Origin of the sequence: uncultured Paraglaciecola sp. (genome assembly GCF_913058035.1) — a bacterium.
Classification (GTDB): Bacteria; Pseudomonadota; Gammaproteobacteria; order Enterobacterales; family Alteromonadaceae; genus Paraglaciecola.
Window position 1 is genome coordinate 1 of record NZ_CAJXPA010000017.1, and the last position, 41,016, is coordinate 41,016.

Here is a 41,016-nt window from a genome sequence, read left to right on the forward strand (position 1 = left end):
GCTCCGCACACTGCTACTGGCATCACTAGGAAATTAACAATGGGGATCACCGAAAATAGACTAACTGTAATCCCAAAGCTAAAACTCTGAGAACGATTAGCTTGCAAGCTTTGTTTCATATCTGTAAAAGACACCTTATGATTATCAAAGGCATAATCACAATATTGAATGGCCATCATCCAAGCTGAGAATAAGAACCATAATATTTGGCCGAATACCGGTAAAATAAAAAACAATAATAAAAAGCCAATAGCTCGTGGAATGTAATAGGTGAATTTTGATAGTTCGCGCCCTAATGTACGTGGTATGTCTTTAAATATATCGCCCAAGCCAGTGTCATCCATGCGTTGACCTGTGAGGTGTTGTTCGACTTTCTCAGCTAATATCCCGTTAAAGGGTGCAGCAATCCAATTGGCCAAGGTGCCAAATATTAATGCAAAAGCTAATAAAATAGTGATTACAGCAATCGGCCAAATTATGTAACTTAATCCATCTTTTAACCAACTTAGCCACTCCCAGTCGGGAATAAGGTCAGTTAACCAAATAATACCGCTGCTAATTTCACCAAATAAATAATAAAAACCTGCAGCAAACAGGATAAGGTTTATGGCCAACGGGAAGAATACAAAACGTTTCAAACCTTTGGTTGTAATTAATTTAAAGCCTTGAAAAAAATATTCCATATTTCACCTATATTGCTGATGGTTTTCGACGGTCCGACTATATGATAAACAATTGTTTTTCAAAAAAAACGCGAGTGCAGTATACGTATCCATAGCTATGGGTCAAAACGTCAATTGTTACACTTGATGACTTTTGATACATTTACCATCTAAAGAACAACAATAATAACAATTTTCGGAATCACTTTACTTTTATATGCGCTTAAAAAAAATAAAGCTGGCTGGGTTTAAGTCTTTTGTTGACCCAACCACTATTCATTTTCCAGACGATATGACTGCAGTTGTTGGACCAAATGGTTGCGGCAAATCCAATGTGATTGATGCTGTGCGTTGGGTATTAGGTGAAAGCTCTGCCAAAAATTTGCGGGGTGATTCAATGGTAGACGTTATTTTTAATGGTTCAACAGCTCGTCAGCCAGTTTCGCAGTGCAGCGTAGAATTGGTGTTTGATAATTCATTAGGACGTATTCAAGGGGAGTATGCTGGTTATAATGAGTTGTCGGTCAAACGAATTGTCACCAGAGAAGCACAATCGAATTATTTACTAAATAACACTAAGTGCCGTCGACGTGACGTGACTGATTTGTTTTTAGGTACTGGTCTGGGTCCTCGCAGTTACGCGATTATCGAGCAAGGTATGATTTCTCGTTTAGTTGAGTCTAAGCCTCAGGAATTAAGAATATTTATTGAAGAGGCTGCAGGGGTATCAAAATACAAAGAACGACGTCGAGAAACCGAAACTCGTATTCGGCATACCAATGAAAACTTAGAACGCTTAAAAGATGTGCGAAGTGAGTTAGGCCAGCAATTAGAAAAATTGCAACGCCAAGCCACTGCTGCTAAACGTTATAAAGAGCTGAAACAAAGTGAGCGACGTTATAAAGCCGAATTAGCAGCTCTTCGCTGGTTGCAACATAGTCAAAAAATTAGTGCTTTAGAATCAGATATTGTCCAGAAAGGTACAGATATAGAAGCCTTCGTCGCTACTCAGCGTAATGAAGAAAAAGACATCGTTGAATTCAAACAACAACAACAAGATTTAAAGCAACAATTAAATGATATTCAGCAACAAGTATTTAGTATAAGTACAGATATTACCCGTATCGAACAGAACCAAATCCATACAAAACAAAGACGTCAGAAAATTGAGCAAGAATCCGATGCATTGCAAGTTGCTGTCACCGATAATCAAACCCATCATCAGCAAAATATGATTAAAATTGAGGTGTTATCTCAACAGTTAGCGTTAGCCGAGCCAGAGAAGTATCTGCTTGAAGATCAGCTAGAGCAAACACAAAGTATTCTGCTTGAAGCTGAAGAACAGTTTATTGAGCAACAGCATCAGTGGCGAAATCAAGAATTAAAATTTAATCAACGCAAACAACAAGCACAAAGTTGTCATGGTAAAATTCAGTCTTTAATGACAATGCAAATGCGAACTCAGCAGCGTATAAGCGAGCTTACAGATGAGCTGGGTGAAGTCTCAAATGGTGAGTTATGTTCTCAGATAGAAGCCTGCCAAAAAGAAATACAGATTTTTGAAGAACAGTCAGTGCAAAGCACCGAAAATGCAGAACACACATTATTTGCACAAGAAAGTGTGCAACGTAACCTGAAACACAATGAACAAATCTATATGAAATTAAGAGGCGAGTTACAAAGCCTCGAAGCACAATTAGCTGCCTTAAATTCATTACAAGATATTAATAATCTTGACGACAACTTAAACGAATTCGTTCAAAACCATCAGTTTAGTAGCCAGTCTTGGTGGCAAACTTTAGATATTCAAAATGATTGGGAAGAGGCGTTCGAAACGATTACTCAACAATGGCAGAGCGCTATTTTATTACATAAAAATACTAGCCAAGAAAAATTAGTCGAAATGTCAGGTTCTGCTTGGATTTTTCAAGAAAACTACACTGCAATCATCCCTGATAATAGCATTGCTACTAAACTAAACAATAACGTTGTACCAAGCTGGTTAACCCATATTATGTGTGCTGTTGACCTTGAACAAGGGCTTGCAATGTTGTCTGAGCTAACAAATTATCAAAGTGTTGTAACTCAAGATGGTTACTGGATAGGTCAGGGTTGGATGGTAATAGGTGCATCTCTAGGTAATGCGGATCAGCAAACAGGTTTATTAAAACGTGCCAATCAAATTAAACAACTTGAAAGTCAGCTTAAGCCACTTAAAAACGATGTTTTAGTTGCAGGAATAGCGATAAATGACGCTGAAATTAATATGGTTGCTGCTAGACAAATTGCTGAAACTGCAAAGCAGCAAAATGAGCAGCTGAAGTTAAATTTGCAGCAATGCAATAATCAAGTGCAATTATTAACACTTCAGCAAAAACAAAATATAAGCCGCAATTCACGATTGTCGAAAGATTTATTGCGTCAACAAGAAACGTCAGAAGAGGAACAACAACAGTTTGAGGCGTTATCGCTGCAAGCAGAAGAACTGGAACAGGCAGTGAATATTTTGCAAGATAAGCAAGTTAAATTTGAGCTTATCCGAGAACAGCAGCAACAAAAAATTTCTGACTATCGCACCCAGTTAGAAACGACTAAAAATAAACTGCACCAACTGGCTTTGCATTTACAAAGCGCACAAAGCCAATATCAAGGACTAACCATTAATCAACAACGCGAATCACAACTACTCGACAATATGCGTGAAAAGTTAGTTGTATTAATAACGGAGTCTGCTGAACTGGCGATGCCCTTAGAAGACCAAAAAATATCGTTACAACATTTGTTAAAACAAAAAATTAGTTTGGATACTCTGCAACAAGAGCACAATAATAAGTTAGCCACAATAGATGAAAAATTATCTGTGGTAGAGAAAGGACAGAAAGGAATCACTGATAAAATTCAGTTGATGCTTGGCGAATTACAAAGTATTAAATTAGATTGTGAAGGTCATCGGGTCAGAGCAGAAGGTGTACTAGAGCAACTCAAAGAGATGCAGCAAAACATTAAATCAGTCCTAAACACCTTACCTGTAGAAGCCGATGAAAAGAGCTGGCAACATTTATTAGATAAAACCCTTATATTGTTAACTAAACTAGGTGCGGTTAATCTTGCAGCCGTCGAAGAATATGATGTACAAGCGGAGCGAAAACAACACCTTGATGATCAAAATGATGACTTAGTTGCCGCGTTGGATATTCTTGAGCAAGCTATTCGAAAGATCGATAAGGAAACTAAAACACGATTTAAAGACACGTTTGATCAAGTTAATGAAGACCTTAAGTTATTGTTTCCTAAAGTTTTTGGTGGTGGAACGGCCTACCTGGAATTAACTGATGATGATTTACTCGAAACGGGTGTGACTATTATGGCCAGACCCCCAGGTAAGAAAAACAGTACCATTCATCTACTTTCTGGTGGTGAAAAGGCGCTGACCGCTTTATCATTAGTGTTTGCTATATTCAGATTAAATCCTGCTCCATTTTGTTTACTAGACGAAGTTGATGCACCATTAGATGATGCTAATGTCGTTAGGTTCTGTAAATTGGTGTCTGAAATGTCGAAAACAGTGCAGTTTGTTTTTATTACGCACAACAAAATAGCCATGGAAATGGCAACACATTTAACCGGAGTGACAATGACTGAGCCAGGTGTTTCACGTATGGTTACTGTAGATGTTGATGAAGCGGTGGCAATTGCGCATGCCTAAGTACAAAAACATTACCTCCTTTTAATGAATAATAAAGAAGTACGAGTAAGTTAATGGAAGCAGATGGTTTACAATGGTCGTTATTGATAATTGGCAGTTTGGTAATTGTTGGAATTGCCGTTCACGGTATTTGGTTGTCCCGAAAAAATAACGAAAGTACTACAAGCATTGGCAGACACAAAAAAGACCAAGAGTATCAACCCTCCGGTTGGGAGTCTGATAATGATGTGTATGATGACGTGGAGGACAGTACAAACTTCAATATTGATGAAAATGTAGATATGAATTTTGATACTGGTGAAGATAAGGTTGTATCTAAATCAACGGATTCTAAGTCACAAGAAAATAATTATGATGATTTAGGTTTAGGCACAGTGCGAGTTGTGTCTGGTGAGTCAAAGGTTGATGCTGAACAAGAGCAGAGCCCACCTGAAGACATTTTAGTAGAGCCAGAAATTTCATCTAGTAAAATTTATGCATCGGTTGTGACACGACCGAAGCCCGAATATGCTGCTAAATATGATTCCTTAGTTTCTGCAACTGGAGCTATCTCTAAACAAGAAAAAGCGACTTCAAATAAGCCTTATCGTTCACATGATCATTATCAAGCGCCAGAACCCCCTCCATTTTTACTAAAAAAACAAGTATCACAACCAGAAGATAATAGTGAACAAGTTGAAGTTAATAAACAAACTAAGGCTAGTCAATCTTTGGGTGATGAACAAAAAGATACCGAAGCTAATTCTAATCCAGTAGAAAAATTGAGTTTGTCTGAACAATCACGTCATGTACTCAAACATAAAAAAGTTGAATGGGGTAACGAGCGTCTGGAGCCTAAGTATACTAATGACCAAATGGGTATCGATTTTGATAATATTGATGAGGAGCCAAGCACCACAGAAGAACCTCAGAAAGAACCAATACAAGGATCTAAAACGGAGCCTGTTCAGCCTGAGCAACCGCAGGAAGTCCTAGTCCTGAATGTTAAATCGGCAGATGATAATTTAATCCCTGGCTCAGCTTTGCTTCCGATGTTACTCACTTTAGGTTTTAAGTTTGGCGAGCAAGATATTTTTCATCGTCATATTCAATCAAACGGAAAAGGACCTGTGCTATTCAGCTTAGCCAACATGTTTAAGCCGGGTAATTTTGATATCGATAACCTTGAAAACTTTACTACTGGGGGCATCTCATTGTTTATGATTTTACCCATTGAAGGTGAGCCTCATCAAGTGTTTAACATGATGCACAACGCCGCTCGAAAAATTGCTGACGAGTTCTCAGCTCAGATATATGATGGTAGACGAGTGTTACTAACGAAACAAAGTCTGCAACAGTATGTGGAAAAAATTCGAGAGTTTGAACGGAAGCGCATATTAAGGGGCTGAACCACTTCTAATTTTTATTCAATATTAATTTATATTATTATTTTGCCCTTGGAGCGTTATTCAGGGCAAAGCTTCACTTTCTTATTTATTGGAATGCTTTTATGGCAGCCTCGCAAGATATTATTAAACAACTCGCTTTAATTAAAACCGTTATCGAAGAATATAATTATCAATATTATGTTTTAGACAATCCCAGTGTACCCGATGCCGAATACGACAGGCAGATGCTCGCCTTGCAAACAATAGAACAACAATATCCAGATTTATTGACAGATGACTCACCCAGTCAAAAAGTGGGCGATATGCCATTGCCCGACTTTAAACAGGTAACACATGAAGTGCCAATGTTGTCTTTGGATAACGCTTTTGACAGAGAATCATTTTTGGCTTTTGAAAAGCGTATGCAAGATAGGCTTAAAAATACTAATGAGATTACTTATAGCTGTGAGCCCAAGTTAGATGGTTTAGCCGTAAGCTTGTTGTATGAAAACGGTAAGCTTGTGCGTGGCGCAACTCGTGGCGATGGCCGAGTTGGTGAAAACATCACGGCTAACGTACGTACTATCCGTAATATTCCGTTAACATTACGCGGTGATAACTATCCCCAGCGTTTGGAAGTACGCGGTGAAGTGATCATGACACGTGATGGTTTTATTAAGCTGAACAAAACTCAGTTACAACAAGAGAAAAAGGTATTTGCTAACCCTCGCAATGCAGCTGCGGGGAGCTTAAGACAACTGGACTCACGCATCACTGCTAAGCGCCCCTTATTATTTTTCACCTATTCATTAGGTTTAGTTGAAAACGAACAATATCCATTGGCCGATTGTCACTCGGCCAGATTAAAACAATTAAGCGATTGGGGCTTACCTTTAAGTAAAGAACTGCAAGTAGCAGAAGGTGCAGAAGCGTGCTTGGATTATTATCAACATTTAGGCAATATACGTGATTCACTTAATTACGATATTGACGGTGTTGTTTTTAAAGCTGATGTAATTGAATTACAAAAAACGCTTGGTTTTGTAGCTCGAGCGCCACGTTGGGCTATTGCCCATAAATTTCCTGCTCAAGAAGAAATGACAGTCGTCCAAGAAGTGGAATTTCAAGTGGGTAGAACGGGTGCTATAACACCTGTGGCAAGGTTAGAGCCGGTGTTTGTTGGCGGCGTAACAGTGTCTAACGCTACTTTGCATAATGCAGATGAAATTGAGCGTCTTGGCCTAAAAGTTGGTGACACTGTGATAATTAGGCGGGCAGGGGATGTTATACCTCAAGTTGTCTCGGTCATCATTGATAAACGTCATAAAAATGCCCGAGATATAGTATTCCCCGAAACGTGTCCGATCTGCGATTCAGCCATCGAAAAACTCGAAGATGAAGCAATCGCTAGATGCACGGGTGGACTATATTGTGCAGCACAACTCAAAGAATCCATGAAACATTTTGCCTCACGTAAAGCGTTTGATATTGATGGATTAGGCGATAAGATTATCGAGCAATTAGTTGACCAAAAATTAGTCAAAACACCTGCTGATTTTTTCAGTTTAGAGTTCGTTCAAATCTCTAATTTAGAGCGTATGGGCGAAAAATCCGCTGCTAATCTTATTCAATCATTAGAGAAGTGCAAACAAACCACACTTGCTAAGTTTATATATTCATTAGGTATTCGAGAAGTGGGGGAAGCTACTGCTGCTAATTTAGCCGCTCATTATTGTGAATTAGAAGCGATAAAACATGCCAATATGGAAAGTCTACAAGAAGTAAGTGATGTGGGAGCTATTGTGGCCCAGCATTTAATCAATTTTTTTGCAGAAGAGCATAATGTTCAAGTTATCGATGGGTTAATTGCTGCTGGTATTGATTGGCCGATAATTGAAAAAATTAAAATTGATACATTGCCTTTATCAGGTCAAACATTTGTATTAACAGGAACCTTGGAGCAGATGGATAGAAACGCTGCTAAAGCCACACTTCAATCTTTGGGTGCAAAAGTTGCAGGAAGCGTTTCTGCTAAAACCAGCTGTGTAGTGGCTGGTGAAAAAGCTGGCTCTAAGTTGGCAAAAGCTGAATCATTGGGCGTCAAGGTCATTAATGAACAAGAAATGCTGGACCTGTTTTCTCAATTAAGTGGGCTTGCTTAGATGGACTGGTTAAATTCTATACTAGCTCAGCTTAGTCAACTGACACAACCTTACAACAGTGAAATAGCCTTAACATTTTTGGCTACAATTTTAGTCGTATATGGTGATACGTTTAATAAACATATTAAACGTATGATCAGCCCTTATCATTTTGTCATCCGCACTTTCATATTTGTGCTGATCTGTGCTTTTGGGTATGGACTGTTCGTCGTGTTTGTTACACCTTATGTAGAAATGCTTATTTTGTGGGTCCCATACTTGTATCGAGGAACCGCTATTATTTCAATTTTTTTAGTCTTAGGATATTTGGCTGAAAATAGGCGTTATATTTGATCTAGCGTTATAAGACGAAGTCTATTGAGAGCTTGGGAAAAGCCAAGAAAGAGCCTAGGGAGAGAGTAGAAAGAGTTATATGCTTGATTTTTTATTAGTATTAACTTTACCCTTTGCTTTAATCTGAGTGATGCTATTTATGCTAGTGGAAATTAAAATTGCATTCATAGATGTTAAAAACGTGCTTGGATTATTTATCGACAACTCGGACCTATTAAACCGAGCTCTATACAATTAAAATTCAACACAATAGCAGTCAATATCTCCGGTGTTAGTCTAAAAGTAATGGCTATGACTATTCCATCACTACCTAATGCGAGTTTAGTCGGCTCTCGATTTTCTTAGTAAACAGAAACACCAGTCTCAACTCGTCTTACCTTTCTAACTTAGGCAATGGTCTGCGTTTATCTCTAAACGTTATTTTTAATGGCACTCTCATATAATATATTTCAACAATATGTCGCCTGATATCTGATCTTTCCATAAAAATAATACCTTACGTTACCGCGCAGATTTATATCTGTCGGATCTTTTCTGTTATTAGGTGTTTTAATTCTTTAAGACCAACCTTAATAACGCCGAATTTGTTGCATCAGCAACCGAGATTATTTTATCGCAAATATGTTATTTTTCGATAAAATAATTAACATAAAATTAACTATTGAATATATTGGCAACGATATTCACACATAAACTGTAAAATTTTTTGTGAGACATTAGACACTCGCACAGTTGAAGTCAGTGTTTTATAGTATTTCTTATCTTTTGAATTTTACTCCATTGAAACAATTTTTTGTTTTCTGCTAGGTTTATGCTTTGGGCATTAAACATATTGTTGTCGGCATTCAAGTAAAAAAGGTGACTGTAAATGAATAATCCTCGTCGTAACCTGCTTAAAGGTATCATACTTAGTGGAGCCGCTATGAGCAGTAATGTTGCTTTTAGCCTTGCTGCAAACACCAGTAAGACCAAATTGTTGCCACTTAAAGGCCGTATCAATCATTCTGTTGCACGCTGGACATATGCAGATTTATCTATCGAAGAATTATGCAAGGTGGTCACTTCAATAGGTTTTTCGGCCATCGACTTAGTGGGTCCCAAAGACTGGCCAATGCTCAAACGTTATGGTATCGAATCGTCTATGTGCAACGGTGCCGAAATCAATCTGGTTGACGGCTGGATACATCCGCAGTTCCATGACGAATTAGTTGAACGTTATATCCAGCATATTGATTTGTTGGCTGAAGCAGGATACACCAACCTAGTTTGTTTTAGTGGAAATGCTAGGGGCATGACCAAAGAAGTAGGACTTAACAATGCGATGAAAGGTTTGCAGCGCATATTACCCTACGCTGAGCAAAAAGGTGTGGTAGTACAAATGGAGTTATTTAACAGCAAAATTGATCACCCAGATTATATGGCTGACACTTCAGCTTGGGGTGTCGCTTTATGCCAACAATTAGATTCCCCTAATTTTAAGCTGCTATACGACATCTATCATATGCAAGTAAGCGAAGGCGATATTATTCGTACCATTAGAAATCATCATCAATATTTTGGCCATTACCATACAGCTGGTGTACCCGGACGAAACGAAATTGATGACAGTCAAGAGTTACATTATCCGGCTATTGCCCAAGCCATCCGAGAAACTGGTTTTGTAGGGTTTTTGGCTCAGGAATTTATTCCTACTCCAGATAATCAATCAGACAAAATTGAATCATTACGTCATGCCATTCAAATTTGTGATGTGTGAATATGAAATTACTTAATTCAGTCAATACAGTAGACGGAGCTAAATGTGGCGAATAATCATTATGACGCAATAGTTATCGGATCAGGGATCAGCGGAGGCTGGGCCGCTAAGGAATTAACCGAGAAAGGCCTTAAAGTATTAATGCTTGAGCGTGGCAAAAATATAGAGCACGTCAAAGATTATCAAAATATGCACAAGGAAACTTGGGATTATCCACATCGAGGTCGTCCTACTCAAGCAATGAAGAAAGACTTTCCAGTACTTAGCCGCGACTACCCTTTAAATGAAGCCACTTTTGGCATGTGGGCTAATGAACAAGAGTCACCTTATATTGAAAAAAAACGTTTTGACTGGTACCGCGGTTACCATGTTGGTGGACGCTCTTTATTATGGGGACGGCAGAGTTATCGCTTGAACACTGAAGATTTTATGGCTAATGCCAAAGAAGGGATCGCTGTCGATTGGCCAATTCGCTATGAAGACATCGCTCCTTGGTACGGTTATGTTGAACGCTTTGCCGGTATAAGTGGTAATCGTGATGGTCTGAATGTACTGCCTGACGGTGAATTTCAACCGGCTATGTTACTAAACTGTGTTGAAAAAGATATATCAGCACGTATTACAAAAGCGTTTAAAGGTTCAAGACACTTGATTTCAGGTCGAACCGCTAATATGACTGAGGATAAGCCCGAGCAAGGACGCACTAGTTGTCAGTACCGCAATAAGTGCTGGTTAGGTTGTCCCTTCGGTGGATTCTTCAGTACCCAATCATCAACACTGCCTGCAGCGGTTAAAACCGGTAATCTGACATTGCGACCGTTTTCGATTGTCAAAGAAATTTTGTATAACAAAGACAAAAAGCGCGCCACAGGTGTCTCTGTAATTGATGCACAAACCAACGAAATCTATGAATTCACTAGTAAAATCATATTTGTAAACGCTTCATCCTTTAATTCAACATGGTTGCTGATGAATTCGGCCACAGATGAATGGGAAGGCGGTTTAGGAAGCAGCAGTGGTGAATTGGGACACAATGTCATGGATCACCACTTCAGGGTTGGTGCTTCGGCCACAGTGGAAGGCTTTGACGACAAATATTATTATGGACGTCGTCCAAGCGGTTTTTACGTTCCTCGTTTTCGCAACTGGGGGAGTGATAAACGCGATTATTTACGTGGTTTCGGTTATCAAGGATCTGCTAGTCGCCAAGGTTGGAAACGAGATGTTGCAGAAATGGGCATAGGAGCCGATCTAAAAGACGCCATAAGCGAACCCGGTCCTTGGCAAATAGGCATGACCGCTTTTGGTGAAATGTTACCCGAACACAGCAATCGAATTTATTTGGATCCTAACAAAACTGATAAATGGGGACTACCGGTATTGGCCATGGATGTTGCTATAAGAGAAAACGAACTGCGCATGCGAAAAGATATGCAACAAGATGCTGTCGATATGTTTGAGTCTGCTGGCTTAACAAACGTGCAAGGATTTGAAAAAGAATATTATCCAGGTATGGGTATACACGAAATGGGAACAGCACGTATGGGACGCGATCCCAAAACGTCTGTACTCAATGCACATAATCAGGTTTGGGATGCACTTAATGTATTTGTTACTGATGGTGCTTGTATGACGTCTGCATCTTGTGTCAATCCTTCTTTGACCTATATGGCTTTGACTGCCAGAGCAGCAAGCTTTGCGGTAGATGAGTTAAGAAAAGGTAACTTATAATTATGAAAAGACGTGATTTACTAAAAATGATTGTCGCAGCTACTGGTACTGCATTGGTAGGCTCTAATGTCTTGGCTTACACAGTACTTCCCATGGAAGACAATCAGGGTAGTGGTTATTCAATAGACGACGTGGCATTTTTTAATGAAGTGGGCGAAAGCATTATTCCGCGAACTGATACGCCTGGAGCAAAAGATGCCAATGTGGGCAGTATGATTGCTATATTACTTGCAGATTGTTATTCACCAGACCAGCGAAAATTTTTTAATGAGGGTATGTTGGCTATAAAGTCTAATGCAAAAAGTCGTTATAGCAAAGAATTCGTGTTGTTAACACCTGAACAACGTTTAGCCTTACTTTCATCGTTGGATGAGGAAGCTAACAGACATAATAAAAAAATGTTTTCAATCAAAACTGAAATCAATGCAAACGAGTCAGCACTGCCTCACTATTTTTCAATGTTTAAACAATTGGTATTGTTTAGTTTTTTTTCATCTGAAGTAGGCGCAACTAAAGTACTCAGGTACGAAGCGGTACCCGGATTTTACGACGGCGAAATACCTTATAAAAAGGGTGATAAAGCCTGGGCGACTTAAAAGCAGCGTCTTGTCGTAGTAAAAATAAACGTAAAAATAGATGTAAAATCAGAATAAACCTTGTTTCAAAAAGGACGTAGATAGTGAGTATTAATAAAACACCAATCAATATTTTGTTATTTATAGGCATCATGATAGGTGTTAATACCTCTATCGGTACCTATAGCATTGCAAAAGATGTTCAAGCGCAGCGAAAAAAAATGGCACAAAAAAGTGAAGTATGGAAACCCGTCCCAGCGTTAGTAACCACGTTTGATGGAAAAGCCCCTTCAGATGCCACGGTACTTTTTAATGGTGAAGACCTCAGTGCCTGGCAGACTTTAAAAGGTGGTGAAGCTGATTGGTCTTTGACAGATGGCAGTTTTACGGTAAACCCTGGTAGTGGTGATATCAAAACTAAGCAACGTTTCTGCGACATACAATTACACATGGAATGGAAAACACCTACCGAGGTAAAAGGACTCAAAGGTCAACAGCGTAATAACAGTGGTATATTTTTGCAACAACGTTACGAAATTCAAATATTAGATTCTTTTAATAATCCAACCTATGCCAATGGTCAGGCCGCCAGCGTTTATAAGCAAAGCATCCCGCTGGTTAATGTTATGCGTCCTGCAGGTCAATGGCAGTATTATGATATTATTTATACAGCCCCACGTTTTGATGGCACAACACTAACAAACCCAGCTTTCGTTACTGTTATACACAATGGCGTATTGGTGCAAAATCACGTAAAAATTCAGGGTAAAACGGAATGGATAGGCTCTCCAAGCTATGAAGTTCATGGTTGTGCTCCTCTACAGCTTCAAGATCACGGCAATAAAGTGAGCTTTCGTAACTTATGGGTTAGGCACCTGAACACTCAAAACTAATCTGTTATTCAGAGCCATTGCTTATGATCCATAGCTGTTTTATTTATGATTGGACTAATAATTTTGATCCTATTTTACTCAGGCCTTTTCAGTGATTTCTGACATCACATATATATTCTTTATTAGCTATTACATATTTTAACGTGAAGTAATTGATCTAAACGCACTCAACACACTCTACATAGCCAACACACTCCTCATAGCCCGAACATGAATCTATTGTGTTCATTATTGATAGACTTTCCTAATATTTGGGTAATTAGTCTCTGAAATATATATAATTTGCATGTCAATCTTATATCAATAGCTTCAGGTAAAGTTTGGAGTGGAGAGAAAACCGTTTTCTAATCTTGATTTACTATTCAATTTATAATTTGGGTTATCCTAATTTTTTAGTCACATCATCAAATCTTACTTGTTAATATTAGATAATAATAAGTCGATACCTTCGAACGGTATCTATCAATTATATTCTTTTAACTTTTGGATTAACCTCAGAACAATTTATTGTGAATTTACGCAAGGTGTAGAATTAGGTAGGCTAAAAAAAACCAAATAACCACTGTAAATTTTACATATGTCGAGTGTTTTAGTTTTATTGGTATTACATCGTTTTATGTCAGCTTTAGCCAACAGGCATTTCTAGAAACGCAGTTTCAATATCACTCCGATGGCTTGCTTAAGGATGATGAACCCATTAATGAACTTATCTGTTGGTAACGTTTGTTAACTACTGAACAGCAAAAATTTTATCGTTTGTGCATCAAAAAAATTGGTTTTACCAAGGGAGTGAACTTCCAAGCCGATAAAAAGTTGCATATCAATATTATTGTCTTAGAACAGAAAAAGAAATGAAGCCCGCTGCGCTGCAAATTTGGGTTTTTATGTTTTAGGTTGCTAAATTGCCCAAAAATTATTAATAACACATTTTGGGTTGACCGACACGTGAAGTGCCGGTGAGGAGGGTGTTGATACTAATGCAACGGTAGCTGCACTGTGCCTGTTAGGTCCACTGCGCTAGGGATTCGTGAAAAGCCAAGTGTATATTGTGGGTGAAAACCGTAAAGCATCAGGCCGATTTGATCGCCTGAGCGCAATTGAGTACTGATCCCGATTAGCTCCGTTTGACGTGCGCCAGTGCCACGCATCGGCAAGATCTGATCATGCAATAGTTTTGGGCTCAGCTGTCCAAGGCGCATCACTCCTAGTCCAACAAAAACACGCGGGTCAAGTGTGGTTTCACCTTCTATGTTAAAGTTTGCTAGAGGTATACCGGCGAGGATTTGATCACTGCTTGCTTGATACAGCGGTACAAAGCGTGGTGCAGTTCCAAGTTCTGCCAATAAAGCTGGCGGTTGAGTTTCGACAAGTTCGGTCAGCAGAATGGCCACTCGTTCTGGCTCGATAGTTACCAAACCAATCAGCGCTTTAGTGAGTAAACTGACCGTGTCAGCAGAAAGTCGACTCAGTACCTCGGCCTGAGTGGCAGGGTTAAGCTTGCGAAGCAAATTGAGAATTACGTCAACTGATGGCGGACCAACCAGCAAATTGCCACTAGAAAAATACTGCATTAAACCACCCTTAGGCACCTCATCGCTAATCACACCTTGACTTCGCTTTTGGGTCAGGCAAACACGTGGGATAGATATATTACGCTTTAGTTTACGTAGTTTGCCGTTGAGGAAAGTGTAAGACAAATCGGCGATAGTGTAACGGGTATCGCCGCACTGCACATCATTGAAAAAGCCCCCATAGTTGGTCGTTCCTCCGTCAGAACCGTCCTGAAAAGCTGGTAATATATGCCCACCCTTAGTAACAAGCAGATACGCATCATTTCCAGCATTACGCAGACACTCGTAATTCCAATTGGCCTCGTTTAAATTGAATAGGGTGTCGTTGACCCCTTGAATAAATAAAGCGTCTACTTTTGGTACACCAAGGCCATCAGGCTTGCAATATGCTTTAAGACCGTTACTAGCAAGGCGTCGGACACCCTCTTCACTTGTTGTCCCAGTTAAGGATTCTGCGTATGCCTGCGTTACCCAAGGCGCCTGATTCTCTCTCGCAAGACCACTTAGTAATGATAGCCATAACGTTTTCGGAACGCGCTCTGGGCTCAAGCTGTAAGGCAAGTCGTGCCATGTCATCGCCGGTACTAACGCGTCAAAACGCGGATCGATACTGGAGCCAATCAGCTGAAACCCGCCGCCGTAACTTAGGCCTATGCCACCCACTAGTGGATCACCTTTGAAATATGCTAAGTGTGGCGACATAATACCTTCAGCAAAATCAAGGAGAGTCTGAACGTCGCGGCCTTCAATAGCTGGGTCTTGAGAATTGGCTTGACCGCCGCTATCACCAAATCCGCGTTGATCAAAAGTGAGTACAAAGTAGCCTGAATCCCAAGCCTTGCGAGCCGTTTTAGTGAGCGAGTCTGCTTCACTCAGATCGGTGGAGCGGCTGCCGCCCCATCCGTGGCTATACATTAGAAGGGGGGCTGGCTGGCCTTGTTTCAGAGTTGGTTGATATATTGTTACTGCGATTTCTGTGCCATCAAATGAGGTAACGGTTAGGTTATATTTAAGCTGTGATAGCGCCGGTCCACCGCCATTAATAGCTTTGACTACTTCTCTCTGATTTTTTTTATTTTTGCCTGCTGCATCAGCTTGCGAAGTGGTAAAGCCAAATAGTACAACACTGGCAATTACGAGACTCAAAGCAGCGCCACGAGCGATTCTAAGGTAGGGATTACAAGTCATAATGGTGTCTCCTTTATTGTTTTTAGTGAAAAGCTATTACGTGCAAAGTGTTTATTTAAAATAGGTATCAAGTTCCGTTACACCGCTTGTGTATCCTGACTATAAACCTGTTTGGTTGAAGGTTAGTTTGAGTTTGCTGAATTGGAATCACGGTTATTCATAGTCCTAGACGTTGTACTCAATACTTCCCCTGCATTCACTATTCCTGTTAAGGAACACATTAAAAAGCCTAAAATTAGATCCAAGTTCTAATGGTTAATATAAGATATGCGGGGCAGAGCGGTTGAAGTCTAGTTTCTAATCTATTTTCAAACATCTGACCCTGCAGATCTTATTGGAATAAACCATGGGTATAAAAAGTTGGCTGATTATCAATTTAAGATGATTTCATCTTCAAAATCATAGCTATGACCGCATCAAAAGAACTTTACCAATGGTTAAATTGACACTTTTATTGTGGTATTTCAGCATTAAGAAAATTTTCTTGGTGAGCGTCACCAGTGGAATTTGTTAAATTAGTATTTGGTTCACTATTGTCGAGTAACCAATCTCTTGCTTCAACAAAAGCGTTGCCATCAGCGATCAGTGATATGTTTTCTAAATAAAGTGCTAGAACACCTGCAACATGCGGAGCTGCCATTGAAGTGCCGCTGAGAGTTGTTGTTCCACCACCATTTTCGGTAGATAAAACATTGACACCCGGCGCTGCAATTGCAACCGGCGCAGATTGGTAAATAGTCCAATCTGCCGTTTCATTTCCCCAGTTTGAAAAGCTAGCCCAATCATCATCAATATTGGTTGCACTTACTGTGATTACCGCATCATCATAAGCTGCTGGTGTTGATTGATTAGCATTCTCACCGTCATTTCCCGCCGCGACTGCAAAAATAACCCCTTGATTTTTTGCATTACAAATAGCGCGATGAAAGTTATCACTACCGACAAAACTGTCGCTGGTACATGTACCTGTTTTGGAGCCGCCGCCACCCAGACTCATATTAGCTATTACTGGTACACCTAAAGACTTTGCTTGTTTCGTTACCCAATCAATACCAGCAATAACACCTGAATTTGAGCCACTTCCGGCCGCATTTAGTACCTTAACTGCGTGTAAAGTTACTGCGGGTGCGACTCCAACAACATCAAGATTGTTATCAATTGCACCTATGGTGCCAGCCACATGAGTACCGTGACCTTGGTCATCATCCCAAGCATTCGAACAACCCAAACCAAGGCACATTTCAACACTATAGCCTTCAGCGACATTACTCGCTAAATCAGCGTGATCAGAATCTATACCGGTGTCAATGACATAAACATGAATGCCTTTACCAGTATTTTCAGAGGTATTTGCAGCAATGCGGCTAATGCCCCAAGGAGTCTGTTGCTGTGTGGTTTGACAACCAAATAAAAAGTTGCAGGCTGATATTTTATTTGAGGTACTTTTTATAGCATGGACTCTGCCATCTTTTGAAATACTTAACACACGTTGGTCGTTACTTAATTGTGTTAACAATTTTGGGGTGACGGTCGCAGAAAAGCCACTAAAAACGTGGCTGTAAGTATGTTGAGTTGATATTGCGTAACCATCGGCAAACTCAGCAACACTGGCGATCTGATTGGCATCAAGACTCACGATGATATTGCTCAATAGGTTGTCTTGTGCAGCAACAGTAGGTAGTCCGATGGAAGATAAAATCATTAAGCTTATTAATTTCTTTTTCATATTTGTGCTCCACATAGCATTAAATTTTTTAAAGTGACTCTGAGATTGAGTACTGTATTTTCACCTCACATCAAATAGGAAATGAGTTAGTTAATAATCATTAACCTTAATGGTTAGTTTCTCAGTAGATAAGTTATCTGGAAATAGGGGTTTCCCCCCAACATATGAGTTATTAGCTGTGAAATATGTGGAAGGGCAAGAGTAGTTGAAATCTAGTATCTGACTTGGTGTAAGTGCGAGCTATGTCAGGACGAAACAAAATTTTATATGTTTTCTAGTTTAATTTTGTGCAGCTACAAATTGGTGGTAACGATTATTGCCTAAATTCTTAACTGTATACATGCCTCGATCTGCACGACTCATGAGTTGGTCAGCGTCTTCACCGTCGTGAATAAAAGGCAATACCGATACTTGCATATTGTATCAACTGAGTTGATAGGCTCAGGGGCAGTTTTTGATAGGATTTCTAATATAGGCACATTATCGTCGGTAATATCTGAATCAACCATGACTGCGATAAATTCATCACTACCGATATGTGTCAACGGATCACTTAATCGTAAAGCTGCTTTCATTCGCTGGGACTGAGACGTGACTTAAATAAAACGATCTGCGAGATAAACACGATTTGGCAGATTGGTTAACATGTCATAATGAAACGAAGACTGGCACTTGATCAGCTTCGTTTTTTACAGCGCTAACAGTGAGCATCTTGACATAAATTTCACCATCCTTATGTCGATTTCATCCTTATGTCGATTCCAGACTTTGTGTCACTAGTTTTCTTGTGTTAATCGCGTACTCACCATTTGATGAAGTCAGCCATATCCCAAAAGCTATGGTTAGAATAGTAACTGAAAAGTTCAACAAACTTGGCGTTTAAGAGGTACCAAAATTGCAGTCAGCCATATTGAATTAAACCTATGAGGTTTTTATCCACTGACTAACAAGTTGAGACAAATTCGGTGATTTTGTCCCAACTTGAATGGTGTATTTTGTTGAAAGCATGTTGTAGTTAACTTTTTTGAGGTGCTTGATTGCTCTCATGTGCTACTTCGTGTTTTAAAGTCATAGCTATTAATATGATGGCACAAATACAACCCCCTACTAAGAGTATAAAACCGCCGTCCCAGCCAAAGTGGTCGACTGTGTAACCCAGTACAATGTTGGCTACGACTGCACCACCCAAGTAACCAAATAAGCCTGTTAAACCAGCAGCGGTGCCTGCTGCTTTTTTAGGGACTAGCTCTAATGCAAATAAGCCAATCAACATTACAGGGCCATAAATTAAAAAACCAATTGCCATAAGCGCAAGGATATCAACGGTAGGGTTTCCTGGGGGATTAAACCAATAAACCAGCACTGCCACTAACACCAACACCATATATAAAATGGCAGGAGGCGCACGTCGACCTTTAAACCAAGCGTCGCTGATATATCCACACAACAGAGTACCGGGTATGCCGGCCCATTCGTATAAGAAATATGCCCATGAGCTTTTGTTAAACGAAAAGTCTTTTACTTCGTATAGATAGGTGGGTGCCCAGTCTAAAACGCCATAACGGATGAGATACACAAAGGCGTTAGCCCCTGCAATAAACCAGAGTAGTTTATTATTAAGCACGTACTTTAGGAATATTTCTTTAGCAGTAAACTCTTGTTCGTGTGATTCATCATAGTCTTTGGGATAGTCATTGCGGTATTCTTCAATGGGAGGTAATCCACATGACTGTGGCGTATCTTTCAAAGTAAAAAAGATAAATACTGCTATTAAAGAAGCAGCAAAGGCAGGTACATAAAAAATACTATGCCACTCATTAAACCAAGCCATACCTAATATAGACAAAGGTCCGATTAAACCACCACCAACGTTATGAGCAATATTCCAAAAAGAAACCGTTTTACCCCGTTCATTCCCTGAAAACCAGTGCACCATAGTGCGACCGCAAGCAGGCCAGCCCATACCCTGAGCCCAACCATTTAAAAATAATAAGATAAAAATTGACCCGATACTTTGGGTTGCCCAAGAAGTGAATCCAAATATGAACATCACACCAGCAGAAATCAGCAATCCGGTCATCAAAAAGAAGCGTGGGTTACTGCGGTCGGATACGCTACCCATCAAAAACTTACTCAAACCGTAAGCGATAGAAACAGCAGATAGAGCAATACCTAGCTCACCTTTACTAAAACCTTGCTCTTCTATTAAAAAGGGCATGGCTAGGGAGAAATTCTTGCGAACTAAGTAGTAACCTGCATAACCGACAAAAATACCAATAAATACTTGCCATCGCAGATGTTTATAATCTTTGTCGATTTCTTCTTTGGGTTGCGATGGAATATGTGGTGCGGGTTTGAAAATACCAAACATAAAGACTTAATCTAATTAATTTTGGTAATTAAAACAGAAATTATCACTCTATATATCAATTATTTAACTTTAATTTTCGATCCTTACGTGGAACGTGGCAAATGATTACGTTTATTTACTTTTTTTTGCTGGGTAATTGGCCTCTTTTTGAAGGCTTACTCATTTGGGTATATACCTAAGTTCCACATGGTGTGTAGAGGACTACGATAAGGATGATGAATGACCTGTGGCTATTGCTAAAACAGTGATTGATCAGGGGATTTTTTGAGTTTTTAGCCAGAAACATATTACATAATTTTTTGTTTAATTAAGAATTGAATATTTTGGATTTTGGTTACGCCTCTATTTTTGTCAGCAGAGCCTACTAAATAATATCTGCATCTGGAAAATGTTATCCGCACAATGATGTTGTTAGGCTGATTATATTAAACAGTTAACAATACATCATTAATAATGTTGAGAGTAAGCTATGTATTCCCACAACATCATCATCATGGTGCTCATCTAATTAAAAGCTTGCTCAATTAGATAAATTTCAGACAAGCTTTAGTTAGGCCTTAGTTAGGCCTTAGTTAGGCCTTAGCTAGGCACTTCTTAGAAGACCTGTTACCCACAAGTTCTAATCAGCAGATAGGCCCTCAAACCAAGTACCTATAATTTGTCTTTCATCTTCAGTCATGGCTGTTTTATTCATCAATGGCATATCTTTGATTACCACCGTTCGATTATGAATTATTGAAGCCCGCTTTTCTATTTGTGGCCATGTATCAAACATTAAACCCAAAGGTGCAATAACAAACATGTCGTCTGTGGGTTGTGCCGCATGACAATTTGCACAGTGAGTTTGTATAACATCATATACCACTTGTTGTTGCACATTTAGTTCGATGGCAGGTGCGGAACTTTTTGTGGAGGTGGTTGTATCCACTTGAGAAGTAACAGGCATTGATACCATACCTGCGATGATCATCATGCCAATAGATCCAGTGACAAGAATCGATGGGCGGGAGATACCAATATGTTTAAGGTTGAAATAATGACGTATCCAAGCAGAGACTACCCCGATTGCCATCAATATTAACCATGCATTATCATGCTGATAAGTCATAGGATAATGATTGCTGATCATAATAAATAGTAAGGGCAGGGTTAAATAGTTGTTGTGCACTGAGCGTAATTTGGCACCTAATCCCCAACTAGGATCAATCTCTGTTTTATTGGTCACCGCGTCAACCATGAGTCGCTGAGCCGGCATGATTTTGAAGAACACATTACCCGCCATGATGGTTCCGATTAGAGCCCCTACATGAATAAATGCTCCTCGACCACTAAACCAATGAGTGGCTAAATAACTCGCCGCTGCAAGAAGTATCAACACCATAATACCAAATACTTTTGGGTATCTAGATAATGGGCTGCGACAAGCGGCTTCATAAATAAATAATCCACCAAAAATCAGCCCTAAACCTCTACCTATTGCTTGGCTAGGGGTTAAATCCATCACTGAACTATCAATCAGGTATATGGCCGCTCCGTGATAATAAACCAAGCCAAGCAATAAAAAACCACTGATCCAAGTGGTGTAGGCTTCCCACTTAAACCAGTGTAGTTTTTCAGGTATGACTTCAGGGCCATATTCGTATTTAGCCACTTCGTAAAAGCCGCCACCATGAACGGCCCATAAATCGCCTTTGATACCTTTTTGTTTTTTCCATTCAGGTGGTGTTCGTAGGTTATTGTCTAGCCAAATAAAATAAAACGAGGCGCCTATCCACGCCACACCAGCAACAACATGAAACCAACGAAGAAATAACGAAATCCAATCAAGCAACATTATTGTGACCCTTTTAATATTTGTTTATCGGCTTGGTAGACAGCTTTACCCGCTACATATGTGGCCATAATGGCTCTATCATCGGCTAACATACTCAATGCAAAAATAATATCTTGCGGGGTACGGTGACTTTCAAAACGTAACGCACTGAGCTCATCAAATTCTGGATTGATAATAACAAAGTCTGCATCGGTTCCAGGATTAAGGTTACCAATTTCGTTTTCTAGACCTAATCCCACTGCTGCACCTTGGGTCATTAAGTACAAACCATGCATGGGATCCATCTGGTTACCTTTAAGCTGACAGATTTTGTAAGCTTCCCCCATGGTTTTTAACATACTAAAACTGGTACCTCCACCTACATCCGTCGCCAGCATAACAGGAATATGGTGTTGTTCGGCTTTGGCTAAATCAAATAGGCCACTGCCCAAAAATAGGTTTGAAGAAGGGCAAAACGCAATGCTTGCTTGGGTTTCTTGTAAGCGTTGCCATTCGGCTTGCTCAAGGTGAATACCGTGACCAAGCACTGTTCCTTTTCTAAGTAAGCCATAATGATCATAAACATCTAAATAATTTTTTCGTTCTGGAAATAATTCTTTGACCCAAGCTATTTCATTATGGTTTTCAGATAAATGTGTTTGAATAAACACATCTGGGTATTGTTGGGCCAATTCACCTAAAGCGTGCAATTGTTTAGCACTGCTGGTAGGCGCAAAACGTGGTGTGATAGCATATTTTAATCGACCATTGTTATGCCATTTATCTATCAAATCGGCACTGTCTTGTTGAGCACTTTTTGGAGTGTCTTGAAGCCAATCTGGACAGTGCCTGTCCATACATACTTTACCAGCAATCAATAACATGTTGTAACTTGATGCTTCTTGAAAAAGGGCATCGGCTGCTTGTTTGTGTACCGACGAATATACCATGCCGGTGGTAGTACCATGGCGATGTAATTGTTTAATAAATATCTTAGCTATATGACTGGCATATTGGCTGTCAGCAAACTTGCGTTCTACTGGAAAAGTATAATCAGTTAGCCAATCTAGTAACTGTTCGCCAAAACTGGCAAGCATTTCTGTTTGTGGAAAATGTAAATGACTATCAATAAAGCCAGGTAACAGTAATTGACCAGAATAATCATGTAGATTAACGTTAAGATATTGATTTATATTATTATTGTACTCGCCAATAAATTCTATCTTACTGTTACGCGTAACTAAAATCCCATCTTCAATGTATACATAGTCCTGTTTGGGACTATTACTTTGAGTTGGGAAATGTAATATCGATGCGCGATAAGCTTGAGTCGTCATAAAAGGGGGGTCTCTCTAACTGTCTTCAACTACAGCAATAAATGCCAGACTAACTGCCACGATAACTACTAAAACCAAAAGGCGAAATAAGCAGTGGTACATGGTAATGCCCACCATCCTCGGTAAGCTCAAAATGTACATCTACGAAGGGATAAAAAGCGTTGCTGTGGTGTGCCAATAAGTAGTCTTTCGTAAAAAAACGAAGACAATATTCACCTGCATGAAAATGGTAATCTTGCCATTCATTACAACGCCCGTCTTTATCAGTTTGTGCCTGAATAATTGTCCCATCAAGAGTGGTTAAAGCTAATGCCATATTAGCAGCAGGTTTACCCAACGTAGTATCTAATACATGACTCGAAAGACTGATGCTCATGATGCTTGTATTCCTTTTTCTAGTTCATTTTCTAATCCCTTCTCTACTCTTAACAAGGTGATTTTAATTTGTTCTGCTGCGGCAAGTGTAATTTCTGTTGCGGTATCATTTTGTAAGCGTGACATCAAGGCATCCAGCATCGTTTTTGCGCTTAACCCACTGGCACAAATAATAAAGATAAAACCATGTTTATTTAAATAATTATGATTGGCTAAGGCTAAATCATGGAGCGTTTTATCGTCTGCATCGTTAGCACCTTGTTGTTCGTTGCTAGCCATATTCTTAGTAGCTGCGTACTTTTTACGTAAGCTATTTACGTCGCCTATCATTGGATGAGCTTCAAAGGCAGTTAAAAAGTCTGGCGTAGAACACTGTTGCCATATTTGTTTTGCTGCTTTTACAAGACTATCAAAATCTGTCAAAGGTAGGGCTTTAGCCATGCCTTTAGACCATTTAGGTGCGGCGCAACATTGGCTAAACCATTGTTCAGCTTCTTTATTGGTGAAGTTATTTAAAGCCTGCAACGACAAGATATTTTGTTGACTCATTTAGTTGTTACCAAAGATTGAATAAGTTGTTGATTATCTCGCCATGCCTGTTTTTGTTGAGATTTTGTGGCCTTTTCAGGTTCTAACAGCTGAATTAACTGTGCTGCCATGGATACGGCTACTTCAATGGGTCTTTTTCCCGGAATATTTAACACACCTACAGGAGAAACCAGTCGCTGAATATCTTGCTGCTGAAATTCTCGGTGTGCCAATCGAGTTCTAAAGCGCCTCGCTTTAGTATTTGAACCTATCATGCCAACAAAGGCCATATCTTTTCGGCGTAGAGCGGCTTCGATGATGTCAAAGTCTAATTGGTGGCTGTGAGTCATGACAATGACCCAAGACTTGCTAGCTAGACTGGAAATGGTATCAGCTGGCATTTCGCTTATCATTAATTTCACGTTACTTGGCACAGTTTGCAGGGCGATGTCATCAAGCATCTGTTGGCGATTGTCTATCCAGCTTATTTGCAACGGTAGCTGCGCCAAAATAGGCACCAATGCTCTAGATACATGACCTGCGCCGTAAATAGCAATGTGCTGAGTATGTTCAGTGAACGCTTCAAACAATACGTTGGTAGCACCACCGCAACACTGGCCTAATTTACTTGAAAGGGGATAATGTTCAACTTTTTGCGTTGTGGTGCTATCCATTAGCAAGTTACGCGCTTGTTTAATCACTTCAAATTCAAGATGCCCACCCCCTATCGTGTCAAAGGCGCTATCGTCACATACCAACATTTTTGTACCACCATTTCGGGGAGTAGAGCCTGCCGTGGCGAGTAATGTAACTAACACATAACTTTTGCCTTGTTGCTGGCATTGGTGTAGAGCGTCAAACCATGTTTTTATGGGTAGACTCATGCTTGTTCCTCCAGCCATGTCTGTGCTTGTTCAACCGCGTTATAGACTTTTTCTGGGGTTGCAGGGGTATGTAGTACAGGGTCAATTTGGTAATCAGTGATGCTAGATACCGCATCTTTTAATGCACACCAAACCGAGTTAGCCAACATCAACGGGGGTTCTCCCACCGCTTTTGAATGATAGATGCTGTCTTCATCGTTTGCCCTAGGGTATAAATCGACATTAAAAATTTCCGGTGTGTCACCAATTGCTGGAATTTTGTAGGTTGCGGGGTTGTTGCTGATAAGTTTACCGTTATCGTCCCATAACAGTTCTTCAGTGGTTAACCAGCCCATGCCTTGGATAAAGCCACCTTCAATTTGGCCAATATCAATAACAGGATTAAGGCTTCTGCCTACATCATGTAATATATCTACTCGGTCGACTTTGTATTCACCCGTTAACGTATCAATGGATACTTCTGAACAACTTGCACCATATGCAAAATAAAAAAACGGTCTACCGTTACCTGATGCTCGGTCGTATTTAAGCTTGGGTGTTTTGTAAAAGCCTGATGCTGATAACGAAATGCGGTCCATATAGGCTTGTTGGATCAAGTCACTAAAAGCAATACTGTGTTCACCTATATTGACTTGTTGGTGAGTAAACTTTGCTTGTTTTGCTTGATTAACATTCGCATTGACTTGTTTGGCAAAAAACTCGGCCAAGCGTTGTTTGATAATTAAACAGGCATTTTGCGCCGCCTTACCATTCAAGTCTGTGCCGCTTGATGCTGCAGTAGGAGAAGTATTAGGTACTTTGTCAGTTCGTGTCGAAGTGACTTCAATATGTGATAAAGGCACCCCAAATTCATTAGCCACTATTTGACCAATTTTGGTATGTAAGCCTTGCCCCATTTCAGTCCCTCCATGGTTTATTTGTATGCTCCCGTCGGTATAGATATGCAGTAAAGCACCAGCTTGATTAAGGTGTTTAGCGGTAAATGAAATACCAAATTTAACAGGGGTTAACGCCAAGCCTTTTTTAATGATAGGGCTATTTTTGTTAAATACAGTCATTTGTTTGCGGCGCAGTTGGTAATCGCTTGAAATTTCTAATTTATCAATCAGATCAGCTAACAAATTGTGTTCGACCTGCATTCCATATTGAGTGGTGTTTCTGGTGTCTTTGCCATATAGATTGAGTTTACGTATGGCGAGAGGATCTTTGCCTAATTTACGGGCGATTGCATCCATCATAGCTTCTGCCACTATCATACCTTGGGGACCACCAAAGCCACGGAAAGCGGTATGTGACACTTGATTGGTTCGACATCTGTGTCCTTCAATAGAACAATCGGCTAAAAAATAACCATTGTCTGCATGAAACATTGCCCGGTCTACTATTGCATCTGACAAGTCGGGTGAGTGCCCACAATTACCGTTTATTTCGATGTGTGTTGCTTGGATCAAGCCTTGATTATCTGTGGCTACTTTAAATCGGTTTTCGAATGGATGACGCTTACCCGTTGCCATCATATCTAACATGCGCGGCAGTCGAAGTTTGACGGCTACTTTATTGCGGCTAGCAAATATTGCTGCTAAACAAGCCCACTGAGCAGCCTGTGTTTCTTTACCGCCAAAACCTCCACCCATGCGGCGCATATCGACCACTACTTTATGTAGTTTTATATCTAATACTTCGGCAATAAGTTTCTGAACTTCACTGGGATGTTGGCTTGAAGAGTAGACTAACATTCGGTCCTCTTCTTCAGGAATAGCCATAGATATCTGACCTTCAAGATACATATGTTCTTGGCCACCAATAATCATTTCGCCTTCAATATGAATGGGGCTTTGGTCATAACTTTGTTGAAAATCGCCGCGGCGCATAAAGTGTGGTGGTCGCACAAAGTTTTCTTGCTCTTTGGCTTGCTCAACAGACAAACAAGCTTGAGTCGGTGTAATCACAATGTGTGCTTTTAATGTTGCTTGGCGAGCTAGGTTTACACTGGTTGCTAAGACCGCGAAGATAGGTTGACTATGATATAAAATATTTGTACCAGCTAACAAGGGATCTCCTGGAAACACTGGCCCTATATCTTTATGACCAGCAATGTCATCTACAGTGATCACGTCTATTACGCCTTCACTGGCTTTCACTCGTGACAAATCAATGGATGTGATTATTCCCGTAGTTTCCGAACTTACACCTACTGCAACATGGTGGATGTTTGCTGCTTCTGGCATATCGTCTATATAACGAGCTTGACCGCTGACATGACGCTCAGCACTTTCATGCTTGTGAGACTTGCCAGCTGCTCCTTGAGGTGCAGTATCAAATATAGGTTGGTCAATCAGTTTACGCATGACGATGCTTCCCAGTTGACTCATCATTTAAAGAGGGAATATGAACCACACGAGTTTCAATCTGTTGGGAACTGTGGTTTGTTTCTAACCAGAAACGTTTCCATAAATTGATTAACATAGCAATGCGATAGGTTTTGCTGGCACGCACATCATCTAGTGGAGTAAATGCTTGTTTGAGAATTTCTTTGCCAATATCAAAGGCTTCGCTGCTGGACCATGTTTTACCTTGAAGTTGAGTATTGAGCTCTAACACAGTTGCTGGGATTGCAGCGACACCACCAAAACCAGAATCGATATGGTGTATCTTTCCATCAATGACGTGTAAATTGAATACCGCACATACTGCCGAAATATCATCTTCATAACGTTTAGATACTTTATATGCCCGGACTAGGTTGCTGCGATGAATGAAAGGAATAAAAATCGCTTCTATCCATTCCGATGTCTTCAAAGCTGTCTTGCGATAATCCAAAAAGAATTCACTTGCCACTACTTTTCTTCTTTGCTTGCCATCGTCCAAATGAATAACCGCATTAAGCGCTAACAATGCAGGTGGCATATCACCTATTGGCGAACCATTAGCAACATTTCCACCTAAACTGGCTTGATTACGAATAGGCGTAGCAGCAAAGCGCCATAACAGCTCAGATAGCTGAGGAAAATGTGTTAATAAGCTCGCCTCAATTTTACCAAAGGGCAGGGCAGCACCAATTAATAATCCATGATCTTGTTCAACAAGTTGGTTCAAGTCTGGCATCGCGCTTAAGGCAATGAGTTTATCGAAGGATTTCAGCTGTTGCGTGACCTGCAGCGCTAAGTCAGTACTACCGGCGAATACATTAGCATCAGGGTATTGGGCTTTGGCAGCCGCCAGTGCTTGTCTTGATGTAGGTATTAATAAATTGTTTGTGCTAATAACAGAGTCATTTATATCGTTTAAACGTTTAACTATCTCGATTTCTGTTTTTTTAAACTTATCAGACCGCTTGTTTTGGCAAACACTCAATGTGGCATCAATGATGGGGCGATAACCTGTACAGCGGCATAGATTGCCTGAAAGTGCTTGAATAACGGCTTCTCTGTCTGGCAGCTCTGCCTGATGGTATAAAGCAAACATTGACATAATAAATCCCGGTGTGCAAAAACCACATTGTGAACCATGATGGTCAATCATGCTCTGCTGCACGGGGTGTAAATCTTTTCCATCTGGTAAATGTTCTACGGTTATCAATTGTTTGCCATGTAATGCAGATAAAAATGTCACACAACTATTGATGGTTCTATACTCAAGTTTATTCTCAAGGTCATTCGCAAATTGGTTATGAATTGCACGGTTATTGTCATCCACTTCTGCTAAAACTACAGTGCAAGCACCACAATCACCCGATGCACAGCCTTCTTTAGTGCCTGTTAAATTTTGTTGTTCACGCAAATATTCAAGTAAAGTCAAGTCAGCTCTAGCTTGAGCAATAGACATTTTTTTGTTGTTTAGCAAAAAGCTAATCATGTTGCGCTCCGTTAGCAATACTGAAGATTGACAGTAGCCCGACTAATGATATTAAATTTGATTTATACTAGACCAAATGGTCAACTTTAACATCAATTTTTTCTGTTTCCATAAAATACTTATCAAAAATTATATTATGGCTGGATTGATATGTACTGATAATTTTAAAGGTTACGCATCGACCAAATTTAGAAGCAATATAAATGCCGATTATTGGTTTGACAGTAATTTATATCTAACAGCATTATGATTCTAGCAATCAATCAGATTGGGTGATATTTTTGTGATGTTAAATGAGGCCCATAAAGATTTTAAAATGGAAATAAAATAGTAAATGTGTGCAAGTAAAAATTACAAAGAAATCAGTATTGGAGAACTTAATCGAAGCAAAATATTAGATGCTGCGGAGAAGGAGTTCGCTCTGCATGGCTTTAAAGGCGCACGCGTTCAGCAAATAGCTGACAGAGCCGAGCTACCCAAAACCAATGTGCTTTATTATTTTAAATCCAAAGAGTTTTTATATTTAGCTTTGTTAGAGGATATTTTGCGGTTATGGAATAGTCGGTTTGATGAAGCAACGGCTAGCGATGATCCAGCAGAAGTTTTGGCGCATTATATTGCTGATAAAATGGAAATTTCCCGATGTCGCCCCAACGCATCCAAAATGTTTGCATTAGAAATTATCAATGGTGCACCTAATTTAACCGAATTTTTTAAAGACCAACATGCCTCTTGGATGGCAGGACGGGTGGCGGTTATTAAACAATGGATTGAGCAAGGTAAGTTAGCTGTAACTGATCCTCACTATTTATTATTCAATATTTGGGCAACATCACAACATTATGCAGATTTTTCTATACAAATAAATGAACTTAGAGGTAAACCGATGACTCAAACAGACTTTGCTGAAGCTACCAATAACTTGGTGAAATTAATATTAACCGGCTGCAGTTTATCTGTTCCGACAGAATTTCAATAAAGGAACTCGATGAAACATGCATACCCAAGGGATCTAATCGGTTACGGTCAATATCCTCCCCATCCCAAGTGGCCAAATCAAGCTAAGATAGCCGTACAATTTGTGCTTAATTACGAAGAAGGTGGCGAAAATTGTGTTTTGCATGGGGATGACCAATCTGAAACTTTTTTATCTGAGATTATTGGTGCACAAGCATATTCAGACAGACATTTGAGTATGGAGTCGATGTATGAATATGGTAGCCGTGCTGGATTTTGGCGTCTGCATAATCTGTTTGTTCGTTATCAATTACCCGTCACTGTATTTGGTGTAACGATGGCATTACAACGCAATCCAGAAGCGGTAGCTGCTATGAAGGAAGCAAACTGGGAAATAGCCAGCCATGCAATGCGTTGGATCCCATTTCAAGATATGCCCGAGGATCAAGAAAGAAAAATGATCAATGCATCCATACAGTTACATCAAGCGATCACTGGCAGCAAACCCAATGGATGGTACACTGGCAGAACAAGTCCTAACACGCTCAAGTTAATAGCAGAACGAGATGACATTTTATACTGTGCCGACTCTTATGCGGATGACTTACCTTATTACGATACACAATACATTAAACCATTATTGATGATCCCTTATACACTAGATACCAACGATATGCGTTTTGCCACAACTCAAGGTTTTAATAGTGGCGAACAGTTTTTTCAGTATCTGAAAGACGCATTTGATGTGTTATACGCTGAAGGTGAAACGGCGCCAAAAATGTTGTCTATTGGTCTACATTGCCGAATCATTGGAAGGCCGGCACGCATGGCTGCCTTGCAACGATTCATTGAGTACGTGCAAAGCCACGATCAAGTCTGGTGTTGTACAAGAGAGCAGATTGCTTTGCACTGGAAAGAACATTTTCCAGTGCAAAGTGCTGAGTGACACACTTTAAGTCAAGCGCTTTGGAATAAATTTAAAAAATACAACTCAACGGATTATCAATGGAAAATTAAGCCTACTTTTTGATAACGTAGTAGTGTTATTAAATATTAAGAAGTTGAAACCTAAAACCTCTTATCTACAGGCAGCAAATTGTATGCTGTCAGGTAAACCTATCCCAAACCGAAAACATACTTTTTATCAACTTCTTGTCATGATATATGTACCCAGTATCACAAGTGAGATTTTGTAAAGCTTGTCATCTTTTATTCGTTAGTAATAAAAGCGAAGGTTATGTCATTGCTGATGGTAAATGTAATTGGCACAAATATGTAATCAACCCTAATAATACGAGAGTAATTCAAGCTAAACACTCAACCACAACCATTCAACCACAACCATTCAATCAAAGTTACGCTCAGACTCATGAGTGAACATCATTTATCACCCAATGTGCGAGAGACTAAGAATTTTGACTTGATTTGTACTGGTGCATGACTTTCTTATCTGTATTCAAATAAAATGTCTTTAAATTCTGCTTAAACATTCTAGAAATAGTTAAATATTTACATCTAAAATAGGTATTTTTACCTATTTACCATTCTGATAATTCGCATAAAGTATATGTAAGTTAGTAATTTATAGCACAAAGTTTAGGGTCACGGTTAGCAACAATAAATAGCCCTTATTTTTTGAGAGTTACAGTTGAGCACTGGCTTATTTATAATGTAGGCAAGTTTATTTGTTTATGAGTTATTACTTTGCAATGGTTTCAAAATGTTAATAATAATGAGGCTACTACTGCCATATTTAGTAAGTGCGGGGTTGTATTCAAGCTTATTTAGCCTTTGTGAGTGTCAACCATGATTTATCAATACTTGCTAATTATCAGATGTTTACGATTTTCAATAGCAACTAGATACAAGGGTATCTATGCACTCGATAAGAATACTTGCGGTAGATGATCAAATATCTAGCCTCATTGCGTTAGAAGATGTGTTAAGCGATATTGACGCGCATATTATAAAAGCAACCTCTGCAAAAGAGGCATTGTTGATCATGTTAAAACAGTCAATTGATTGTATTTTATTAGATGTCAGTATGCCTGATATGGACGGTTTTGAATTTTTAAAAACGTTATGTAATGCGCCAGCTCATTCGCAAATTCCTGTCATTATGATCACCGGTAAGGTCTTCAGTGAAAATGAAACATTAAAAGCCTATAAACTTGGTGCTGTGGACTTTTTGCTTAAACCTGTCGAACCTGAAACTGTATATCGTAAAGTAGGTTTTATCGTGCGCCAAGCCCAGCGCATTAATGCTGTTAAGGGTATAGAGAAACAATTGAATTCTCTGCAAAAAGATCTTATCAAGCCTCTCGAAAGCCTCATAAAAGAAGATGTATCAAACAGTAATCAAAGTTTTAAACTATCTGAAGTAACACAAAAATTGAAACATCTACATAATGCTTGGCAGGTCTTAAATGAAAGTAAATAACACCTCCGATAATAAAGAAAAAGATGGTCAACAAATTGAGCCTGACGTTGCTGTCACATCAAAACAACCAACAGTATCCAAGAATGCCTCAGCTGAAAGTGATGTTAGTTTATATGCAAGTAAACTACCCATTGCGCTGGTTGAAGATTCTAAACACACAACTAGAGAAAATCAGCAATTTGGTTTGGGGAATCTAGACGCAAAGGTCAGCGAGTTTTATGAAATATTAATTTTATTAAATAGCCGCTTTGACCTTGATTTCTCGCAGTACAAACCTTCAATGATCACTCGACGCCTGGAACGCAGAATATATTATCAAAACTCAGCCTCATTAAAAAATTACATCAGTATTTTGCTATCTAATAATGATGAATTAGAAGCGTTATATTATGATTTATTAATTGGTATTACTCAGTTTTTTCGCGACCCTGATGCCTATGATTCTGTCAGAATATTGATACCTAATTTACTTGCGCAGTTTAAGGATGAGCCAGAAATTAGAATTTGGGTTTCAGCCTGTGCTTCTGGGCAAGAAGCTTATAGCATGGCCATGATGTTCGCAGATATCATGGGCAAGGACCCTCATGGTAATAAACCGTTTAAAATATTTGCTACTGATATTCATCAAAAGTCTATACATCATGCCGCGGCGGGAGTTTATGATGAAGAGGCCATACAGTTTGTGAGTCTTGAGTATAGAGCTCGATTTTTTACACCATTGCTTTCAGGGCAATATCAGATCTTGCCTAAAATCCGTAAGACAATTGTGTTCGTCCAACATAACCTTTTGAAAGATCCAGCTTTCACACGGATCCATTTTGTTTCTTGTCGCAATCTGTTGATATATTTGAATGCTGCAGCCCAAAAAAAAGTGCTGAGCTTATTGTCATTTTCGCTGATGGAAAAAGGGCTATTATTCATAGGTCCTAGTGAAACGATTGGTTCACACGTAAGCGACTTTGAGAAAGTTGATGTGGTAAACCTTCTATTTTGTAAAGTTCGGAACACACTGAGACCCAATGGATTATCAGCGTTATTGCGTAATAGCTCAGCAGCAAACATGCCTTTTCCTAGAAGTGCGGTAGATACCCCCAAAAACAGTGTTAAAAGTAAAAAAGCACTGGAGATGTTGTTACAAAGATATGTGCCAACAAGTGTTTTGGTAGACACAAAAGGTCATATATTGCATGTGTTCGGTGACGCCGGAAAATATCTGACACTTAACATTGGTGCTGCATCATTAATCATCACCTCTATGGTGGACGATAAGGCAAAATTTGTACTGTCCCAGATGTTGCACAGCATTGTGAAACACCAAAAACCTATTAAAGCCAAAGCAATAAAGGGTTTTAATAACTGCGAAGCAGTTGATGTTTCGATGAGTGTATTATCTGAGGCCTCAAGTGATTCGGATTACATTATCATTTCTTTATCTGAGGCAGCTGCTACTCACACCGATAATACCAAAGCATCTGGGATGCTTGATTTAAGTATTCCGAATCAAATGACGCCCAACGTGAACATCAAGATTAAGGAATCTGAAGAGAAACTGGTATTTACCCTAGAATGTCTACAAACAACTATTGAAGAATTGGAAACCAGTAATGAAAAATTGCAGGCCGCCAATGAAGAATTGATGTCTTCTAACGAAGAGTTACAAAGCTCCAAGGAAGAGATGCAGTTGATCAACGAGGAATTATTATCGGTTAATGCTGAATTTCAACAAAAAGAGCGGGAGCGTGAAGAACTTATATCAGATGAACTCAGCATTATTGACGAATCAAATTTAGGCATTTTATTTTTAGATGCAGATCTTAAAATTCGTAAATTTTCACCTATGGCAGGTCAACTCTTTAGCCTTGTTGCAAGTGATTTTGGTAGGCCTTTTATCGCGGCTAAAGGATGTGTGGTCCAAGAAATACAGGGCGATGTATATAAAATTTTTCATGGTGGTGAACTAATTGAAAAAGAAGTAAAAGATGAGAGTGGATTGTTTTATCTGGTGCGTATTAATGCACACACATCAAATGTAAAAGGCGCCGAAGATTTTACTAACAAGGGTGTGGTAATTACCTTTGCTAATGTGTCTAAATTACATGCCACAAAAAAAGCCTTAGAAAGATCCCAAATCCGATTCAACAATACCTTAAATGCTGTGTCTGACGGTTATTTTGAATGGATATTAGAAACGGATGAACTTTACTTTTCACCTTTATTTTATCAAAAACTGGGGTATGGCGATAATCGCCCCAACCTTGATGATCTTTTGGGGCCACATGCCAAGGAATTTAAGCTTAAGTTTTCAAAAACACAGCTTAGCGGATTAAAAGTTGAAGAGGTTTTGTCTTTTATATCAGCTGATGGAGAGGTTTTTTGGATGATATGTAAAGGTGAGTTTCAGCTAGATGAGCAGCGCCAACAAACAAAGTTAATAGGTATTACTATCGACTTTTCCACTCAAAAAGCAGTGGAAAACACACTTCAGGCCCAGGCAGTTGAGTTGGAACGTTCTAACAATCTTCTTGAAAAGTTTGCCCACATTGTTTCGCACGACATGAAAGCACCTATAAGACACATTCAAAATTATCTGGTTTTCTTACAAGAAGCCATCGAAAGCAAAGATAATAAAGCAATAATACAAGAAATGCAGGGCATTCAAAAAAGCACGGATATCTTAACCGAGTTAATCGACGATGTGATTACCTATTCGCGAGTGACATCTGAAAAAAAACAAATGGGTGATGTAAATATCAATAATATTTTAGATTACGTTATCAATATTATGACGCCCACCATAGAGTCCAAAAACATAAAGATAAAGCGAGATGATTTCCCATCGATTAAAGGTGATAAATCATTGTTGACCCATTTACTGCAAAACTTAATTAGTAATGCCTGTAAATACAACGATAAACAACAGCCACTGATCTTTATCCTATATTCAGAGGTGGATCAACATCACATCATCACAATCACTGATAACGGTATTGGTTTTGATCAGGCGAATACAAATAAAATTTTTGACCCTTTCACTCGCTTAGTTACCAAAGATCAATTCGAAGGAAGCGGCATCGGTTTGTCTATATGTAAGACTGTCGTTGAACAACATAAAGGCTCTATTCGAGCAAAATCTAAGGTCGGTGAAGGAGCCTCTTTCACAGTCACACTTCCGTTTTAACTGGAGGATTTTATGATAGTTAACAATCGTCACTTTTTCATTCTCCATGGTGAGGATGATGACTGTGATATTAGAGTAATGGCGAGAATTTTAAAGAAAATTAAGTATCAAGGAGAATACCGTAATATCGTCATAGGCTCTGATTTATTGACATGGATGAATGATTTAAATAGGACTAAGTTACCAGATTTATTGATTTTGGATATTGGCTTGCCAGGTGCCAATGGTAAGGAAATATTAGCTTCGTTACGTCAAGAAGATAGAACCATGAGTATTCCAATTATTATGATGTCTGGTTCTAATTCACAACGTGATTATCACGAATGTATATCTCTTGGTGCTAATGCTTACATTCAAAAAAATTTAGACTCAAGTAGTTTAGAGTTTAGCATTAAATGTTTTATTGAAGGTTTTATGTGCTTAAACGCACAAATCTTTTTTTAGTCATCAGCACGTCTATCGACTGAGCGACAAATATTTTTAAACAGCACATTGAGAATCTGCATATGAATGTAAAAGAGTTAAGTTCACAAGACATCCTCAAAGCATTGCAGGCATGGAAAGATGAATCTAATGTGATAGATCATAAGGGACTACTTAAGGTGTTGAGGGCCTACCGCAACGGTAGCTTTTCCACCCGTTTGCCAGATAATCAAACGGGTATTGCTGGCGAAATTGCTAGGGCACTGAACGAGTCTATTGAATTGAATCAACTGTTACTTAAAGAGTTTAGTAGAGTAGGCAAAGCGGTAAGTAGAGAAGGCAAACTGAGCCAACGAGTATCAATTAATGGGGCAACAGGTCACTGGGCTGAAACCGTTAACGCTTACAATAGCACCATAGACGGCATGGCCGAGCCTGTCGGTGAGTTTGGCCGAATAGTGGCTGCTATTGCTAAAGGTGATCTAACCGAACCAATGGCCCTAGAAATTGAAGGTCGCCCATTAAAAGGTGAGTTTTTAAGGGTCGCTAAAATCACCAATCAAATGATTAACTTACTTAATTCATTTTCTTCAGAAGTCACAAGAGTATCACTAGAAGTAGGAACCGACGGTATTTTAGGAGGGCAAGCCAGAATTAGAGGTGTATCTGGGGTGTGGTTAGAGCTAACCAATAGTGTAAATGGTATGGCTGATAATTTGACTGGCCAAGTTCGTAATATCGCGACCGTCGCTACAGCGGTCGCCAATGGCGACTTATCACAACGTATTACAGTGGAAGCCAAAGGTGAAGTGCTGCAACTGAAAGAAACGTTGAATACTATGGTAGAAAGGTTAACCCAGTTTTCGTCTGAAGTCACAAGAGTAGCGCGTGATGTGGGCACTGCTGGTAAGTTAGGTGGAAGTGCTGATGTGCGAGATGTTTCAGGCGTATGGCAAGAACTGACCAATAATGTTAACGGCATGGCTTATAACCTCACTTCTCAAGTACGCAACATTGCTACTGTGGCAACAGCGGTAGCAAATGGCGATTTGAGTAGAAAGATAACCGTTGATGCTCAAGGTGAAATGTTAGAGTTGAAAGACACCATCAATACTATGGTTGACAGATTAACTCAGTTTTCTTCCGAAGTGACCCGTGTTGCCCGTGAGGTAGGCACAGATGGGCAGTTAGGTGGTAAGGCTAAAGTGCCTGATGTAGCGGGCGTGTGGCAAGATCTAACCAATAATGTAAATAATATGGCTGATAATTTAACCAGCCAAGTGCGAAATATTGCAACAGTGGCCACCGCTGTTGCTTACGGAGATTTAAGTCGAAAGGTCACGGTAGATGCTAAAGGCGAAGTGTCAGAGCTTAAGACAACCATCAATACCATGGTAGATAGTCTGACCCAATTTTCTTCTGAAGTCACCCGAGTTGCTCGAGAAGTAGGTACTGAAGGAAAGTTAGGTGGAAAAGCCGAAGTAAGAGGTGTCGCTGGTGTTTGGCAAGATTTAACGAACAACGTTAATGGCATGGCAGATAATTTAACAGGGCAAGTACGAAACATAGCAACAGTGGCGACTGCAGTAGCGAACGGTGACCTTTCACAAAAAATCACTGTAGATGCTCAAGGTGAAGTACTCGAGTTAAAAGACACCATCAATACTATGGTTGATAGATTGACTCAGTTTTCCTCTGAGGTAACCCGAGTTGCTCGTGAGGTAGGAACAGATGGGCAGTTGGGTGGACAGGCTCAAGTACCTGATGTAGCCGGTGTATGGCAAGATTTAACTAACAATGTAAATGGTATGGCCGCTAATCTAACTGGGCAAGTTCGTAATATCGCTACAGTCGCAACGGCGGTAGCAAACGGTGATTTAAGCCAGAAAATTACCGTTGAGGTAAAAGGAGAAGTTCTAGAATTAAAAAATACTTTAAACAACATGGTAGAAAAGCTTAAAAAATTCTCTAGTGAAGTCACAAGAGTTGCACAAGAAGTAGGTACTGATGGCGTACTAGGAGGAAAAGCCAATGTAGAAAATGTGGCGGGCGTTTGGCAAGAATTGACCAATAACGTAAACGGTATGGCGGACAATTTGACCAACCAAGTGCGCAATATCGCTACAGTAGCAACAGCCGTGGCCAATGGTGACTTGTCGCAAAGTATTACAGTAGAAGCTAAAGGCGAAGTCTTAGAGCTTAAAAGTACGATTAATACTATGGTCGAAAAATTGACACAGTTCTCATCTGAGGTCACACGTGTTGCCAGAGAAGTAGGTACAGAGGGGGTATTAGGAGGTAAAGCAAATGTTGTTGGGGTAGGGGGGACATGGCAAGACCTGACCAACAACGTAAACGGTATGGCTGATAATTTAACTAGCCAAGTACGTAACATCGCTACTGTTGCCAAAGCAGTGGCAGAAGGCGATTTATCACAACGGATCACTGTTAAAGCCAAAGGGGAAGTAGCTGAACTAAAAGATACTATAAACACTATGGTAGAAAAGCTCACTCAGTTCTCATCAGAAGTGACCCGAGTAGCTCAGCAAGTAGGAACTGAAGGTATCTTAGGCGGTAAAGCTGAAGTTCAAGACGTAGCCGGTGTATGGCAAGACCTAACCAATAATGTAAACGGCATGGCAGATAATTTGACCAATCAAGTGCGTAACATTGCCACAGTCGCTACAGCCGTCGCCAACGGGGATTTAGGTCAAAAAATCACCGTTGATGCTAAAGGTGAAATTCTTGAATTAAAAAATACTATTAATATCATGGTAGATAAACTGACTCAGTTTGCTTCAGAAGTAACCCGCGTCGCCCAAGAAGTAGGAACTGACGGCATACTTGGTGGTAAAGCTGAAGTTAAAAACGTGTCGGGTGCTTGGCAAGACTTAACCAATAACGTTAATGGCATGGCAGATAATTTGACCAATCAAGTGCGTAATATCGCTTCTGTAGCTACCGCTGTAGCCAACGGAGACTTAGGCCAAAAAATTACTGTTGATGCTAAGGGTGAGATCCTAGAATTAAAAGATACCCTCAATACTATGGTCGACAGATTAACCCAATTTGCCTCTGAGGTAACACGTGTTGCTCAAGAAGTAGGTACGGATGGTATTTTAGGTGGCCAGGCAGAAGTAGCTGGTGTGACCGGCGCCTGGGGTGACTTAACCCGCAATGTAAACCGCTTAGCCAACAACCTTACTGATCAAGTAAGAGATATCTCTCGAGTCACTTCTGCTGTGGCAAAAGGTGATCTGGAACAGAAAATTACAGTGGAGGCACAAGGTGAGGTACTGGAATTAAAAAATACCATCAATTCAATGACTGACACCTTGTCATTGTTTGCTAATCAGGTGACTTATGTTGCTAAAGAGGTCGGTGATGAGGGTAAACTTGGTGGTCAAGCCGATGTACCAGAAGCCCAAGGTATATGGCGAAATCTTACGGATAATGTAAATGAGCTGGCGGACAACCTGACTCGTCAAATACGTGCAATTTTAACGGTAGTAACCGATGTTACTCAAGGTAACCTTACCGGCAGTATTGATGTCGCGGCAAAAGGTGAAGTAGAGACATTAAAAAACGGTTTGAACCAAATGATCCTGACATTGAAAGAAACGTCGGATATCAACAATGAACAAGATTGGTTAAAAAGTAATTTATCTTATTTTGTTCGTTTGATGCAAGGTAATAGCAACTTGCAGGCTCTGGCCGATGTAGTAATTACCAAAGTATGTACAGTGCTAAATGTGCAACATGGTGTGTTCTATGCTTTAGAGAGCAACTTTAATAAAGACATCGATAAGCCAATGTTGTACATGTTGGCTAGCTATGCTTTTCACGAACGAAAATCAGTTGCCAACCGCTTTGAGATTGGCCAAGGATTGGTAGGACAAGCGGCTCTCGAAAAGAAGCGTATTCTGGTACACAATATACCAGGTGATTATATTCAAGTAAGCTCAGGACTAGGTAATGCCCAACCATTAACAGTAGTGGTATTGCCGGTCGTATTCGAAAATGAACTATTAGGGGTGCTGGAATTAGGCTCATTTTCACCTTTCACTGAAATTAGCCTTAACTTTCTTGATCAGCTAATGGAAAGCCTAGGAATTGTCGCCAATGCGGTGGTTGCCAGTGCACAAACAGAGAGTTTACTAACTGAATCTCAATCATTATCTGAAGAACTACAAAAACAACAGGAAGAGTTGAAGAACAGTAATGTGAAACTTGAAACACAAGCGAAAAACTTACAAGACTCAGAAGCAAAACTAAAAAATAAACAAGAAGAGCTACAACAAACAAATGAAGAGTTAGAAGAAAAGTCACGTGTATTAGCGGACCAAAAACACGAAGTTGAAAGTGCCAAGATACAACTCGAAGAAAAAGCACAACAGCTGGCTATTTCATCGAAATATAAGTCTGAATTTTTAGCTAATATGTCCCATGAATTAAGAACACCACTGAATAGCTTAATGGTGTTGTCTGATGGTTTACGAAAAAATATAGATAAAAACTTTACCGATAAGCAAGTAGAAAAAATGGCAACAATTCATGATTCTGGTATTGAATTGTTGGAATTAATAAATGAAATTCTTGACTTGGCCAAAATTGAAGCTGGAAAAATGTTAGTTCAGGTGGGAGATATTTTCCTACAGCGCATTCAAAATTGGGCTGCGCGTGGTTTCAATCAGATGGCTGAAAATAAAGGGATTACATTTGAAACTGAGCTCGATCCGTCACTACCTAAAACAATATTGACCGATGAAAAACGCCTACAACAAGTGATTAAAAACTTCATTTCTAATGCAATTAAATTTACTAATAAAGGTCAGGTGACCCTGAGTATTTATCACGCAAAAACAGGTTGGACACAAAATAATAGGCATTTAAATGAAGCATCTACTGTTGTAGCCTTTAGCGTGACTGACAGCGGTATCGGTATTCCTGCTGATAAACATCAAGTTATTTTTGAGGCATTCCAACAAGCTGATGGGAGCACCAGTCGAAAGTATGGCGGCACAGGATTAGGGTTATCAATTAGTCGAGAAATTGCGCATTTACTTGCGGGTGAAATTATTTTAGAGAGTGGGGTAGGTAAAGGCAGTTCATTTACCCTATTTATACCGCATACTTACCCAGAGCAAGCTGATGATGATGGCAATAGCCGCTTGCTTGATTACAG

The 41,016-nt window shown here is 39.7% G+C and carries 26 protein-coding genes; 14 read left to right on the top strand and 12 right to left on the bottom strand.

What is annotated here, in order from left to right:
• Nucleotides 1-683: sulfate transporter CysZ (gene cysZ, locus QZ562_RS03955; RefSeq protein ID WP_293757131.1), on the bottom strand; the 683-nt coding region annotated here is incomplete at its 3' end.
• A 196-nt stretch (nucleotides 684-879) separates the two neighbouring features.
• Between cysZ and smc the strand changes: the two genes are divergently transcribed.
• From smc to QZ562_RS03995, 8 genes are all read left to right on the top strand, one after another.
• Nucleotides 880-4,368 (top strand): chromosome segregation protein SMC, encoded by a 3,489-nt coding sequence (gene smc / locus QZ562_RS03960; RefSeq protein WP_293757133.1) that lies wholly within the window; start codon nucleotides 880-882, stop codon nucleotides 4,366-4,368.
• A gap of 53 nt (nucleotides 4,369-4,421) precedes the next feature.
• Nucleotides 4,422-5,756 (top strand): cell division protein ZipA, encoded by a 1,335-nt coding sequence (gene zipA / locus QZ562_RS03965; protein ID WP_293757135.1) that lies wholly within the window; start codon nucleotides 4,422-4,424, stop codon nucleotides 5,754-5,756.
• Nucleotides 5,757-5,857: 101 nt separating this feature from the next.
• A complete protein-coding gene (ligA, locus tag QZ562_RS03970; protein WP_293757137.1) occupies nucleotides 5,858-7,897 on the top strand; it encodes an NAD-dependent DNA ligase LigA in 2,040 nt (679 codons plus the stop codon).
• Nucleotides 7,898-8,230: a DUF3392 domain-containing protein gene (locus QZ562_RS03975; protein ID WP_293757139.1), complete on the top strand. Its 333-nt coding sequence runs from the start codon at nucleotides 7,898-7,900 to the stop codon at nucleotides 8,228-8,230.
• An 868-nt stretch (nucleotides 8,231-9,098) separates the two neighbouring features.
• Nucleotides 9,099-9,986, top strand: coding sequence for a TIM barrel protein (locus QZ562_RS03980; RefSeq protein WP_293757141.1), 888 nt, complete (start codon nucleotides 9,099-9,101; stop codon nucleotides 9,984-9,986).
• A 45-nt stretch (nucleotides 9,987-10,031) separates the two neighbouring features.
• Nucleotides 10,032-11,717 carry a GMC family oxidoreductase gene (locus QZ562_RS03985; RefSeq protein WP_293757143.1) on the top strand — a complete coding sequence of 562 codons (1,686 nt, stop codon included), beginning with the start codon at nucleotides 10,032-10,034 and terminating at the stop codon, nucleotides 11,715-11,717.
• A 2-nt stretch (nucleotides 11,718-11,719) separates the two neighbouring features.
• On the top strand, nucleotides 11,720-12,313 hold the full coding sequence (locus tag QZ562_RS03990; protein WP_293757145.1) for a gluconate 2-dehydrogenase subunit 3 family protein: 594 nt from the start codon (nucleotides 11,720-11,722) through the stop codon (nucleotides 12,311-12,313).
• A 131-nt stretch (nucleotides 12,314-12,444) separates the two neighbouring features.
• Nucleotides 12,445-13,185, top strand: a complete 741-nt coding sequence (locus QZ562_RS03995; RefSeq protein ID WP_293757179.1) for a DUF1080 domain-containing protein — start codon at nucleotides 12,445-12,447, stop codon at nucleotides 13,183-13,185.
• A gap of 974 nt (nucleotides 13,186-14,159) precedes the next feature.
• Here QZ562_RS03995 and QZ562_RS04000 read toward each other — a convergent pair.
• The 11 genes from QZ562_RS04000 to xdhA form a co-directional block, all read right to left on the bottom strand.
• Nucleotides 14,160-15,944 (bottom strand): CocE/NonD family hydrolase, encoded by a 1,785-nt coding sequence (locus QZ562_RS04000; RefSeq protein WP_293757147.1) that lies wholly within the window; start codon nucleotides 15,942-15,944, stop codon nucleotides 14,160-14,162.
• A 451-nt stretch (nucleotides 15,945-16,395) separates the two neighbouring features.
• Nucleotides 16,396-17,670, bottom strand: a complete 1,275-nt coding sequence (locus QZ562_RS04005) for a S8 family serine peptidase (RefSeq protein WP_293757149.1) — start codon at nucleotides 17,668-17,670, stop codon at nucleotides 16,396-16,398.
• A gap of 279 nt (nucleotides 17,671-17,949) precedes the next feature.
• Entirely contained in the window at nucleotides 17,950-18,087 is a 138-nt protein-coding gene (locus tag QZ562_RS04010) for a hypothetical protein (protein ID WP_293757151.1), read from the bottom strand.
• A gap of 598 nt (nucleotides 18,088-18,685) precedes the next feature.
• Nucleotides 18,686-20,041: a glycerol-3-phosphate transporter gene (gene glpT, locus QZ562_RS04015; protein ID WP_293757153.1), complete on the bottom strand. Its 1,356-nt coding sequence runs from the start codon at nucleotides 20,039-20,041 to the stop codon at nucleotides 18,686-18,688.
• A 619-nt stretch (nucleotides 20,042-20,660) separates the two neighbouring features.
• Entirely contained in the window at nucleotides 20,661-21,878 is a 1,218-nt protein-coding gene (locus tag QZ562_RS04020) for a urate hydroxylase PuuD (RefSeq protein WP_293757181.1), read from the bottom strand.
• Nucleotides 21,875-23,191, bottom strand: coding sequence for a guanine deaminase (gene guaD, locus QZ562_RS04025; protein WP_293757155.1), 1,317 nt, complete (start codon nucleotides 23,189-23,191; stop codon nucleotides 21,875-21,877). The genes QZ562_RS04020 and guaD overlap by 4 nt, the downstream gene beginning before the upstream one ends.
• A gap of 49 nt (nucleotides 23,192-23,240) precedes the next feature.
• Nucleotides 23,241-23,567 carry a hydroxyisourate hydrolase gene (gene uraH, locus QZ562_RS04030; protein ID WP_293757157.1) on the bottom strand — a complete coding sequence of 109 codons (327 nt, stop codon included), beginning with the start codon at nucleotides 23,565-23,567 and terminating at the stop codon, nucleotides 23,241-23,243.
• A complete protein-coding gene (uraD, locus tag QZ562_RS04035; protein WP_293757159.1) occupies nucleotides 23,564-24,115 on the bottom strand; it encodes a 2-oxo-4-hydroxy-4-carboxy-5-ureidoimidazoline decarboxylase in 552 nt (183 codons plus the stop codon). Before uraD ends, uraH begins: the two co-directional genes overlap by 4 nt.
• On the bottom strand, nucleotides 24,112-24,978 hold the full coding sequence (gene xdhC, locus QZ562_RS04040) for a xanthine dehydrogenase accessory protein XdhC (RefSeq protein WP_293757161.1): 867 nt from the start codon (nucleotides 24,976-24,978) through the stop codon (nucleotides 24,112-24,114). The genes uraD and xdhC overlap by 4 nt, the downstream gene beginning before the upstream one ends.
• Nucleotides 24,975-27,326 carry a xanthine dehydrogenase molybdopterin binding subunit gene (gene xdhB, locus QZ562_RS04045; RefSeq protein ID WP_293757163.1) on the bottom strand — a complete coding sequence of 784 codons (2,352 nt, stop codon included), beginning with the start codon at nucleotides 27,324-27,326 and terminating at the stop codon, nucleotides 24,975-24,977. Before xdhB ends, xdhC begins: the two co-directional genes overlap by 4 nt.
• A complete protein-coding gene (gene xdhA / locus QZ562_RS04050; RefSeq protein ID WP_293757165.1) occupies nucleotides 27,319-28,833 on the bottom strand; it encodes a xanthine dehydrogenase small subunit in 1,515 nt (504 codons plus the stop codon). The genes xdhB and xdhA overlap by 8 nt, the downstream gene beginning before the upstream one ends.
• Nucleotides 28,834-29,167: 334 nt before the next feature.
• On the opposite strand from xdhA, the gene QZ562_RS04055 reads away from it, so the two are divergent.
• The 6 genes from QZ562_RS04055 to QZ562_RS04080 form a co-directional block, all read left to right on the top strand.
• Nucleotides 29,168-29,812, top strand: coding sequence for a TetR/AcrR family transcriptional regulator (locus QZ562_RS04055; protein WP_293757167.1), 645 nt, complete (start codon nucleotides 29,168-29,170; stop codon nucleotides 29,810-29,812).
• Between the two features lie 9 nt (nucleotides 29,813-29,821).
• Nucleotides 29,822-30,736 carry an allantoinase PuuE gene (gene puuE / locus QZ562_RS04060; RefSeq protein ID WP_293757169.1) on the top strand — a complete coding sequence of 305 codons (915 nt, stop codon included), beginning with the start codon at nucleotides 29,822-29,824 and terminating at the stop codon, nucleotides 30,734-30,736.
• 930 nt (nucleotides 30,737-31,666) lie between these two features.
• Nucleotides 31,667-32,230 (top strand): response regulator, encoded by a 564-nt coding sequence (locus QZ562_RS04065; protein WP_293757171.1) that lies wholly within the window; start codon nucleotides 31,667-31,669, stop codon nucleotides 32,228-32,230.
• Entirely contained in the window at nucleotides 32,217-35,408 is a 3,192-nt protein-coding gene (locus QZ562_RS04070; RefSeq protein WP_293757173.1) for a CheR family methyltransferase, read from the top strand. The genes QZ562_RS04065 and QZ562_RS04070 overlap by 14 nt, the downstream gene beginning before the upstream one ends.
• Nucleotides 35,409-35,420: 12 nt before the next feature.
• Nucleotides 35,421-35,852, top strand: coding sequence for a response regulator (locus QZ562_RS04075; protein ID WP_293757175.1), 432 nt, complete (start codon nucleotides 35,421-35,423; stop codon nucleotides 35,850-35,852).
• A gap of 62 nt (nucleotides 35,853-35,914) precedes the next feature.
• The coding region (locus tag QZ562_RS04080) for a HAMP domain-containing protein (RefSeq protein ID WP_293757177.1) at nucleotides 35,915-41,016 on the top strand (5,102 nt) is incomplete at its 3' end.

Bases quoted from the DNA above. Each gene is read 5' to 3' on its own strand.
- smc (WP_293757133.1), top strand. From the start codon at position 880: ATGCGCTTAAAAAAAATAAAGCTGGCTGGGTTTAAGTCTTTTGTTGAC.
- zipA (WP_293757135.1), top strand. From the start codon at position 4,422: ATGGAAGCAGATGGTTTACAATGGTCGTTATTGATAATTGGCAGTTTG.
- ligA (WP_293757137.1), top strand. From the start codon at position 5,858: ATGGCAGCCTCGCAAGATATTATTAAACAACTCGCTTTAATTAAAACC.
- QZ562_RS03975 (WP_293757139.1), top strand. From the start codon at position 7,898: ATGGACTGGTTAAATTCTATACTAGCTCAGCTTAGTCAACTGACACAA.
- QZ562_RS03980 (WP_293757141.1), top strand. From the start codon at position 9,099: ATGAATAATCCTCGTCGTAACCTGCTTAAAGGTATCATACTTAGTGGA.
- QZ562_RS03990 (WP_293757145.1), top strand. From the start codon at position 11,720: ATGAAAAGACGTGATTTACTAAAAATGATTGTCGCAGCTACTGGTACT.
- QZ562_RS03995 (WP_293757179.1), top strand. From the start codon at position 12,445: ATGATAGGTGTTAATACCTCTATCGGTACCTATAGCATTGCAAAAGAT.
- QZ562_RS04000 (WP_293757147.1), bottom strand. From the start codon at position 15,944: ATGACTTGTAATCCCTACCTTAGAATCGCTCGTGGCGCTGCTTTGAGT.
- QZ562_RS04005 (WP_293757149.1), bottom strand. From the start codon at position 17,670: ATGAAAAAGAAATTAATAAGCTTAATGATTTTATCTTCCATCGGACTA.
- QZ562_RS04010 (WP_293757151.1), bottom strand. From the start codon at position 18,087: ATGCAAGTATCGGTATTGCCTTTTATTCACGACGGTGAAGACGCTGAC.
- glpT (WP_293757153.1), bottom strand. From the start codon at position 20,041: ATGTTTGGTATTTTCAAACCCGCACCACATATTCCATCGCAACCCAAA.
- guaD (WP_293757155.1), bottom strand. From the start codon at position 23,191: ATGACGACTCAAGCTTATCGCGCATCGATATTACATTTCCCAACTCAA.
- uraH (WP_293757157.1), bottom strand. From the start codon at position 23,567: ATGAGCATCAGTCTTTCGAGTCATGTATTAGATACTACGTTGGGTAAA.
- uraD (WP_293757159.1), bottom strand. From the start codon at position 24,115: ATGAGTCAACAAAATATCTTGTCGTTGCAGGCTTTAAATAACTTCACC.
- xdhC (WP_293757161.1), bottom strand. From the start codon at position 24,978: ATGAGTCTACCCATAAAAACATGGTTTGACGCTCTACACCAATGCCAG.
- xdhB (WP_293757163.1), bottom strand. From the start codon at position 27,326: ATGCGTAAACTGATTGACCAACCTATATTTGATACTGCACCTCAAGGA.
- xdhA (WP_293757165.1), bottom strand. From the start codon at position 28,833: ATGATTAGCTTTTTGCTAAACAACAAAAAAATGTCTATTGCTCAAGCT.
- QZ562_RS04055 (WP_293757167.1), top strand. From the start codon at position 29,168: ATGTGTGCAAGTAAAAATTACAAAGAAATCAGTATTGGAGAACTTAAT.
- puuE (WP_293757169.1), top strand. From the start codon at position 29,822: ATGAAACATGCATACCCAAGGGATCTAATCGGTTACGGTCAATATCCT.
- QZ562_RS04065 (WP_293757171.1), top strand. From the start codon at position 31,667: ATGCACTCGATAAGAATACTTGCGGTAGATGATCAAATATCTAGCCTC.
- QZ562_RS04070 (WP_293757173.1), top strand. From the start codon at position 32,217: ATGAAAGTAAATAACACCTCCGATAATAAAGAAAAAGATGGTCAACAA.
- QZ562_RS04075 (WP_293757175.1), top strand. From the start codon at position 35,421: ATGATAGTTAACAATCGTCACTTTTTCATTCTCCATGGTGAGGATGAT.